Source organism: Myxococcus sp. AB025B (assembly GCF_006518215.1).
Taxonomy (GTDB): Bacteria; Myxococcota; Myxococcia; order Myxococcales; family Myxococcaceae; genus Myxococcus; species Myxococcus fulvus.
In genome coordinates, this window is the sequence record NZ_SRLW01000042.1 from 1 (window position 1) to 44,375 (window position 44,375).

The 44,375-nt window shown below is 70.6% G+C and carries 38 protein-coding genes and 1 pseudogene; 13 read left to right on the forward strand and 26 right to left on the reverse strand.

The window, feature by feature from the left end; all coding sequences use genetic code 11:
* Together FL311_RS09500 and FL311_RS09505 are read right to left on the reverse strand one after the other, a co-directional pair.
* Positions 1 to 659: pseudogene (locus tag FL311_RS09500) on the reverse strand (serine/threonine protein kinase); the annotation flags it as partial.
* A 67-nt stretch (positions 660 to 726) separates the two neighbouring features.
* Positions 727 to 1,476, reverse strand: a complete 750-nt coding sequence (locus tag FL311_RS09505; RefSeq protein WP_046711233.1) for a TIGR02266 family protein — start codon at positions 1,474 to 1,476, stop codon at positions 727 to 729.
* Positions 1,477 to 1,581: 105 nt separating this feature from the next.
* Between FL311_RS09505 and nuoE the strand changes: the two genes are divergently transcribed.
* From nuoE to FL311_RS09540, 7 genes are all read left to right on the forward strand, one after another.
* Positions 1,582 to 2,070 (forward strand): NAD(P)H-dependent oxidoreductase subunit E, encoded by a 489-nt coding sequence (gene nuoE / locus FL311_RS09510; protein ID WP_141324621.1) that lies wholly within the window; start codon positions 1,582 to 1,584, stop codon positions 2,068 to 2,070.
* Between the two features lie 35 nt (positions 2,071 to 2,105).
* A complete protein-coding gene (nuoF, locus tag FL311_RS09515; RefSeq protein ID WP_141324622.1) occupies positions 2,106 to 3,446 on the forward strand; it encodes an NADH-quinone oxidoreductase subunit NuoF in 1,341 nt (446 codons plus the stop codon).
* Positions 3,443 to 3,952, forward strand: coding sequence for an NADH-quinone oxidoreductase subunit J (locus FL311_RS09520; RefSeq protein ID WP_141324623.1), 510 nt, complete (start codon positions 3,443 to 3,445; stop codon positions 3,950 to 3,952). Before nuoF ends, FL311_RS09520 begins: the two co-directional genes overlap by 4 nt.
* A 75-nt stretch (positions 3,953 to 4,027) precedes the next feature.
* On the forward strand, positions 4,028 to 4,330 hold the full coding sequence (nuoK, locus tag FL311_RS09525) for an NADH-quinone oxidoreductase subunit NuoK (RefSeq protein WP_046711231.1): 303 nt from the start codon (positions 4,028 to 4,030) through the stop codon (positions 4,328 to 4,330).
* A 22-nt stretch (positions 4,331 to 4,352) separates the two neighbouring features.
* Positions 4,353 to 6,587 (forward strand): NADH-quinone oxidoreductase subunit L, encoded by a 2,235-nt coding sequence (nuoL, locus tag FL311_RS09530; protein ID WP_141324624.1) that lies wholly within the window; start codon positions 4,353 to 4,355, stop codon positions 6,585 to 6,587.
* Positions 6,584 to 8,314, forward strand: coding sequence for a NuoM family protein (locus tag FL311_RS09535; protein ID WP_141324625.1), 1,731 nt, complete (start codon positions 6,584 to 6,586; stop codon positions 8,312 to 8,314). Before nuoL ends, FL311_RS09535 begins: the two co-directional genes overlap by 4 nt.
* Before the next feature lie 24 nt (positions 8,315 to 8,338).
* Positions 8,339 to 9,898 (forward strand): NADH-quinone oxidoreductase subunit N, encoded by a 1,560-nt coding sequence (locus FL311_RS09540; protein WP_141324654.1) that lies wholly within the window; start codon positions 8,339 to 8,341, stop codon positions 9,896 to 9,898.
* A gap of 82 nt (positions 9,899 to 9,980) precedes the next feature.
* Here the strand turns inward: FL311_RS09540 and FL311_RS46085 are convergent, their stop codons facing one another.
* The 7 genes from FL311_RS46085 to FL311_RS09575 all read right to left on the reverse strand — a co-directional run bounded on the left by FL311_RS46085 (position 9,981) and on the right by FL311_RS09575 (position 19,943).
* Positions 9,981 to 10,805 (reverse strand): GNAT family N-acetyltransferase, encoded by an 825-nt coding sequence (locus FL311_RS46085; protein WP_141324626.1) that lies wholly within the window; start codon positions 10,803 to 10,805, stop codon positions 9,981 to 9,983.
* Positions 10,806 to 11,225: 420 nt separating this feature from the next.
* A complete protein-coding gene (locus tag FL311_RS09550) occupies positions 11,226 to 12,671 on the reverse strand; it encodes a sigma-54 dependent transcriptional regulator (protein WP_141324627.1) in 1,446 nt (481 codons plus the stop codon).
* On the reverse strand, positions 12,668 to 15,184 hold the full coding sequence (locus FL311_RS09555) for an ATP-binding protein (RefSeq protein WP_141324628.1): 2,517 nt from the start codon (positions 15,182 to 15,184) through the stop codon (positions 12,668 to 12,670). The genes FL311_RS09550 and FL311_RS09555 overlap by 4 nt, the downstream gene beginning before the upstream one ends.
* Complete coding sequence (gene selB / locus FL311_RS09560; protein ID WP_141324629.1) at positions 15,181 to 17,097, reverse strand: selenocysteine-specific translation elongation factor; 1,917 nt, start codon at positions 17,095 to 17,097, stop codon at positions 15,181 to 15,183. The genes FL311_RS09555 and selB overlap by 4 nt, the downstream gene beginning before the upstream one ends.
* 19 nt (positions 17,098 to 17,116) lie before the next feature.
* Positions 17,117 to 17,938 (reverse strand): phosphoribosyltransferase, encoded by an 822-nt coding sequence (locus FL311_RS09565; protein ID WP_342394474.1) that lies wholly within the window; start codon positions 17,936 to 17,938, stop codon positions 17,117 to 17,119.
* Positions 17,939 to 17,986: 48 nt separating this feature from the next.
* Positions 17,987 to 19,018, reverse strand: coding sequence for a Glu/Leu/Phe/Val dehydrogenase dimerization domain-containing protein (locus tag FL311_RS09570; protein WP_141324630.1), 1,032 nt, complete (start codon positions 19,016 to 19,018; stop codon positions 17,987 to 17,989).
* A 34-nt stretch (positions 19,019 to 19,052) separates the two neighbouring features.
* Entirely contained in the window at positions 19,053 to 19,943 is an 891-nt protein-coding gene (locus FL311_RS09575) for an Hsp33 family molecular chaperone HslO (protein WP_141324631.1), read from the reverse strand.
* 265 nt (positions 19,944 to 20,208) lie between these two features.
* Between FL311_RS09575 and FL311_RS09580 the strand changes: the two genes are divergently transcribed.
* Positions 20,209 to 20,886, forward strand: a complete 678-nt coding sequence (locus tag FL311_RS09580; RefSeq protein ID WP_141324632.1) for a succinate dehydrogenase — start codon at positions 20,209 to 20,211, stop codon at positions 20,884 to 20,886.
* A gap of 145 nt (positions 20,887 to 21,031) precedes the next feature.
* Here FL311_RS09580 and FL311_RS09585 read toward each other — a convergent pair whose 3' ends face one another.
* Positions 21,032 to 21,526, reverse strand: coding sequence for a single-stranded DNA-binding protein (locus FL311_RS09585; protein ID WP_141324633.1), 495 nt, complete (start codon positions 21,524 to 21,526; stop codon positions 21,032 to 21,034).
* A gap of 549 nt (positions 21,527 to 22,075) precedes the next feature.
* Entirely contained in the window at positions 22,076 to 24,346 is a 2,271-nt protein-coding gene (gene dacB / locus FL311_RS09590) for a D-alanyl-D-alanine carboxypeptidase/D-alanyl-D-alanine-endopeptidase (protein ID WP_141324634.1), read from the reverse strand.
* Positions 24,347 to 24,561: 215 nt separating this feature from the next.
* On the opposite strand from dacB, the gene dtd reads away from it, so the two are divergent.
* Complete coding sequence (dtd, locus tag FL311_RS09595) at positions 24,562 to 25,032, forward strand: D-aminoacyl-tRNA deacylase (protein WP_141324635.1); 471 nt, start codon at positions 24,562 to 24,564, stop codon at positions 25,030 to 25,032.
* On the opposite strand, the gene FL311_RS09600 is transcribed toward dtd, so the two are convergent.
* Positions 25,029 to 25,874 carry a hypothetical protein gene (locus FL311_RS09600; protein WP_141324636.1) on the reverse strand — a complete coding sequence of 282 codons (846 nt, stop codon included), beginning with the start codon at positions 25,872 to 25,874 and terminating at the stop codon, positions 25,029 to 25,031. The genes dtd and FL311_RS09600 overlap by 4 nt on opposite strands.
* A gap of 21 nt (positions 25,875 to 25,895) precedes the next feature.
* Positions 25,896 to 26,357: a PTS sugar transporter subunit IIA gene (locus tag FL311_RS09605; RefSeq protein ID WP_046711218.1), complete on the reverse strand. Its 462-nt coding sequence runs from the start codon at positions 26,355 to 26,357 to the stop codon at positions 25,896 to 25,898.
* Between the two features lie 234 nt (positions 26,358 to 26,591).
* On the opposite strand from FL311_RS09605, the gene FL311_RS09610 reads away from it, so the two are divergent.
* On the forward strand, positions 26,592 to 27,209 hold the full coding sequence (locus FL311_RS09610) for a hypothetical protein (RefSeq protein WP_141324637.1): 618 nt from the start codon (positions 26,592 to 26,594) through the stop codon (positions 27,207 to 27,209).
* 305 nt (positions 27,210 to 27,514) lie between these two features.
* Here the strand turns inward: FL311_RS09610 and raiA are convergent, their stop codons facing one another.
* The 9 genes from raiA to FL311_RS09655 all read right to left on the reverse strand — a co-directional run bounded on the left by raiA (position 27,515) and on the right by FL311_RS09655 (position 35,643).
* Positions 27,515 to 28,189, reverse strand: coding sequence for a ribosome-associated translation inhibitor RaiA (raiA, locus tag FL311_RS09615; protein ID WP_141324638.1), 675 nt, complete (start codon positions 28,187 to 28,189; stop codon positions 27,515 to 27,517).
* A 237-nt stretch (positions 28,190 to 28,426) separates the two neighbouring features.
* The gene (locus FL311_RS09620) at positions 28,427 to 29,311 is read right to left on the reverse strand and encodes an SDR family oxidoreductase (protein ID WP_141324639.1); all 885 of its coding nucleotides are present in this window, start codon (positions 29,309 to 29,311) and stop codon (positions 28,427 to 28,429) included.
* Positions 29,312 to 29,428: 117 nt separating this feature from the next.
* The gene (locus FL311_RS09625; RefSeq protein WP_141324640.1) at positions 29,429 to 30,208 is read right to left on the reverse strand and encodes a hypothetical protein; all 780 of its coding nucleotides are present in this window, start codon (positions 30,206 to 30,208) and stop codon (positions 29,429 to 29,431) included.
* A gap of 93 nt (positions 30,209 to 30,301) precedes the next feature.
* On the reverse strand, positions 30,302 to 30,952 hold the full coding sequence (locus tag FL311_RS09630) for a GNAT family N-acetyltransferase (protein ID WP_141324641.1): 651 nt from the start codon (positions 30,950 to 30,952) through the stop codon (positions 30,302 to 30,304).
* Positions 30,953 to 31,009: 57 nt separating this feature from the next.
* Positions 31,010 to 32,527 (reverse strand): RNA polymerase factor sigma-54, encoded by a 1,518-nt coding sequence (gene rpoN, locus FL311_RS09635; RefSeq protein WP_141324642.1) that lies wholly within the window; start codon positions 32,525 to 32,527, stop codon positions 31,010 to 31,012.
* Positions 32,528 to 32,776: 249 nt separating this feature from the next.
* A complete protein-coding gene (lptB, locus tag FL311_RS09640; protein ID WP_141324643.1) occupies positions 32,777 to 33,520 on the reverse strand; it encodes an LPS export ABC transporter ATP-binding protein in 744 nt (247 codons plus the stop codon).
* Positions 33,517 to 34,101 (reverse strand): LptA/OstA family protein, encoded by a 585-nt coding sequence (locus FL311_RS09645; protein WP_141324644.1) that lies wholly within the window; start codon positions 34,099 to 34,101, stop codon positions 33,517 to 33,519. The genes lptB and FL311_RS09645 overlap by 4 nt, the downstream gene beginning before the upstream one ends.
* Positions 34,094 to 34,654 (reverse strand): hypothetical protein, encoded by a 561-nt coding sequence (locus tag FL311_RS09650; protein WP_141324645.1) that lies wholly within the window; start codon positions 34,652 to 34,654, stop codon positions 34,094 to 34,096. Before FL311_RS09650 ends, FL311_RS09645 begins: the two co-directional genes overlap by 8 nt.
* Positions 34,655 to 34,668: 14 nt before the next feature.
* Positions 34,669 to 35,643 carry a lysophospholipid acyltransferase family protein gene (locus FL311_RS09655; RefSeq protein ID WP_194869134.1) on the reverse strand — a complete coding sequence of 325 codons (975 nt, stop codon included), beginning with the start codon at positions 35,641 to 35,643 and terminating at the stop codon, positions 34,669 to 34,671.
* Positions 35,644 to 35,648: 5 nt separating this feature from the next.
* Here FL311_RS09655 and astB point away from each other — a divergent pair, with 5 nt between their 5' ends.
* Both astB and FL311_RS09665 read left to right on the forward strand, forming a co-directional pair.
* Positions 35,649 to 36,971 (forward strand): N-succinylarginine dihydrolase, encoded by a 1,323-nt coding sequence (gene astB / locus FL311_RS09660; protein ID WP_141324647.1) that lies wholly within the window; start codon positions 35,649 to 35,651, stop codon positions 36,969 to 36,971.
* 128 nt (positions 36,972 to 37,099) lie between these two features.
* Positions 37,100 to 37,639, forward strand: coding sequence for an aminoacyl-tRNA deacylase (locus tag FL311_RS09665; RefSeq protein WP_141324648.1), 540 nt, complete (start codon positions 37,100 to 37,102; stop codon positions 37,637 to 37,639).
* Positions 37,640 to 37,645: 6 nt separating this feature from the next.
* Here FL311_RS09665 and FL311_RS09670 read toward each other — a convergent pair whose 3' ends face one another.
* A complete protein-coding gene (locus FL311_RS09670; protein WP_141324649.1) occupies positions 37,646 to 40,246 on the reverse strand; it encodes an O-antigen ligase family protein in 2,601 nt (866 codons plus the stop codon).
* 185 nt (positions 40,247 to 40,431) lie between these two features.
* On the opposite strand from FL311_RS09670, the gene FL311_RS09675 reads away from it, so the two are divergent.
* Positions 40,432 to 40,722 carry a hypothetical protein gene (locus FL311_RS09675; RefSeq protein ID WP_141324650.1) on the forward strand — a complete coding sequence of 97 codons (291 nt, stop codon included), beginning with the start codon at positions 40,432 to 40,434 and terminating at the stop codon, positions 40,720 to 40,722.
* A 13-nt stretch (positions 40,723 to 40,735) separates the two neighbouring features.
* Here FL311_RS09675 and FL311_RS09680 read toward each other — a convergent pair whose 3' ends face one another.
* The 3 genes from FL311_RS09680 to FL311_RS09690 all read right to left on the reverse strand — a co-directional run bounded on the left by FL311_RS09680 (position 40,736) and on the right by FL311_RS09690 (position 44,294).
* Positions 40,736 to 41,926: an acyltransferase gene (locus tag FL311_RS09680; protein ID WP_141324651.1), complete on the reverse strand. Its 1,191-nt coding sequence runs from the start codon at positions 41,924 to 41,926 to the stop codon at positions 40,736 to 40,738.
* Positions 41,923 to 43,221, reverse strand: a complete 1,299-nt coding sequence (locus tag FL311_RS09685; protein ID WP_141324652.1) for a UDP-glucose/GDP-mannose dehydrogenase family protein — start codon at positions 43,219 to 43,221, stop codon at positions 41,923 to 41,925. Before FL311_RS09685 ends, FL311_RS09680 begins: the two co-directional genes overlap by 4 nt.
* A 101-nt stretch (positions 43,222 to 43,322) precedes the next feature.
* Entirely contained in the window at positions 43,323 to 44,294 is a 972-nt protein-coding gene (locus FL311_RS09690; RefSeq protein ID WP_141324653.1) for a nucleotidyltransferase family protein, read from the reverse strand.
* Positions 44,295 to 44,375: the final 81 nt, after the last annotated feature.

The window sequence follows — 44,375 nt, forward strand, 5'->3', positions numbered from 1 at the left end:
GACGACGACGGGGGAGCGAGGGGCAGCGGCGCGGTGGGAGCCAGACCGATGGACGTCTCCCGGCGAGGCTCGGGCGTCGCGGGGGTGATGAGCGCCACGGGCACAGGCGGCGTGAAGGGCGCCGGGACGGGCACGGGTACCTGCGACGTGTTGGGCGGCGGCGTCAGGTCCAGCGCGGGCATGGCCGAGCGCGCGGCGCGCATTGGCGGCATGGGCGGCGGCGACGGGGGCGGCGCAATCTGCGTGGCCGCGGTGGGCACCACCTCCGCCTCGTCCAGGAGCAGCTCCGGCGGGGGCGGCGGCAGCACCAGCGACTCCTCGGTGCCCTGGGCCACGGGGGGCTCGTCCTCGGCCGAGGCAATCTGGTCGGCGAAGAACTCGCCCACCTCCACGGAGAACTTGTCCGACAGCTCCCCGCCCGCCACGCGCTCGCCCTGCTCGGTGAGCTTGAGCTGGGCCTCGCGGTCCATGGCGATGTAGTGGAACTTGCGCAGGAAGAAGAAGTAGTTGTCGAAATCGAGCGAGACGGACGGCTCCAGCGCGGCCTTCACATCGGCCAGCTTGTTGGAGCGTCCGAGTTGGCCGTTCTCCCTCAGGTTTCGGAGGATGAACAGCGCCTCGCCACTGACGGCGTCGCGGTTGATGGCGGCCTTCGGCATGGGTGGGCGACTCTACGACGTCCACCCGCCACCGCTCAACGTGGGACTGGCGGAACCCGGGGGGTTCTCAGCGGATGCGAAGCAGCTGCTTCACCGTCTCCAGGACCTCGACGAACTTCACCGGCTTGCGCAGGTAGATGTCCACGCCCAGCTGCAGCGCGCGGTCCTGGGCCTCCTTGCCGCCGGCGGAGATGGCGATGACGGGGATGGCCCGCAGGGCCTCCTCCTCGCGGATGCGCTCCACGAGCGCGAAGCCGTCCATCACCGGCATGTAGAGGTCCGTCATCACCAGGCTGAAGCGGCCCTCGCGCAGCATGCCCAGCGCGTGGTGCCCGTCCGGCGCGAAGTGGACCTCCAGGGGCACCTTCCCGTGCAGCTCACCGGACGCCAGCTTCTTGAGGACGTAGCTGTACATCTCGATGATGTGCGGGTTGTCCTCGACGATGAGCACACGGTACCCCTCGTGCTCGGCGTGGGGCGCGTGGCTGTTGGGTCCTGCCGCACTCAAGATGTCACCCAGTCTGCGCCTGTCCTCCGCGCGCTCGACGCGGACCCCGACTCCTCCGGGCTGATCGACGCCCGCGGGCCTCATCCAGGCCACGATGCCGGTGACTTCTACCGGATCCAGCAGGCCCGGGAAAGAAAGTGCGAGCCGCACCTCGTCCCCCAGGGTGAAGACCTGGTCGGTCTGCACGAAGAGCCCCGAATGGGACAGGTTCTCCGTGACGTCACGCGCCTGGCGTCCGTCGGCGTACTCCACCTTCAGCACGGCCGGGACCCGGGGGTGCTGACGCTTGTTCTCTGGGCCCGGGGTCATAACAAGGGGTTGAAATCGCTCGGCAATTTGCTGATGGCGGCCCAGTGTACCGTCGAGGGTTTATGTTGACAACGCGGCCTTTGGAGCAATACGTAGCCCCCCGCCATGGCGGAGCCCCTGTTCACTCCTGAAGAGCAGAAGAAGTTCGACGCGGGTATCGCGGAGATCATCTCCCACTACCCCTCTGATCGCAAAAGCGCGGGCATGCTCCCGGCGCTGCGCCTGCTCCAGGAGATCAAGGGCTGGCTGCCGCCCGAGGGCCTGCGCCTGGTCGCCAAGCACCTGGAGGTCACGCCGGAGCGCGCCTACGAGGTCGCCAGCTTCTACGTGATGTACCACCTGAAGAAGCCGGGCAAGTACGTCATCGACGTCTGCACGAACCTGTCCTGCTCGCTCTGGGGCGCGGAGAAGATGCTCGCCTACCTGGAGGAGAAGCTCGGCCTCAAGGCAGGTGAAGCCAACGAGAAGTTCACCTTGCGCGAGACCGAGTGCCTGGCCTCCTGCGGCACGGCGCCGTGCCTGCAGATCAACGAGGATCACCACGAGAGCCTCACCCGCGCGAAGCTGGACGCCATCCTGGCCAAGCTGAGCTGAAGCGCCACCCTTTCACCCAGGCAGGACGTCATCACATGGCCTCTACGGCAAAGGGCATCGACCCGATCATCTCCGCGGCCTGGGGCAAGCCCCAGTCCTGGACGTTGGACAGCTACAAGAAGCGCGGTGGCTACGAGGGTCTGAAGAAGGCGCTGGAGATGCAGCCGGCCGCCATCATCGACGAGGTGAAGAAGTCCAACCTCCGCGGTCGCGGCGGCGCCGGCTTCCCCACGGGCCTGAAGTGGAGCTTCGTCCCCAAGGACAGCCCCAAGCCCAAGTACCTCGCGGTCAACGGCGACGAGTCCGAGCCGGGCACCTTCAAGGACCGCTACATCCTCGAGGACGACCCGCACATGATGCTGGAGGGCATCGCCATCGCGTCGTACGCGCTGGGCGTGCACACCTGCTACGTGTACCTGCGCGGCGAGTTCAAGTTCCCCGCGGAGCGCTGCCAGGCCGCCATCGACGAGGCGTACAAGGCGGGCATCTTCGGCAAGAAGCTGATGGGCAAGGACTACGAGCTCAACTGCTACCTGGTCCGCGGCGCCGGCGCGTACATCTGCGGCGAGGAGACGGCCCTGCTGGAGAGCCTGGAGGGCAAGAAGGGCTGGCCGCGCCTGAAGCCCCCCTTCCCCGCCGTCGTCGGCCTGTTCGGCAGCCCCACGGTGGTGAACAACGTGGAGACGCTCGCCAGCGTGCCCCACGTCTTCACGGGCGGCTCGGACTGGTACGCGAAGCTGGGCACGGACAAGTCGGGCGGCACGCGCCTGGTCTGCCTGTCGGGCACGGTGAACCGCCCGGGCGTCTACGAGGTGTCGATGTTCACGACCCTCGCGGAGCTCATCTACGACGACAAGTACGGCCGGGGCATGCCGGCGGGTCGCAAGGTGAAGGCCGTGATTCCGGGCGGGTCCTCGGCGCCGGTGCTGGGCGCGGACGAGCTGGACGTGGCCATGGAGTTCGAGGCCCTCAAGGTCAAGCAGACCATGGCGGGCTCCGGCGGCGTCATCGTCATGGACGACGCCACCTGCATGGTGCGCAGCCTGTGGCGCGTGGCGCGCTTCTACGCGGAGGAGTCCTGCGGCCAGTGCACGCCGTGCCGCGAGGGCACGCCGTGGCAGACGCGCCTGCTGCGCAAGATTGAAGAGGGGCGCGGCGACCCGGGCGACGTGGAGATGCTCTCCAACGTGGCGTCCTCCATCGCCCCCTACCCGCCCATCGGCCTGGGCAACACCATCTGCGCGCTGGGTGACGCGGCGGCGCTGCCCACGCACTCGTTCCTGATGCGGTTCAAGGACGAGTTCGAGGCCCACATCCGCGAGAAGCGCTGCCCGTTCGGCGACAAGCCCTGGGGTTCGTTCGGAGACTGGTCTTGAACATCGAGCTCATCCTCTTCGGGGCGTTCGCGCTCCTGACGCTGCTGTCGGCCGGGATGGTCATCTTCGCGCGGAGTCCCATCAACTCCGCCATGGCCCTGGTCTCCACGTTCTTCTTCCTGGCCGGGCTGTACGTCCTGCTCTGGGCGCACACGGTGGCGGTGCTCCAGGTGCTCGTCTACGCGGGCGCCATCATGGTGCTCTTCCTGTTCGTCATCATGCTGCTGAACCTGAGCGAGTCGCCCTCGCGTGGAAAGCCCACGCTGGCGAGGCTCGTGGGCGGCGTGGCGACGGTGGGCCTGTTGGCGGTGCTGGCCATCGCGCTCAGCAAGCTGCCCTCGGGGCCGCCCCCGTCCATGGGTGTGGAGGCGCAGGCGACCTTCGGCACCATGGCGACGCTGGGCCAGGTCATCTTCACCCAGTGGCTGCTTCCCTTCGAGGCGGTGAGCCTGCTGCTGCTGGTGGCCATCGTGGGCGCGGTCGTCGTGGCCAAGTCGCGAATCTGATCGCAGCCGACTCCCTCAAACTTTCTGTGCTAGATGGCGGCGCAGGTCGTCCGCCCGCGAGGCCCCGAACCGGCCATGGTCCCCATCTCCTACTACCTCCTGCTTGCCGCCGCCCTGTTCTGCATGGGCATGTTCGGCGTGCTGGTGCGCCGCAACGCACTGGTCGTCTTCATGTGCGTGGAGCTGATGCTCAACGCGGCGAACCTGACGTTCCTGGCCTTCGCCCGCATGCACGGCGACAGCATCGGGCACGTCTCCGCCTTCTTCGTCATCGCGGTGGCCGCGGCGGAAGCGGCCATCGGACTGGCCATCGTCATCGCCGTCTTCCGGAGCCGAGGCAGCATCCTGGTGGAAGACATCCGGACCATGAAGCACTGACGGACACGCCAGGAGCCCACTCATGAGCACCTTCTCGGAATTCCTCCAGGTCGCGCCGGTCGCGCCAGAAGTGATGGCGCCCTCGCTCTGGCTCATCATCGCGCTGCCCCTGTTGGGCGCGTTCATCTGCGGCGTGTTCGGCAAGATGCTGGGCCGCGCCAACGTGCACCTGGTCGCGTGCTCCGCGGTCGCGGGCGCCTTCGTGCTGAGCGTGCTGGCCTTCTGGGCCACCAGCTCCATGGACCTGGAGAGCCGCCGGCTCCTGTCCTTCATCGTGAACCCGTTCGGCAACGAGCGGGACTACGTGCGCTACGCGATTGCGCACGACTACGGCACCTGGTTCTCGGTGGGCGACTTCCGGGTGAACTTCGGGCTGATGGTGGACCACCTGTCCGGCATCCTCCTGCTGGTCATCACCGGCGTGGGTTTCCTCATCCACCTGTACTCCACCAGCTACATGGAGCACGACGAGGCCTACTGGCGCTTCTTCGCGTACCTGAACCTCTTCGTCGCGGCGATGCTGACGCTGGTGCTGGCCGACAACCTGGTCCTGCTCTTCGTGGGCTGGGAGGGCGTGGGCATGGCCAGCTACCTGCTCATCGGCTTCTGGTACACGGACCCCGCCAAGGCGTGGGCCGGCCGCAAGGCGTTCGTCACCAACCGCATCGGTGACTTCGCGTTCCTCATCGCCACGTTCCTGATGGTGCTGATGGTCGGCGCCTTCAACCGCCAGGCCGACGAGCGCGACTACACGGCGGCGGGCAGCACCAGCCAGCGCTACGCCTCCGCGCTCGAGGACAAGGGCCCCGTCACCTTCCTGGGCCTGCAGAAGTTCGCCGAGGCGATGCCCGAGGGCGGCGCCGGCAAGGTGGACCTGTCCACGACCATCGCCTCAGGGCCCCTGGAGGGCTACACGTTCGGCGGCGTGATGACGGTGGCGCTGCTGCTGTTCCTCCTGGGCGCCGCGGGCAAGAGCGCGCAGCTGCCGCTCTACGTCTGGCTGCCGGACGCCATGGCCGGCCCGACGCCGGTCTCCGCGCTCATCCACGCCGCGACGATGGTGACCGCGGGCGTGTACCTGTTCAGCCGCATGTCCGCGCTGCTGGTGCTCAGCCCCACGGCGATGGCCACGGTGGCCATCATCGGCGCGCTGACGTCGCTGCTGGCGGCGCTCATCGCCTTCGCGCAGGACGACATCAAGAAGGTGCTCGCCTACTCCACGGTGTCCCAGCTGGGCATCATGTTCATGGGCGTGGGCATGGGCATCTTCTGGGCGGCCGTGCTGCACCTGGTGACGCACGCGTTCTTCAAGGCCTGTCTGTTCCTGGGCGCCGGCAGCGTGATGCACGGCAACGGGGACGAGACGGACATCAAGAAGCTGGGCGGCCTGCGCCACGAGATGAAGTGGACGTGGGGCACCTTCTTCGTCGCCACGCTGGCCATCACCGGCATCATCCCGCTGTCCGGCTTCTTCTCGAAGGACGCCATCTTCCACGGCGTGCACCACAACCACCTGGCGGGCCTGCACTGGGTGTCCAGCGCGGTCTACTACCTGGGCCTGCTCATCGCCGCGTGCACCGCGTTCTACATGACGCGCGTGTACCTGCTGACCTTCGAGGGGCCCCGCTCCAAGGAGGCCAAGGTGGCGCACGCGCACGAGAGCGCGTGGCAGATGACGCTGCCGCTGGTGGTGCTGGCGGTGCTCAGCGTGGTGGCCTCCGTGTACGCGTGGCCGCTGCTCAAGGCGCCCGGTGACGGCCGCCCGCAGCCGGTGTTCGAGAACTTCCTGAGCCCGGTGTTCGCCGCGATGAACCGCGTGGTCGCCACGGGCAAGACGGTGGATCTGGACACGAGCGTCCCCACGCTGGGTGACTACGGCTTCGCGTGGCTGGTGGCGGTGTCCGGCGGCGCGCTGGCGGCGTTCCTGTACCTGCGCTTCTTCCCGTCCCGCGCGGGTCAGCCCGCGCCAGCCTACGCCCGGGCGGTGCGCCGCGCGGCGCAGAACAAGTTCTACGTGGATGAGCTGTACGAGCTGGTCATCATCCGGCCCATCAAGTTCATGAGCTTCATCCTCTTCCGCGTGGTGGACGCGCTCCTCATCGACACCGTGGCGGTGCGCGGCACGGCGTGGGTGACGGCGCGCGTGGGCAGCGCGTTGCGCTACGTCCAGTCGGGCGACGCCCAGGCCTATGCCGCAGTGATGGCCCTCGCCCTGCTCGGCGGCGTGGCCTACGCCCTCATCCAGGTGCTGCAATGAGCTTCTTCGACACCCACCTGCTCAACCTCGTCGTCTTCCTGCCGCTCGTCTTCGCGGCGCTGGTGCTGATGCTGCCCGCCGGCGAGGCGGGGCAGATTCGCACCGTCACGTTCATCGGCATGGTGGTGGACCTGGTCTTCGGCGTGTGGGCGTACTCACGCTTCGAGGTCGGCGGTCCCGAGTTCCAGCTCGAGTACCGGGTGCCCTGGTTCCAGGAGTTCGGGCTGAGCTACCACCTGGGCGTGGATGGCCTGGCGGTGAGCCTCATCCTCCTGACGGTGTTCCTGGGCCCCTTGGTGGTGCTGGCCTCCACCACGTACATCAGCCACCGCATCAAGGAGTTCCACCTGGCGCTGCTGGTGCTCCAGACGACGATGCTGGGCGCGCTGGTGTCGCTGGACGTGCTGCTCTTCTACATCTTCTTCGAGGCCATGCTCATCCCCATGTACCTGCTGGTGGGTGTGTGGGGCGCCGAGGACCGCCAGATGGCGGCGGTGAAGTTCTTCCTCTACACGCTGGTGGGCTCGCTGCTGATGCTGGTGGCGCTCATCGCGGTGTACTTCATCAGCTCGCCCGCGGGCGCGCGCTCGTTCGACTACGCGAGCATCTACAACGGCCTGTTGGACGCGAACCGGCAGCTGTCCGCGTGCGCGGCGGGACCGGAGGGCGCTTGTGACTCGCTGACGGGCATGGCCGCGACGCTGCACACCTACGGCCCCTGGCTGTTCGCGGCGTTCGCGCTGGCGTTCGCCATCAAGGTGCCGATGTGGCCGGTGCACACCTGGTTGCCGGACGCGCACGTGCAGGCGCCGGTGGCCGGCTCCATGATCCTGGCCGGCGTGATGCTGAAGATGGGCACCTTCGGCTTCTGGCGCTACGCGATTCCGCTGTTCCCGGTGGCCGCGCAGCAGGCCCGGCCGTTCCTGGCGACGCTGGCCGTCATCGGCATCGTCTACGGCGCGCTGATGTGCCTGGCGCAGCGGGACATCAAGAAGCTCATCGCGTACTCGTCCGTCAGCCACCTGGGCTACTGCATGCTGGGCATCTTCGCGCTGACGGCGGAGGGCGCCACGGGCAGCGCGTACCAGATGCTCAACCACGGCGTGTCCACGGGCGCGCTGTTCCTCCTGTTCGGCTTCCTCTACGAGCGGCGCCACAGCCGCCTGATGGCGGACTTCGGCGGCATCGCCAAGGTGATGCCGGTGTTCACCACCGCCTTCATCATCATCACCTTCTCCTCGGTGGCGGTGCCCGGCACCAACGGCTTCATCGGTGAGTTCCTGGTGCTCCTGGGCACGTTCAAGAGCGACCTGGGCGCGGCGGCCGGCAACCCGCACCTGACGGCGGTGTTCGGCGCGTTCGCGACCACGGGCGTCATCCTGGGCGCGGCCTACATGCTGTGGATGGTGCAGAAGGTGTTCTTCGGCGGCCTGACGCACCGGGAGAACCAGCACCTGCGCGACATGAACGTGCGCGAGAGCCTGACGGTGCTGCCCTTCATCATCCTCGTCGGGGTGATGGGCCTGATGCCCCAGCCCTTCCTGGACCGCATCGAGCCGTCCACGGAGCGCTTCCTGTCCCGCGCCCGCGTGGGCACGCCCGGAGCGGGTGTGCAGGCCGACCAGGTGCGCGTGGAGGTGATGTCCCTGCCGGCCAACCCCACCGTGGCAGCCCCGAGCGCCCCTGCCCCGCTCGCCGCCCGGGCCGTCCCCTCGTCCCGGCCGTAAGCCGACTGAGCCCTCGCCATGACCTTGCCCCTGCCCAATCTGACCCTGGCAGACTTCCTCCCGCTGATTCCCGCCATCATCCTGGTGGTGGGAGCCTGCATCCTGCTGCTGTCGGAGGTGTTCCTCAGCAGCACCGCGTCGCGGTCCTACCAGGCCGTGCTCTCCGTGGTGGCGGCGGTGGCGGCTGGCGCCGTGGCCGTGTCCAACATGTTCGAGCCGGCGCACGAGGCGTTCCTCGGCTTCGGCGTGCTGGACCCCTTCTCCAGCTTCCTCACCTTCGTGGTGTGCGTGGGCCTGGGGCTGGCGTCGCTCAGCTCGGTGAGCTTCCTGCGCAAGCGCGGCGCGGAGCGCGGTGAGTTCTACGCGCTGATGCTGTTCGCCGCGGCGGGCATGAGCCTGCTGGCCCTGTCCAACGAGCTCATCACCCTGTTCGTGAACCTGGAGGTCCTCTCCATCGCCACGTACGCGCTGACGTCGTACCTGCGGCGCGGGACGCGGCCCTCGGAGGCGGGCTTCAAGTACTTCATCCTGGGCGCGTTCTCGTCCGCGGTGCTGCTGTACGGCGCGGCGCTGCTGTACGGCGCCACCGGCACCACCACGCTGACGGCCATGGCCGGGCCGCTGTCGACGGCGCTCGCCCAGCAGCCGGCGCTGGTCTACGCGGGCCTCATCCTCCTGGGCTCCGGCTTCGCCTTCAAGGTGGCCGCGGTGCCGTTCCACATGTGGACGCCGGACGTCTACGAGGGCGCCCCCACCCCCGTCACCGCGCTGATGAGCGCGGGCGTGAAGGCGGCCGCGTTCGCGGCGCTGGTGCGCGTGTTCCTGACGGTGGGCAAGGGCATCGACCCGCAGATGCCGCTGGTGCTGTTCTCCACCCTGGCCTTCCTCACCATGGTGGTGGGCAACCTGCTGGCGATTCCGCAGCGCAACGTGAAGCGCATGCTGGCGTACTCGTCCATCGCGCACGCCGGCTATCTCCTGGTGGGCGTGGCGGCGCTGTTCGTCACGGCGCCGGGCGAGCAGTTCCGCCTCCTGGGTCCGTCGGAGCTGACGGGTGGCTCGCCGCTGGAGCTGGCGCGCTCGCAGGCGCTGCGCGGCATCCTCTTCTACCTGCTGGCCTACACCTTCAGCGCGGTGGGCGCCTTCACCCTGGTCTCCGTGCTCGAGCGTCGCGAGGACGAGGAGAAGGGCACTGCCTGGGATTTGGAGCGCTTCAGTGGCCTGGCGCAGCGGCGCCCGGGCTGGGCCGTGGCCATGGCCGCGTTCATGCTGTCGCTGGGCGGGATTCCTCCCACCATCGGCTTCATGAGCAAGCTGCTCGTGTTCCAGAGCGCGGTGGACGCGGGCCTCATCGGCCTGGCCATCATCGGCGTGCTCTCCAGCGCGGCGGGCGTCTATTACTACCTGCGCGTGGTGGTCTACATGTTCATGCGTCCGGTGCCCGAGGGCGCCCAGACGCTGGAGCGCAGCTGGTCCACCGAGCTGGCCCTGGTGCTCTCCACCGCGGCCGTGGTGGTGCTGGGCATCCTCCCCGGCCCCGTCACCGCGTGGCTGGTGCAGGCCAGCAGCCTCTTCGGTCAGTAGCCTTCGCGGGCCACAAGCCCGTCGACTCCGCCCGCCCCGGCCTCGTGCCCGGGCGGGCGTCGTCTTTCAGGGGCACGTGAGGTCAGCCCGGGAGCTCGCCGCGCAGTTCGTACGTCTCCAGGCGCGTGCGGGCGCCCGCCTTCCGCAGGGCCGCCACCAGGGGCTCGTTGTCCGTCATCACCACGCCCAGGGACTGGCGCGCGGGCCCCACGCGGGTGAAGGCGTCGTCCAGGAGCGCGCGGGCATGGGCGAGCGACGCCGCGAAGAAGGGATAGAGCACCGCGCCGCCGGAGCGCAGGTCCATCAGCCCCAGCAGCTCCGGCCCCCGCGTCAGCTTCCAGAGCTGGTGCGAGGCGAGTGAAGAGAAGCGCGCGAGCTTGCCCGGAATCATCCCGAAGGCCTCCGTCAGCGGCGCCCAATCCGCCGACTCCACCGGCGACACCTTCAGGTCCCGGGGCGCCTCCGGCAGCGTGGCCACGTGGGCCCGCGTCACCTCCAGGTCCGTGGCCTGCCGCGCGCGCCGCATCCCCAGCGAGCCGTACAGCTCCAGGGCCGGGGTGTTGTCGCGCACCACCGTGAGGGACCAGCGCTGGCAGCCCTGCGCGCGGAAGCGCTCGGCCGTCCTCAGCATCATCCACCGCCCCAGCCCCTGACGGCGCGCGGCGGGCGCCACCACGAGCTGGCCCACGTACCCCATGACGCCCAGCGCCTCGGTGGACGTGTACCCCACCACCCCACCCTGTCCCTCAACGAGGAAGGTGCGTGCCGCCAGCTCCTTCTCCCACATGGACACGGGTGGCGGAGGGTCCTCCAGCCCCAGCTCCGCGAACAGCCTGACGTACGTCGGGTAATCGTCGGCGCGCCCGGGTCTCAACACCCACGGACACGGCCCCACATCCACCGTCATCGGCCTGCCTCCGGTTAGAAGGAGCGATACCGACGCGAGCCTGACTCAACGTCCGACGGCACAAAAGAAGGCGGCCCGACACTCCAGGGGAGGGTCGGGCCGCGGGTCTTCTGAAGGTGACTCACCGGAAGTGCTGAAGGGGTGGGGGGGAACCGCCTTCAGCCTCGCTTCGATGTGTCCCGCGTGAACCTATAGCAGTCGCCGTGCCAGAGCCTGCCTCGGGACAAACTCCAGTTTTCTCAGGCACTTAGAGGTCTGCCCAACATTGGCCCACCCCGGCGATTGCATTTCAGCCCTGCAATCGGCTTTCAGAACTGAAAATCTCCAATGAGTCCGGGCAGTTGGGCTTTTCACCGATGAACCCCGTTCATTTCGGATCTGAATCCACGGGTGCGCAAAAGTTACACGTCCAACTCCACCCTACTCCCGACCCACCTCGTTGGGCGGCCGGAGGTTGAGGCGCTTCATCTTGCGCCACAGGGTGGTGGAGGAGACGCCCAGCTCGTCGGCGACGCGGGCCAGGTCCACGCCGTGGCGCTCCAGGGACTGGGCGATGGCGCGGCGCTCGGCGTCCTCGACCACCTGGGCCAGGGTGGGCCCCGCGCTGGTGCCAGGGGGCGGGCCGGCCGGGCCGTCCAGCGCCCCCAGGGAGCTGGCGCCGGCGACGGGTGTCAGGCGGGCCTGGCGCAGCGGGAAGTCCTCGGGCAGCAGCTCGTCGCTCTCGGAGAGCGCGGCGGCCTGTTCGACGAGGTTCTCCAGCTCGCGCACGTTGCCGGGGAAGTCGTAGCTCATCAGGTGCGTCACCGCGGCGGCGGACAGGCGCCGGGGGTTGGGGCTGCGGGCGTTGGCGCGTCCCAGGAAGTGCTCGGCGAGCGCGGGCACGTCATCCAGGCGCTCGCGCAGGGGGGGCACGCGCAGCGTCACCACGTTCAGGCGGTAATAGAGGTCCTGGCGGAAGCGCTTCTCGCGCACCTCCTGCTCGATGTCGCGGTTGGTGGCCGCCACGGTGCGCACGTCCACGCGCAGCGCGGTGGACTCGCCCACGCGGCGCACCTCGCCCTCCTGCAGCGCGCGCAGGAGCTTCGACTGGAAGGTGGGGCTGGTCTCCGTCACCTCGTCGATGAAGAGCGTGCCGCCGTCGGCCTCCTCGAACAGGCCCCGGCGGGCCTTCACCGCGCCGGTGAAGGCGCCCTTCGCGTGGCCGAACAGCTCGCTCTCCAGCAGCGTCTCGCTGATGGCCGCGCAGTTGACGGGCACGAAGGAGCGCCCCTTGCGGCGGCTGTGCGCGTGGAGCGCGCGCGCCACCAGCTCCTTGCCCGTGCCGCTCTCGCCCTGGATGAGCACCGTGGCGTCGCTCTGCGCCACGCGCATCAGCCGCGAGGTGAGGTCCCTCATGGCGGCGCTGCGGCCCACCAGCGCGGACAGGCCGTGGCGCTCGTTGAAGTCCGTGGCGAGGTTGTCCACGTCGCGCAAGAGGCGCGCGCGCTCCAGGGCGCGCTCCACGCGGTAGCGCAGCTCGCTCTCCTTGAACGGCTTGGTGACGTAGTCGTACGCGCCCAGCCGCATGGCCTCCACCGCGCTCTCGATGGAGCCGAAGGCCGTCATCATGATGACCTGCAGCCGAGGGGCCACCTCCAGCGCGCGCCTTAGCAGCGTGAGCCCGTCCATGGGCTCCATCTTCAGGTCCGTCAGGAGCAGGTCCATGCTGCCACCGGCCAGGTGCGCCAGGGCCTCCTCGCCGGTGCCCGCCTCGAAGACGGTGTAGTGCTCGGCGCGCAGGAGCAGCGCGGTGGTCGCGCGCATGTTGCGCTGGTCGTCCACGACGAGGATGCGTCCGCGGGACGGCGGGAGGTTCGCGTCGGTCATGGGAAGGACGGGGGCTGCGAGAGGGGAAGCCGGAAGGTGAAGGTCGTACCGCGACCGGGGGTGCTGTCCACGGCGATTTCGCCGCGGTGCTCCTCGAGGATTCGTTTCACGACAGCCAGCCCCAGGCCGGTGCCCTGGGCCTTGGTGGTGAAGAAGGGCTCGAAGACGCGGTGGAGCAGCTCGGCGGGAATCCCCGGCCCCTGGTCCGCCACGTCGATGCGCAGCTGCTCGCGGCCCGCGTGGGCCTCGCGGCGCGCGCGAACCAGCACCAGCCCCCCCTGGGGCATGGACTGGATGGCGTTGACGGCCACGTTGACCAGCGCCTGGCGGATGAGCCGGCGGTCCATGGGCACGGGCGGCAGGCCCTGCTCCACCTCCGCGTCGATTCGCACCGGCCGGTCCGGCGCCCCACCCTGCGCGCGCGCCGCCTCCAGCGAGTCCTGGAGCACGCGGCTCAGGTCCTCGTGCTGGAGCACGGGGTCGCGGGGCCGCGTGTAGTCGAGCAAGTCACCCACCATGCGGTTGAGGCGGTCGCTCTCCTCGCCCAGGATGTCCAGCAGCATGGCCGCGTCGCCGGAGGGCTCCAGGAGCCGGCGCAGCGAGGCCACCGCGTTGAAGATGACGCCCAGGGGGTTTCGCACCTCGTGGGCGACGATGGCGGACAGCTCGCCCAGCGCCGCCAGCCGCTCGCGCTTCACCATCTCCGCGCGCGTGGCGGCCAGCTCCGCGTAGCTGGCCCACAGCGACTCGTACAGGCGCGCGTTGGCGATGGAGAGCGACAGCTGGCCACACGTGGCCTCCGCCAGCTCCACCAGCTCCGGGCTGAACGTCCGCGCGCGCCGCGTGTCGTCCACCAGCACCACGCCGATGAGCTCCTCGCGCGAGGTGAGCGGCAGCGCCAGCAGCGCCTTCTCCCCGAAGCGCTGGACGAGCTGCGGATTGAAGCCGCCGCCGGAGGCCTCCACGTCCTCGATGACCACCGGCTTGCGCTCGCGCGCGGCGCGCGCCGCCACGCTGTCACTGGAGAGCGACAACACCACCGTGCGGAAGAAGTCGCGGTGCGCCGCGGAGGCCGCCGCGCCCCGGAGCACCTTCGCGCTCTCGTCGTACAGCATGATGTAGCAGTTGGAGACATCCAGCAGGTGGACGAGGAAGTCCGACGCCACGTCGAGGATGCTCGAGGTCTCCAGCACGCCCGACGTCGTCCGGGCCAGGTCCAGGAGCAGCCGCGTCTCGGTGAGCTGGCGCGCGGACTCCGAGCGCAGCCGGCGCTGCTCGAGCAACGTCATCAGCAGCTCCGACAGCGTCCCCAACAGCCGCACGTCCCGCGCGTCGAAGGGCCGGTCCGGCGCGCGCAGCACCTGGAGCACGCCGCACACCTCGCCGCCCCGCGCCAGCCGCACCGCCGCGCCGCTGCCCAGCGTGCCCCGCGAGGCCTCGCGCAGCGCCTGGGCCTGCGCCTCACTGGTGAGGTCGCCATCCAGCGCGTCCGGCACCGAGCCGCCCATCACCCCACCCAGCCGCGCGACATCGCCGCCCGGGCCCACCACCTCCGTCAGGCCGACGTGGGCCGACAGCACCAGCGGCCCCTCCGCGCCCCGCGTCAGGTGCAGCGCCGCGGCCTCCGCCAGCAGCAGCTCCGACACGCGCGAGAGGAAGTCCTCGGGCGTGGGCGGAATCGGCCGCGCCACGAAGCGCGCCATCTCCGCGACGGCCCCCACCTCCCACCGGCTGCGCGTGCTGTCCGACTGCACGCGCGCGTCCGTCAGCGCCGCGCCCACCACCTTGGCGAAGAGCGTCAGCACCGAGCCATGCCGGGGCGCCACCCACGGGCCCTCCACGCGAAGGACCTCCACCTGGGGGCCGCCGACCGGCAGGTACACGTGCGTGGGCGAGGCCCGCTCCGCGCCGCCGAACACGGGGCGCCCGTCCGACAGCGCCTCCAGCCCCAGGGCCACGTCCGGCGGAGGAGCACCCCCATCCAGCGGGTTCAGCCGCAGGCCATCCCAGCGCAACAGCCGCACCCGGAAGCCCGCGGCCTCCAGGCCCTTCAGGGCCACGCGGCGCACCGCGTCCTCGGAGTGCGCGGACACCAGGCTCGCCGAGGTCTCCACCAGCCGCTCCGCCATGGACAGCTCGGGGGGCTTGTCCGTCAGCGGCAGCAGGTTGAGCAGCAGCGCGCTCCGCCCGTCCGCCAGCGGGATTCGGGACGCGTAGAGGGCGACCTCGCGCGTGGCGCCGTCCGCCGAGGGCACCTGATAGACCTGCGTCCTCGCCTCCATCGCCCCGCCGGACTCCACCAGGCGATAGCGCTCGATGAGCCGGCTGCGCTCCTCGGGCTGGACGAAGTCCATCACGGAGCGCCCCTCCACCCGCTCCCGGGGAAGCCCCACGAGCGCGAGGTAGGCGTCATTGGCCGCGGACACACGCCCGTCCACCACCGCGAGCACGGGGTTGCCGAAGGGCTCGATGAGGGCGCGCAGCGACGCCTCGCTGTAGTGGCTGGTGCTCATCCGCGACGCAGAACCCGCTTCTCGCCCACCCGGAGCGTCACCTTCTCCCGGTCGAAGTACTCGGACAGAGGGATGACGAACTTGCGGCTCTGTCCCACCAATTCCTTGAAGGACTGGGTGGTAATGTCCTTCTTCTCGCGCAGGTGGGCAACCAGCCGTTCCTTCAAGGCCCCCAGACTGCCCGCGTCGAAGCACAGCTCCTCGCTGACGCGCACCACCTTGCCTTCGGCCACCAGGAGCTTCAGCAGCTCGCGCAGGCGGGGCGCCGGGAGCTGGAGCTTCTGGGACAGCTCGCCCTCGGTGGGCGGCGCCAGACCCGCGGCGGACAGCTCCGCGGCGAGCCGCGCCCGCGCCGCCTCGTCCCCCAACGACAGCGCGCGTCCACGCCCCTTCAGGCGTACCAGGTCCCGCTCGACCTCCAGCCTCCCGGCGTCCCCCAGCCCCTGCAACACCCGCTGGAAGACCCTCGCATCCAGCGCACCGGACAGCCGCTGGCGGAGCTCCTCGCGGGACAGCCCCTCACGCAGGGGCTCACGCTCATGGAAGGCCGCCAGCACCGCGAGCGCCCGGCCTTGCAACCCCTCGAGCACCTCGCCGGACAGGTACAGCCGGCTCTCCCGGTCCAACAGCACCACCGAGCCCCGGGCGCCCAAAAGCTCCAGCGCGCGCGTGAGCACCTTGGGCCCCAAGGCCGAGCGGCCGAACAGCGCCTGCTGCGTGAGCCCCGCGTAGCCCGCCTGCCGGAGGAGCCACGCCACCTGCCCCGCGGGGTCCGCCTCGCGCAGCGGCGCCACGATGGACGCGCCGCCCTTGCGGCGCCTGGGAGGAGAAATCGACAGCACGCGCCCGCCGGCCACCGTCGCGCCCCGCCCCGGCAGCGCGCGCGAGCCCCGGAGGATGAAGCGCTGCCCCACGAGCGCGGCCACCGGCGCGTCCAGGCGCAGCTGCGCGAGCGTCGTCTCACCGGGCTCCAGCCGCTCCACGTCCAGCAGCGCCACCGTGGCCTCCACCTGCGCGGTGCCCAGGTGCAAGAGCAGCTTGCGGCGGCGCGGCAGCGGAGAAGGCGCGGAGGGCAGCAGCGTCAGCTCCACGTCGAGCATGCGCGTCTCGGGCAGCTCTCCGGCGCGCGTGAGCACCTGCCCCCGGTGGAGCGCCTCCGGCTCCACGCCCGGCAGGTTCACCGCGGCGCGCTGGCCCGCCTCCACTCGCGCCACCGCCCGGCCATGCTGCTGCACCCCGCGCACGCGCAGCGGCCCGGGCGTGCCCGGCAGCAGCGACACCGCGTCGTCCACCGCCACCGTGCCCGACAGCAGCGTGCCCGTCACCACCGTGCCGAAGCCCTTGAGCGTGAAGACGCGGTCCACCGGGAGGAAGGTGGGCCCCTCCGAGGGACGCTTTCCCAGCGAGCCCGCGGCCCGGGTGAGCGCCGCGCGCAACGCCGCGAGCCCCTCGCCGGTGCGCGTGGAGCATGGCACCACGGGCGCGCCTTCCAGGAACGAGCCCGCGGTGAGCGCGGCGAGGTCCGCCTCCACCAGCGCGCGCCACTCGGGCCCGGGCTCGTCCAGGAGGTCCGACTTGGTGAGCGCGACGACGCCGCCGCGGACCCCCAGCAGCCGGCAGATGTCCAGGTGCTCGCGCGTCTGGGGCATCACGCCCTCGTCCGACGCGACCACCAGCACCGCGAGGTCCACGCCGCCGGCGCCCGCGGCCATCGCCTTCACGAAGCGCTCGTGGCCGGGCACGTCGACGACGCCCGCGACGGAGCCGTCATCCAGCGTCAGGTGCGCGAAGCCCAGCTCCAGGGTGATGCCGCGGCGCTTCTCCTCCTGGAGCCGGTCCGTGTCGATGCCGGTGAGGGCCTTCACCAACGACGTCTTGCCGTGGTCGATGTGGCCCGCCGTGCCGACAATCATCGCATCACCGCGGCACGGCTCAGGCTCCAGCCTTGTCCGGGTCCTCGTCGAAGCGCGCGTCGCCAGTGCCCGGCGCGTAGTCCCACGGGAAGACGACGAGCGCCCCCGTGGAGATGCCCGCGAACTGGGGCGCGTACGCGTCCGGCTTCACCACCAGGCACGCCGTGGACACCTTCTTCGCCCCCGCCTCGCGCGCCAGCGCCATGGCCAGTTCCAGCGTGTCTCCGCTGGACGCCACGTCGTCGACGATGAGCACGCGCTTGCCCTTCAGCTCGCGCGGCATCTCGTTCGCGGGCTTCGGTCCGCCACGCGGATGCGCCTTGTCGCCGCGGTCCCTGCTGCGGCGGCTGATGCGCACCGGGAAGAACGCGCACCCGAGCGCCGACGCCAGCGCGCCGCCCACGAACACGCCGCCGTGCGCCACGCCCACCACCGCCTCGGGCTGGAAGGACTGGCGGATGTCGTCGGCCATCTGCTGCACGGCGCGGTCCAGCTGCGCCCAGGACAGCTCGCGCACCACGCCCGCGGTGCGCTTGCGCGACTGGTCCTTGCCCGTCGGCTGACGGGGGGCCTCCGCCTGGGGCGCCAGGACCATGTCCGTCGGGATGGAGACCAGCTTGCGCGCCTGCTCGCGCGCGGCCGGCGACGGCGACGCGACACGAGACTTCGCGGGGGCCTTCTTCGACGACGAAGGCTTCGGGGAGGATTTCGCGGTGGGCTTGCGCTTGCCCTGGGCCTTGGGCCCGGGTGCTGCCCGCTTGGTGGCCACGGCGGTGAGCTCCGGCTGAAGTGCGGCCCCGTCATACCCCGAGGCGCGCGCCCTGGCCACATCCCCGCTCACGTCCCCACCACCTCACGGACACACGAGGCGGTGGGGACCTCACGGCCCTCAGGCCTGGAGCTTCTCTTCCACCATGCGGTCCGCGACCTGCTCGGGGCGCAGACCCGACTCCTTCGCGCGCCGCAGCACCGTGTCGATGGTGTCGAAGATGTTCGCCGCCCGGGCGTACGCCTTCTCCCGGTCGTACCCCGCCCACTCCTGGGCGACGTTGATGAGGCCGCCCGCGTTGGCCGCGTAGTCGGGCACGTACAGGATGCCCCGGCTGGCCAGCTGCTCGCCGTGGCGCATGGTGAGCAGCTGATTGTTCGCTGCTCCACACACCGCCTTCACCTTGAGCAGGGGCAGCGTGGTGTCGTTGATGGCGCCGCCCAGCGCGCACGGGGCGTACACGTCCGCCTCCATGCGGTGCAGGGTGTCCGCGTCCACCGCCGTGGCGCCGTACTGCTTCACCGCGTGCTCCACGCTGGCCGCGTTGATGTCGCTCACGAAGATGTGGGCGCCGCGCTCGTGCAGCTCCTTCACCAGGTACATGCCCACGTGGCCCACGCCCAGCACGGTGACGCGCAGGCCCTTGAGGTCCGCGCTGCCGAAGACGTGCTTGGCCGTGGCCTCCATGGCGCGCGCCACGCCGTACGCCGTGACGGGCGACGGGTCTCCGCTGCGCTCCTTCAGGCCGACGACGTTCTTGGTGTGCTTGCGCACGTGCTCCATGTCGTCGGTGCTGGTGCCGCTGTCCTCGGTGGTGATGTAGCGGCCGCCGAGCGACTCCACCGCGCGACCGAAGGACTCGAACAGCTTCGCCCGGTCGAAGTTGCTCCGGGGCAGCATGATGACCGCCTTGCCACCTCCGTGCGGCAGGCCCGCGAGCGCCGCCTTGTACGTCATCCCACGCGCCAGCCGGAGCGCGTCCGCGACGGCCTCCTCCTCGCTGGTGTACGTGGACAAGGCACGCGTGCCACCCAGCCCAGGGCCGAGTCGCGTGTTGTGCATTCCGACGATGGCGCGAAGCCCGGTGCGCGAATCGCTGAGCAGGTGGACGGCCTCGTAGCCGCCTTCGAGCAGTTGCGTGAAGTAACTCATGGCGCGCGGCCTCTACCGAGGCCACGCACCCAAGTCAAACCGAGCCGCTCTCCAACATGCGCCGAATTTCATCTCCTGGAATGACATAGCGCGTCGTGCAGAATTGACACGTTGCTTCAGCCTGCCCTTCCTTCTCCAGCAGGTCCTGGAGCTCCTCGCGCCCCATGGCGAGCAGCGCGCGCTTCACGCGGTCCTCGCTGCACGAGCAGCCGAAGCGCAACGGATAGCGGGCCATCACCTCGAAGTCCGCCTCCGGCAGCAGCGCCCGCAGCACCGCGGACGCCCCGGCCGGGGCATGGGCCCGAAGGGCGCCTTCGGCGTCACGACGCAGCCGCTCACCGAGCGCCTGGAAGACCTCCAGGTCGGCGTTGGGCAGGGGCTGGACGAGCAGGCCCGCGACGATGCCCAGCGACTCCGGCTTCCCCCCCACCTCGGCGGGCAGCTGCGCGAGCACCACGTGCGAGGGGAGCTGGTCGGACTGGTGGAAGTAGCGCTCCAGGTCGCCCGCCAGGTCGAAGCGCTCCAGTTCCACGGAGGAGCGATAGTGCTCGCCGCCGCCCAAATCGCGCAGCACGGAGAGGAAGCCCTTGTTCCCCAGCACGGGACGCCAGTGGTACTGGTCGTCACTGCCCGTGTACTCCACGAGCGTGTTCTTCACGTAGCCCCGCACCAGGCCGGACGTGTCGCCGTCCACGAAGAGGCCGCGCAGGGGGCCGTCGCACTCGAGCTGGAGGTTGACGCGGGAGTCGCCCTTCTGGAGGGCGCCCAGCAGGGCGGCGGCGGTGAGGGCCTGGGACAGCAGCGCCGCGGCGGCCGGGGCGGTGTGGTGGGTGGCCCGAGCCTGGCGGGACAGCCCCGTGGTGAGGGCCAGCACCACGCGGACATCGGACTTCTTCAGCAATCCACTGACGAGCTCATCGGACATGACAGGGCGAGTAGCGTGCCCGAGCCCGGCGTGCCCGCCAACGTCAGAAGGCGGACGCCCCGTCGCATGCCGGCCCGGCAGCAGGCCCGGCCGGGGTGACGCATAAGTCCAGGCTTATGCCTCCATGCGCGAAGGCTGGGATGCGCAGGTGCGGAAGAAATCCAGCGTCGTGGCCGGAACGGCTATAAACCGCCGACCGACAGTCAGTCACCTGACCTTGAGCTGGGGCGCGGCCACCTGCCCGCGCGCCATCGCTGGAGAAACGATGAGCACCCAGGCCGCCACCGCCGACGCCGTTGCAACGAAGACTCCGCTCCTCAAGTCCCGCCTGGGCTCGTTCCTCGCGGTGGTGCCCCTGAGCATCTGGGTCGTCAACCACCTGTGGGACAACCTGTCCGCCTTCAATGGCGGTGACGCGTGGCAGAAGTCCGTCACCACGTACTCCAACCCGTATGCCCAGGCGCTCACGTTCATCATCGTGATGCTGCCGCTGCTGTTCCACACGGGCTGGGGCCTGGTGCGGCTCTTCAGCTTCCGGCCCAACAACAACCGCTACAACAACTACGGCAACTTCAAGTACATCCTCCAGCGCGTCAGCGCCCTGGGCGTGCTCGCGTTCCTGGGCGCCCACATCTGGCTGGCCTTCCTGCGCCCGCGCCTGCTGCTGGGTCACCCGGAGCTGTTCGAGGACATCGCCCGGGAGATGCACTTCCACGGCCCCACGCTCGTCGTCTACCTGCTGGGCACGCTCGGCACGGCGTACCACCTGGCCAACGGCCTGCAGGGCTTCGCCATGGGCTGGGGCCTGCTGGGCTCCGAGCGCGCCATGCGGCGCTTCGAGCCGGTCTCCATCCTCATCTTCCTGCTGCTGACGGCGATGAGCTGGAGCGCCATCTACGCGCTGTACCAGGCGGGCGGGGCCCTCGGGCCCGCGGGCCACTAGGCCTTCCCGCGTCACCGGGCACTCCGCGAGGGGTGCCCGCCTCGCGGTCCACAGGTCTCGAAAAGCACACCGGCCGCCCCCGAGTCCTTCCGGGGAGCGGCCGGTTCGCTTCTGGGGTGTCCGAGCCGAGGGGCTGGACGGAGGCTCAGAACGGGATGTCGTCCTCGTTGTTGCCGCCGCCACCACCGCCCATGCCGTCATCCATCGGAGGCGGCTGGCCGTAGTCGTTGTTGTCGCCGCCGCGCGGCTGCGAGCCGAAGTTCCGGCGCCCGCCACCACCCCCGCTGCCCATGTTGTCCCCGGCGTCACGGCCGCCCAGGAACGTCACCGCGTTGGCCACGACCTCGGTCGTGTAGTTCTTGCGGTTCTCCTTGTCGGTCCACTCACGCGTCTGCAGGCGGCCCTCGACGTAGCACTGCCGTCCCTTCTTCAAGTACTCGCCGCAGAGCTCCGCGAGCTTTCCCCAGACGACGATGCGGTGCCACTCGGTCCGCTCCTGCTTCTGGCCGTTCTTGTCGGTCCAGCTCTCGCTGGTCGCGATGCGGAAGTTCGCGACCGCCTGACCTCCCGGGGTGAACCGCACTTCGGGGTCCGCGCCCAGGTTGCCGATGAGGATGACCTTGTTCACGCCTCCTGCCATGACTGCTCCCTCTTCCCTTTCGTCGAGGTCCCACCCACCAAGGGCGGGACACGGCCTGCCGGGCATCAGCCCTGGCAGGTTGCCTTCCACGTATAGCAGTGCGCCCTGACATTTCCAGAAGGCGGACCGCGGCACGGGGCCCGCCCGGGCGACAGCGCACCAGGCGAGCAGACAGGACCCGACGGGTGCGGGCGGGGCTTACCCGGGCGCGAACCCGAAGGCGCAGTGCACCCGGACCGCACGAGAGGCGAACCAGGGCCTGGATGCGCCCCGAGCGTCGCGCGGCGAAGCCCGCCTTGAATCACGCCCAGGGGACCCCCACACGGCGATGCCCCCCGGTTGAACGAGGCTCGGGATGGGTTGAGGCGGGCTCGCCGGCCTGCGCCTCGATGCGGTGCACGTGCGACAGCACGCAGAGCCCCCGCGTCCAGGTGCGTCGCGGCAGGGAATGACCGCCCGGATGCAGCTCGGAGATGCGAGCCCCAGCCCCCGGAAGGCCACGCGCCCGGGCGCCTTCCGGTACGACGGCCCGCGGTGGCGCGACGCTCGCTACCCGCCCGGATGGGTCTCGGCGGTGCGGGCCTCGGGGGCGCTGCCCTGGGGCTTCGAGGACGCCGGAGGCGGCGTGCCCGCCGGAGCCACCACCTGCACCGGCACGCCCTCCACCGGGCGGGCCTTGGCCTCCGCCACCTTCTGGGACAGCGTCGAGTCCAGGCCCTTGGCGAACGTCGCCACCTGCGGCTCCGCCGCGCCCACCAGCTTGCGCAGCGACTTCCAGAACGGATGGTCCGCCTGCCCCGTCTGCACCAGCGCACGGGCCAGCAGCGTCGTGGACGCCTCGCGGTCCGAGGTCGACGCCGCGCGCAGCGCCACCACCAGCTCCTCCGGCGCCGTGCGAGCCACCTCGCCCAGGGCCACCGACATCTCGCCCTGCGCCGTGGCATCCGCGCCCGTCGCACCCGCGAGCTCCAGCACCCGCGCCAGCGCCTCCGTGTTCCCACCGGCCGCCAGCTCCACCATGCTCGTGACGCCCGGCACCTCCACCGCCAGCACCCGCGCCACCTCCCGCAACCGGCCATACACGTCGCTGCCCGCCGAGTAGCTGTCGAGCAGCGTGCGCGCGCCCAGGTAGTCGTGCGGGTTGGACTGGTACAGGCCCTCCGCCAGCACCGCGCGCACCGCCGGGTCCCGCTCGCTGCGCCACGCCGTGCGCAGGAAGCCCAGGTTGCGAGGGTCCCTCTGCCGGCCCAGCTCCAGGTACGTCTTCACGCGCGAGGCCACGTCCCCAATCGCGCCCGCCGCCTTGCCACCGTCCGCCAGCGACGCCACCGCGCTCGAGGGGCCCAGGCTGGAGCCCGTGGCCGCCACCGCCGCGCCCAGCGCGTCCAGCCCCGCGACGATGGGACCCGCGCGGCCCGCGAAGTCGTTCACCATCATCGAGAACGAGAAGCGCTCACCGCCCGCGCTCGTCACGTAGCCGCTCAGCGCGGACACCCCCTCCAGCGTGCCCGTCTTCGCGCGCAGCCGGCCCACCGCGTCGCTGCCCTCGAAGCGGTACTTGAGCGTGCCGTCCTTGCCCGCGATGGGCACCGAGGACAGGTACTCCGGCGCGAACGGGAAGCGCTCGAACATGTAGCGCAGGAGCTTGTTGAGCTGCGTGGCCGAGAAGCGGTTCGCGTCGTTCAACCCGCTGCCGTTCTTCATCACGTACGTGCCGCGCGGGATGCCCACGTCGCGCGCCAGGAACTGCTCCACCACCTCCACGCCCTTGGTGAAGGTGCCCGGCTGGCCCCGCCCCTCCGCGCCCATCGTCTTGAGCAGCTGCTCGGCGACGAAGTTGCTGGAGAGCTTGTTGAGCCGCTTGAGCAGCACATCGAACGTGTCCGAATGCGCCACGTACACCGCCCGGGCACGCGACGGCGTCGCCCCCGCGCGCACCCTCCCCTTCGCCTTCACGCCCCGCGTGTTCAAGAGCTGCTTGAGCGTCTGGCCGAAGTACATGGGCGGGTTGTCGATCTTCTTCCAGACACTCACCGCGCCGCCGCGCTCGGGCGGCACCTGCCCGCGCACCACAATCTTCTGCTGCGAGCCCACCGGGTCCGACGTCACCGACACCCGCCGCGCCCGGCGCGCGCCCGTGGAGAGCTGGTTGTCGACGATGAAGTAGTCGCTGGGCGGCTCCATCTCCACCACGCCCTTGGCGCCCGCGCTCGCGCCGGGCCGCAGGTAGATGGCCGCCGCGTTCCAGTTGAGGCTCAGCGCGCCCGTGGGCGCCATGTACGCGCGGTCCGAGTCCTCCTGGTCATACCCGGGCGGCGTGCGCTCGGCGTCGAACCACGAGTCGTCCACGACGATTTCGCCCACCTCGCGCACGCCCACGTGCCACAGCTCCGACACCATGCCCCACAGCCGCTCGGTGGTGACGGAGGGGTCGCCCTTGCCGCGCACGTACAGCGTCTTCACCTTGCCGTCCGCGCCCAGCTCCGGGTCCACGAGGAACTCCGTCTCGTAGCGGAACTCCGGCCCGAGCGTCGCCAGCGCCGCCGCGGACGTGACGAGCTTCACGTTGGACGCGGGGTTGAGCAGCTCGTCCGCGTTGTGGGTGAACACCACCGCGCCGTCATCCAGGCTCTGCATGTGCACGCCCACCCGGCTCACCTTGAGCGGGGCGCGCTGCAGCACCTCGAGCAGCGCCGCGCGCAACGCCTCGCGGTCCGCGCGCTTCTCGGCGGAGGGCGGCGCCGCCAGGGCACCGGTGGGAAGCAGCAGGGAAACGATGGCCGTCGCGGCCAAGAAGTGTCTGGCTCGAAGAACCTGCACGCACGCTCCGGGGAGGTCGGCGGCCATTATGGTGAATCGCGTGAAACCACGGCAAGGGAGAGGGGGTGCGGCAGTCCACGGCTGGGCGCTCGCCCTACCGCCAAGAACAATTTGGCCGCCCTGGCATGTGGACTTCTTTTCATAATCCAAGGGCGCAAGGTGCCACGCGCCCCTGACAGTCGTCGGTGGACAATCGGCCCTGGGAGGAAAGTTCGATGCGTGCGGTGGTGCAGCGGGTGCTGGAAGCGTCGGTGACGGTGGACGGGCAGAAGGTGAGCGACATCGGCCCGGGGCTGCTGGTGCTCCTGGGCGTGGGCAAGGGCGACACCGAGGCGGACGTGGCGTGGATGGTGGAGAAGCTCGCCAGCTTGCGAATCTTCGAGGACGCGGGCGGCAAGATGAACCTGTCGCTGGAGGACACCTCGCGGCAGCTCATCGTCGTCAGCCAGTTCACGCTCTACGGCGACGCGCGCAAGGGCCGGCGCCCCAGCTTCATCGACGCCATGGAGCCCACCGTGGCCAAGGCCCTGTACGAGAAGGCCTGCGAGGGCCTGCGTCAGCGCGGCCTGTCGGTGGGCACCGGCATCTTCGCCGCGGACATGAAGGTGGCGCTCGTCAACGACGGGCCCGTCACGCTCCTGTTGGAGAGCCCCGGGAGCACCGCCCCCGCCACGCCCAGGGCCTAGATGCGCACGGAGGTGCCCTTGGTGACGAGCGCCGCGAGGCCCTGCTTCGCCAGCGCCGCCTGACGGATGTGGCCGGTGAGCGCGCCCAGCTCGCGAATCCAGTTCGCCGCGCGCGGACCCAGCCCGGAGAAGGCCACCGTGAGCGGCGGCGGTTGTGCCTGCTTGCCCAGCCAGTAGGCGAGCACCTCGTCACGTTCCGGCAACGACGGCAGCTTCATGCGCTCCTGCTCGCGCGTGAGCAGCCGCTCCAGCTTGCGCGGCAGGTTCACCTGCCAGTGCGCCACCGCGCGCGCCGGACGCCAGGCCCAGTCCGCGAAGGCGAAGCGCTCGTTGGGGAAGTACTCGCCCCGGCCCTGGGTGACGAAGACGCGGTCCGGGGGGAACTCCGGGAAGGGGTCCCACTGCCCCGCCAGCAGCGAGGCCAGCCCCACGTCCGCCAGCGGGCGCAGGCGGAAGCCGTCGCGCACCTCGCGGGACGTGCGGTTGTCCCAGTAGGGGTAGTGGGCCTCCTCCAGCATCAGCGCCAGGTGCAGCGCCTCGTCCCAGGCGTCCGCGTACCCCGCGTGGCGAGGGTCCACCTCCCAGCCCATGGGCCCCGTCCTCCACGGCTGGAAGGCGAGCCGGTCCACCAGGTCCGCCCAGGGGTCCGCGTCCACCGAGCCCAGGCCGCCGGGCACCGACGTCGCCAGCATGCGCTCGCACAGCATGCGCGACTGGCCGTCCCCCAGCTGCTCCATCAGCGACTCCAGGGCCCCGCTGGCGTCGCCCATGGCGCGCGTGAGGAACGGGAGCACCTGCTCGTGGAAGAACGCGTCGTTGATGGGCCGCAGCACCACGTCCATGGTGTCCCCCCGGCCCGGCGCTCAGGGCCGGGCGTCTTCCTGGATGATGAGCGCGTGGATTTCCGCGGTCGTGGGCGCCTCGAGGATGGCGGCCCGGAAGCGGGGGTTCTTGAAGAGCCGGGAGATGCGGGCCAGGGCCTTCAGGTGCACGCCGGCGCTGTTCTCCGGGGCCACCAGGGCGAAGAACAGGTGGGTGGGCTTGCCGTCGATGGCCTCGAAGTCCACGCCCGCGCGGGACACGCCGAAGGCCGCCTGCAGCTGCGTCATGCCCGGCAGCTTGCCGTGGGGGATGGCCACCCCCTCGCCGATGCCGGTGCTGCCCAGCTTCTCGCGCTCGCGCAGCACCTCCACCAGCCGCTCCTCCAGGAGCGGGGGGTGGGCCCGGGCCAACGTGGCGCTCAGCTCGCGCAACACCTCCTGCTTCGTCCGCGACTGCATGTCCGCGATGACGGCTTGGGGGCTGAGGAACTCGGCGATTCTCACTGACGCTCCCGCGCTGGCGCTCCTGAGATGGCGGCAATTACTCCTCACCCTCGATTCGCGCAAGGGTCGCCTGTCGTCCCGGCGCCACCCCCGCTCACTGCGCGTCAGGGACCGGGACCACGGGCCGCCCCCATGTCTCCCCGCCCCGCCGTCCCCCAGGGGACGATATGCCCTCCCCCAGCGTCCGTTTCCGTCAGTGAACCACGACAGCCAACGAAAAGGGGAGCGACCGCCATGAAGCGAACGCTGTGCTCGAGCCTTGTCCTCTCGCTGCTGGCCACCGGCTGCGCCACGACCGGTGTCCAGGGCTCCGCGCTGGGAGACGCCGCCGAGGAGTCCCTGCTCCTGCGGGGAGACGCCATCACCGGCCCCACCTCCACGCTGAGCATCTCCGACAACAGCATGCACGGGCGCTACCGCCGCCACCCCGTGGCGCTCCAGTGGGACTACCAGCTGCTCACGGGCTCGGTGGCCCAGCAGGGCACGCGGCTGGAACTGGCCGAGGGGGACGACACCCGCGTCTGGGGCACCTTCGGCGGCCAGCCGGTGGACCTCACCGAGGACGGCACGTGGCTGCATGGCCGGGTGGGCGGCTGCGCCTACCTCCTGAAGCGGGAGGCGGAGACCCTCTCGGGCGTGCGCGAGTGCGGGGGGGCGCGCGAGTCGGACATCGTCGTGGCCTTCCCCTCCGCCATCCACTCGCGCCCGCTGGGTGAGCGGGCCGCGCTGATGACGCTGGCGCTCGTCAACGTCCGGGCCCCCGCCGTCACCACGCCCGTGGCCGTCTCCACCGGCGTGTTCACCGACCTGCGCAACGCGCAGGGGATGTCCAGCTGCAAGAAGGGCTACTGACGGACCCTCCCAGCCAGGGCCGAGGCGCGCTCCATCTCCCGGGGGAGAGGTGGGGCGCGTCGTTTTTACCGGAAGCCCCCCGCGATATGCGCGGTGGGCCCAGGCGTTCTTGGGGATGGATGCGCCAGCCGCCCTACCCGGGCGGTTGGGGGGACACCGACGAGGCCGTGGCCGACCGCGAGCCTCGTGGGAAGCAGCATCCGTGAAGGACCGACGACGCTCCCGTCATCGACTGGATGGGAGCGTCCGCGCTCCGCCTCCTCGAGGGGGGTGGCGGAGCGCGACGCTTCCTTCAGGCCCTCGTCTCAGGTGCCGGCGGCCGCGGCCAGCGCGGGCGGCTCGTGGGGCTCGATGAGGCCGTACTGGCCATCCTTGCGCCGGTAGACGATGCCCAGCGCGTCCGACTCCACGTTGTGGAACACGTAGAAGTCGTTGTTCATCAGGTTCATCTGCATCACCGCCTCGTCCACCGACAGCGGCTTGACGGTGAGCTGGGTGGAACTCACCACGCGCGTCGCGGCGGCGACGGGGGTCGCGGGCGCGGCGGCGGCGAGCTTCGGCGCGGGCGTGTCCACCGTGGACTGCTCGGCGATGTCCGCCAGCTCCTCCGCGTCCGGCACCTCGAAGACGGCGTGACGCACCTTCAGGTGGTTCACCAGGTCCTGACGGTGATGCACGCGCTCCTTGCCGTGATGCGTCTTGAGCTTGTCGCGGTAGCGGCGCAGCTGGCGCTCGATCTTGTCCATCGCCAGGTCGATGGACGCGTACATGTCACTGCTCTTGTCGCGCCCCCGGAGCACCCAGGCGCCGGAGTGGACGGTGATGTCCGCGTGGTGGATGTGGTTGGCCTCCAACCACAGGACGACGTGTGCCTCTCCTGCTCTGTCCAACAGCTTGTTCACCCGCTCGACCTTCTCGCGTGCGTACTCCTTGAGGGAATCCGACGCCCCGAACTGACGGAAGGTGATGTTGAACTGCATGCGTGGCTGCCTCCTAGGGTGAGGGGAGCTGCGTGACAGATCAGAAACGTTCTGACCTCGGGAAAGCAACCCATCCCCCCGGGTTGACTCTTCCCCAAGCGCACCTGCCGTCCGGGGCCTGACAACACGCCGTGACTGGTGCTTGGACCTGCGGGGCACCAGACTCTTCAACCCCTCGGAATCAGGCGGTGCGCCGCCGCACGGACAACGGCGCACCGGGTGGCTCGGGACACGGGCTCAGGCGAGCAGCCTTCCTCCTGTGACACCCAGCACCTCCGCGTTCACGAAGCGCGATTCATCCGAGGCGAGGAACACGTAGGACGGCGCCAGCTCCGCCGGCTGCGCGGGGCGGCCCATGGGCGAGTCCTCGCCGAACGTCGACACCTGCTTGCCGTCGAAGGACTGCGGAATCAGCGGCGTCCACACGGGGCCGGGCGCCACGGCGTTGACGCGGATGCCGCGCTCGATGAGCTGCTGCGCCAGGCCCTTGGTGAAGGTGACGATGGCGCCCTTCGTGGTGGCGTAGTCGAGCAGCGGCGGCGTGGGCTGATACGCCTGGATGGAGGCGGTGTTGATGATGGTGCCGCCGGTCTTCATGTGCGGCAGCGCGTAGCGCACCAGGTGGAACATCGCGAGGATGTTGACACGGAACGTGCGCTCCACGCGCTCGGCGTCCAGCTCCTCGAACCTCTCCACCGCCTTGCCCTGGAAGGCCGCGTTGTTGACGAGCACGTCGATGCGACCGAAGCGCTTCACCGTCGCCTCCACGAGCTCGCGGCACTTCGCCTCCACCGCCAGGTCCCCGGGCAACAGCAGCGCCGAGCGCCCCGCGTCCTCCACCACGCGCCGCACCTGTCGGGCGTCGTCCCCCTCGCTCAAGTAGGAGACGGCCACGTCGGCGCCCTCGCGCGCGAAGGCCAGGCACACGGCCCTGCCAATGCCGCTGTCGCCACCGGTGACGAGCGCCACGCGGTCCTTCAGCCGCCCCAGTCCCTTGTAGGACTGCTCGCCGTAGTCCGGCTCCGGCGACATCCGCCCCTCCTTGCCCGGGTGGGCTTGAGTCTGCTCGGGGAAGGGCGGCTTGGGGCCCGCCTCACGCGGGTCGGGGTTCTTCTGGGCCATGGCTGCGCTCCGTTCAGGGAAAGAGGGTCCCTGCACGGTGGCGTCCGAGGCGGGCCACGACAACCGGGCGAAGCGGGCTCACGTGCCCGCCCGCCCCGGAAGGATGCGAGCGGAGGGCTACTGCACCGAGACGACCTGCTCCTCGGAGTGGAAATAGGTGCCCGAGCAGCTCGTCACGCCCGTGCACTCCAGCACCTCGCCCTGGACCTGGCCCCTCACGGTGAGCAGGTGCGTGGCGGCGCCCAGGTTGGGCGGCACGGTGAAGGTGATGCGGCCCCCGTCGCGCGTGGTGGTGAGCGTCGCGGTGACGGCGCTGCCCTCCGCCAGCAGCGTGGCGCCAGCGGACTCGAGCTTCTCGGTCGACGGCATCCACTGGTACGAATAGGACTGGCCCCGGAGCAGCCGCTGCACTTCGGACACACCGTCGAAGGTGCGCTTGGCCTGGGCCTCCTTCATGACGACGGTAATGGTGGTGCCGGAGCCGTCCTGGAAGACGACGCGCGCGTCGGTGGGCGGCAGCGCGGCCCACTCATCCGGGGCGTAGTCGAGGAAGGCGCGCGTGGGCAGGCACAGGTCGCGGCCCGCGGTGCCATCCACCCCGCCCCGCTCCATCTGCATCGGCTCGCCGTTGAACGTCGCCGTGACGCCCTCGTTCAACCGCGTGCAGACGTCGCCGCCCGCCTGGGAGAAGGTGACGGTGACGCGGTGCGAGCCCGCGGCCTGCTCCAGCTCGAACAGGTCCACGTCCGCATGCGTGTACAGGAGCGTGCGGCCGGACAGCCCCGCCAGGTCCACGTCCTGCTCCTTCAGCGAGGAGCCACAGCCGGCCGCGAGGAGCCCCAGCGCGGCCAGGACACCCGACACCACGCCACCACGGAAACGAGAGGAAGAGTGCATACGGGCCGCACCTATACCGCCCGCGCCCGCCTGACGGGAGCACAACGGCATGACGCCGTTGCCTTTCCCACCTCCCCTCGGCCCGCCTGCTCGCTAGCCCTCCCTCTGGAGCATCCCCGAGAGCCGGGCCTTCACCTCCGGCCACTCGGTGTCGATGACGGAGTAGTAGGCGCTGTCGCGCACCACCCCACCCCGTACCAGGACGTGGTTGCGGAGGATTCCCTCGAACTTCGCGCCCAGCCGCTCAATCGCGGCGCGCGAGCGCGTGTTGCGCTGGTCCGTCTTGAGCTGCACGCGCATGACGCCCAGCGACTCGAAGGCGAGCTGGAGCAGCAGGAACTTGCACTCGGTGTTGACGCGCGTGCGCCACACCCGGCGGCCCAGCCACGTCCAGCCAATCTCCAGCGTGCGGCTGTCGCGCTGGATGTCCAGGTAGCTGGTGGAGCCCACCGGCGTGCCCGTGGCCTTCTCGAGGATGACGAAGGGGCGCTCGGTGCCCTTCTCCGCGCCGCGCAGGCGGTCCGCGATGAAGCGCTCCACGTCCGCGAGCGTGCGCGGCACCACCGTGAAGTACGTGAAGAGCGCGTCCTCGCACAGCGCGGCGAGGGCCGGGGCGTGCTCGAGCGACAGGGGCTCCAGGCGCACCGCGCGGCCTTCGAGGACGACGGGGGGAACGACCAGCGGCAGGGGCTCCCGCCAGGGGAGCCCCTCATCCGAGGGAAGCAGGAGGACAGGGGCGCTCATGAGACGCCCACTGTCCGTCGGCGCGTCACCGCGCGCCAAGAGCCACTTGTCGCGGGCTCAGTAGTACCGCTTGCGCTTGCTGCTGGGGAGGATGTTCAGCACCTCGCGGTACTTGGCCACCGTGCGGCGCGCGATCTCGGTGCCCTGCGAGCGGAGCAGCTCGACGATCTTCTGGTCCGAGTACGGGTTGCGCGCATCCTCCTGCGCGACGAGCTGCTTGATGTGGTGCTTCACCGCCTCGCTGGCGGTGTCCTCGCCGGACACGCGGGCGATGGACGAGTTGAAGAAGTACTTCAGCTCGAAGATGCCCTGCGGCGTGTGCACGTACTTGCTCGTCGTCACGCGGCTCACCGTGGACTCGTGCATGCCGATGTCCTCGGCCACGTCGCGCAGGATGAGCGGCTTCAGGTGCGCGATGCCCTTGTCCAGGAAGTCGCGCTGGAACTTCACGATGCTCTCGGTGACCTTGTAGATGGTCCGCTGCCGCTGGTGGATGGAGCGGATGAGCCACACCGCGCTGCGCAGCTTGTCCTGGATGAAGTCCTTCGTCTGGCCGGGGCCCACCGCGCCCGTCTTCAGCGCGTTGCGGTAGGTGCCGGAGATGCGCAGCTTCGACAGGCCGTCGTCGTTGAGCACCACCGTGTACTCGTCCCCCATCTTGTAGACGAAGACGTCGGGGGTGATGTACTGCGCGTCGTCCCCGCTGAAGTTGCGGCCCGGCTTCGGGTCCAGCTTCGGGAGCAGCTTCACCGCCTCCACCACCTCTTCCAAGGTGACCTTCAGGTCCTTGGCGATGGCGGGCAGGTTCTTGCTCTCCAGGTACTTCATGTGCCGCTTGATGATGAGGCCCAACAGCGGCGCCTGCGGCTCCTTCATCCCCTGCAGCTGGATGAGCAGGCACTCCTGCAAGTCGCGAGCGCCGCAGCCGCGCGGCTCCAGCATCTGGATGCGACGCAGGGTGCGCTCGGCGATGTGCATCGGCACGTCCGCCTCGTTGGCCAGGCGGATGAGCGGGTCGCCCTCGATGTCCGGCAGCTTGAGGTAGCCGTCGTCATCCAGGTTGCCCAGGATGAGCATCGCGATGCGGCGCTCGGCGTCGTTCAGGCGCAGCGTGCCCAACTGCTCCTGGAGCTGGTCGACCAGGTCCTCCTTCTTGACCAGGTTCGCCTCGAACGACGGCAGGTCGTCCGTGGCCACGTTGCCCTTGTTGGACGCGGTGGTGGGCTCGTTGAACTGGTAGCTGTTGAGGTACTGCTCCCAGTCGATCTCCGGGGGTCCGTCCCCGTCCGCCTTGAACTCCGGGGCGTTGTCCCCGGAGGCCGACGGCAGCTCCACGTCGCGCGGAATCTCGACGTTGTCCGCCTCCAGCGACGCCTCTCCGGGCTCCTTGTCCCCCACGTCGCCCGGTGCCTGCTCGTCCGGCTGCTCCAGGAGTGGATTCTGATCCATCTCCTCGCGGACCTGCTCCAGCAGCTCCATCCGGGAGAGCTGAAGCAGCTTGATGGCCTGCTGCAGCTGCGGCGTCATCACCAGCTGCTGCGCAAGCTTCAGGCTTTGTTTGAGTTCCATCGCCATGAGACAGGGTCTCCCCGAGTGATTCAGTCCCTACACAACACGGGACCAATCAAAGACCGTGCCAACGTAACAAGGCCCCCTGACGGCGTCTAGTGCCCGAATCGTGGTCCCTTGCTTGCATATTCAAAATTCCACAAGGAAACCAAGAGCTTGCACGCACTCCGCGTGACTCGGTCGTGTTGACCTGTCGACGCAAAAGCGGGGCCAACCGGAGTCTATGCACTCGGTTGGCTGCTTGCCAGTCGTCCCTCAAAGCGGCTGCTGGAGGCGGAACCGCTCCCCCAGGTAGACGGCGCGCGCGCGGGGCGAGGCGGCGATGTCCGCGGGGGTGCCCTCCTCGAGGATCTGCCCCTGTGTGATGATGTAGGCTCGGTCGCAGATGCCCAGGGTGTCCTGGACGTTGTGGTCGGTGATGAGGACGCCCAGGCCCCGCTCGCGCAAGAGGAAGATCTGCCGCTGGAGGTCACCCACGTTGATGGGGTCCACGCCGGCGAAGGGCTCGTCGAAGAGGATGAAGCGGGGCTGGGGCAACAGGCTCCGGGCAATCTCGGCGCGGCGGCGCTCGCCGCCGGAGAGGGTGCCCCCCAGGGACTCCGCGACGTGGGAGAGACCGAACTCCTCCAGGATGGCGCTGGCGCGGGCCTCGCGGGCCTTCTTGTCCAGGCCCTTCTGCAGTTCCAGCACGGACAGGAAGTTGTCGCGCACGGTGAGCTTGCGGAACACGGAGGCTTCCTGGGGCAGGTAGCCCACGCCCCGGCGCGCGCGGCGGTGCATGGGCAGGTGCGTGAGGTCCTCGTCGCCCACGCGCACGCGGCCCGCGTCGGGCGTCACCAGGCCCACCACCATGTTGAAGCTGGTCGTCTTGCCGGCGCCGTTGGGGCCCAGCAGGCCCACCACCTCGCCCGGGGACACGGTGAAGGACACGCCGTTGACCACCTGGCGCCCGCGATAGGCCTTCTTGAGCCCCTCCGCGTACAGCTTCGCGTCGCTCATCGCGGCGCCGCCTCCGGGGCCACGGGGGCCGTGCGAGCGGGCGCGGCCTTGCGCTTGGGGGACGAGGGGGCCGACGGCGGCGACTCGAAGATGATGACGGCGTTCTCCACCTCGAGCTTCTCGCTGCCCAGCGTGAGGCGGACCTTCGTCCCTCGCATGTACGTGGTCCCCTGGCGCGCCTCCGGGGTGCCGGTGACGACGAGCACGCCCGAGGCGACGTCGTACTCGGCGCGCTCGCCGCGGGCCATGCGGTCGCCGTCCACCGCGTGCACGCCGCCGGTGCACACCACGCGCGTCACCACGCGGGGCGGCGCGAAGTAGGCGGTCATCCGGTCGCACTTCAAGTCCAGGGTGCGGTGCTTCACCTTCACGTTGCCGGTGAGCGTGGCCTGCGACTTGCCGCCCTCGATGAGGTCGGCGTTGATCTGCACCGGCTCCTTCAGGTCCACGGGTCCCAGGGGCCCCTGGCCCGGGCTGCCCGCGGCGGCGGCGGCAGGCGTGCCCCCGTCCGTGGGCGTGGCGGCGGCGACGGCGGGCACCGGCTGCGCCACGAAGAAGGCCATCACGAGGAACTCAATCACGCCCTGATTCTCCCAGCACGGTCTCCACCGAGCCTTCGAAGGTGAACGTCTCATCCGGGAAGGACAGCTCGAAGCGGTCCGCGCGCAACCGGTACGCCGGCCCTCGTACCTTCACGCCCTCGTTGCCCCGGGCGCCCTTCTCCACGGCGTCGTAGGTCAACCGCGGCGTCTCCACCACCATGCCCTCGCCCGTGCGCACCACCACGCCGCCGGACGCCACGAGCTGCTTGGACGCGAGGCTGCCCTCCATATTCGGGGCGCTGATGTCCAGGCCCTTCTCGGTGCCCACCGACATGCCCTGCTCGGGGGTGCCCGGGGGGATGCGCAAGGTCGCGTTCGTGGCCTGCACGTCGCCGCCGGAGCGCTGGTACGTCAGCGACTCGGCCTTGCCCGACAGCGTCAGGCGCTCGCCCTCGTAGGACACCAGGCGCGCGCCGTGAAGCACCACCTGCGGCGGGGGCTGCTGGGACGCCCCCTCCGCCGGGCGACGCGGGGAGCACGCCGCGACGAGCAGGCAGAGGGCGAGGAGGCGGACGGGCTCGGAGCGCGACACGAGGGTGCCTTCTATCACCGGGCGGTGGCCGGCGCCGCCCCGGCGAGCAGGGCCTGGGGGGAGGCCTCGACGGGGGGCCGCGTCTTCCAGCGCTGGTGCATCCACACCCACTGCTCGGGGGTGCGCCGGATGGCCGCCTCGATGCGCGCGGACAGGGCGGCGGTGAGCGCCAGCGCCGCGGCCTCGCGGTCCTCGTCCTCGGGCAGGGGCACGTCCTCCATGACCAGCCGGTAGCCGCCGCCCTCCACGCGGTGACAGAAGCCCGTCACCACCGCCGCCCCCGTGCGCACGGCCAGGTCCGCCGCCGCGCGGGGCGTGGCCGCCAGCTGCCCGAAGAAGGGCACGAAGAGCGACTGCACCTTGGTGTCCTGGTCGATGAGCAGCCCCAGGATTTCACCGGCCCGGAGCGCGCGCAGCATGGCCCGGGCCGCGCCGTCCTGGCCCCGCCAGATGCTGCGCACCCCTCCCCGCTCCCGGAAGCGCTCCACCAGCTTCGTCAGGCGCGGGTCCGTGGTCTCCTTCGCGATGCTCTGGCTGGGGTAGCCCGCGCGCGCCACCCGCCGGGCCAACAGCTCCCAGTTGCCCACGTGCCCGGAGATGAAGACCACGCCCTTGCCCTTCGCCAGGGCCGCGTCCAGCACCGCCCGGTCCGCCTCCGGCCACGCCACCAGCGACTCCAGCCCCCGGTCCAGCGCGCCCGTGCAGGCCACCTCCAGCGCCGCGGCGCCCAGGTGACGGAAGGACGCGCGGGCCAGCGCCTGCCGCTGTGCGTCGGACTTCTCCGGAAACGCGGTGCCCAGGGACTTCAGGGCCTTGCGGCGCTCACCGCCGGCGATGGCGTAGGCCCACCCTCCCAGGAGGGAGCCCAGGGCCCGGGCCCACCCCAGGGGGAGGGGTTGAAGGCACAACAGGACCGTCCGGATGAGCAGGTACCGGAGGAAACGTTTCAGGCGCTTTGCTAAGGGTGGACGCTCCACACGTCGCTCCATATCCCATGCGCGAATACAACTTCGACGGGCTCGTCGGTCCTACCCACAACTACGCGGGTCTGTCGCCCGGCAACCTGGCGTCACAGAGTCACGTCGGCGAATCGAGCCACCCCCGGGAGGCCGCGCTCCAGGGCCTGGAGAAGATGCGCTTCGTCTCCGGCCTGGGGGTCGGCCAGGCGGTGCTGCCTCCCCAGCCGCGCCCCTCGCTGCGCGCCCTGAGGACGCTGGGCTTCACCGGCACCGACGAGGAGGTCATCACCCGCGCCGCGCGCGAGGCCGAGCACCTGCTGCGGCTGACGTCCAGCGCGTCCTCCATGTGGACCGCCAACGCGGCCACCGTGGCGCCCAGCTCGGACACGGCGGACGGCCGGGTGCACCTCACGCCCGCCAACCTGTCGCAGATGTTCCACCGCGCGCTGGAGGCGGACACCACGCACGCGGTGCTTCGCGCCATCTTCGCCGACGAGAAGCACTTCGCGGTGCACGCGCCCCTGCCGCCCGGCAGCCACTTCGCGGACGAGGGCGCGGCCAACCACACACGCCTGGCCACCCCGGGGCACGCAGGGGTGCACCTGCTCGCCTGGGGCCGCAGCGCGTGGCAGGACGTGACGGGCCCCAAGCGCTTCCCCGCGCGCCAGACGCTGGAGGCGAGCCAGGCGCTCGCGCGGCTGCACCAGCTGGACGCCCGCTCGGTGCTCTTCCCGCAGCAGCACCCCGAGGGCATCGACGCGGGGGCCTTCCACACGGACGTGCTCGCGGTGGGCAACGAGCGCTTCCTCATGCTCCACGAGCTGGCCTTCGTGGACCACCCGGGGCTGCTCCAGGTGCTGCGCGAGAAGCTGGGCCCGGACTTCCGCGCGGTGGTGGCCAGCAGCGCGGAGCTGCCGCCCAAGGACGCGGTGAAGGCGTACCCGTTCAACTCGCAGGTGCTGACGCTGCCGGACGGGACGATGGCCATCGTCGCGCCCATCGAGAGCCGCGAGACGCCCGCGGCCCGAGGCTTCCTGGAGCGCGTGGTGGCCGAGGACACACCGGTGAAGGCGGTGCACTACCTGGACGTGCGCCAGTCCATGAACAACGGCGGCGGGCCCGCCTGCCTGCGCCAGCGCGTGTGGCTGACGGACACCGAGCGCCGCGCCATCCACGCGGACGTCTTCTACACGCCCGCCCTGCACGAATCGCTCGCCGCCTGGGTGCGCCGCCACTACCGCGACGTGCTGCGTCCCAAGGATTTGCAGGACCCGCTGCTCGCGCGCGAGACGATGACGGCGCTGGACGAGCTGACGCGCATCCTCAAGCTCGGCAGCGTCTACGACTTCCAGCAGTGATGCCCGCCCGCCTGCTCCAGTGACAGGACGCCGAGCCCTCGCACCGGGGGCTCCGTCCCGAGGGGCGAGGAGTGCCGTGGCCCCAACCGTCGCGGTGACACACCTTTCGTTTAAGGAGGTGGCGTCCCGTGATTCCGGCTTCCATCCAATACTATCTGCGTCGCAACCGAGTCCTCTACGAGCGCTACTGGCACCCCCGGGCGGTCACCGCCCAGGAGCTGGCCGAGGCGCTCCATGTCTCCGGCTGGCGCGTGGCCAAGTCCGTCATCGTGATGGCGGACCGTCAGCCCTGGATTTTCGTCGTCCCCGCGGCGGGCACCGTCGATTTGGAGCGCGTGCGGGAGCTGCTCGGCGTGCGCACCGCCCGGCTCGCCACCGAGCGGGAGTTCTCCGACCACTTCCCGGACTGCGAGGTCGGCGCGGAGCCGCCCTTCGGCGAGCTGTACGGCCTGCCCGTGGCGGTGGATGAGACGTTGAGCCTCACCGAGCACCTGCTCTTCCGCGCGGGCTCGCACGAGGAGGCCCTGGAGATGCGCTTCCAGGACTTCGCCACGCTGGAGTGGCCGCTCGTCGCCTCGTTCATCCACGAGCGGCTTCAACCCTCGGCCTCGGCCGTCACCGTCATCCCTCCCATCCTGATGGAGCAGGACGCGCCGATTCCGGCGTGAGGAGGGTCAGGGTTCCACGAGCGGCTCGCGGGAGTCTCCCAGCAGGTGCTCCAGCTCCTGCGCGCGCGGGTCGCTCAAGAGCTCCTTGCGACGCGAGTCCACGCGAGCTCGCTCGGCGGACTCCAGCCGCGTCATCCAGGCGCGCGCGGCCTCGCGGGCATCGGGCGGCAACAGCGCCAGTCCCTCGCTCACCGAGCGGGCCGCCGCGTCGTAGCGCTTGAGTGACTCCTGCAGCCGCGCCACCGCGAAGTGGGCCTCCGCGCTCGGCAGGAGCCGGGCCACCGTCTGCCGCCGGTCCACCGCGCGCGACAGGAGCCCCTCCCGCTCGAGCCCGTCCGCCTCCATCGACAAGAGGCGCGCCCGCTGACGGTAGTCCGTGACGAGTCCGCTCACCGACTGGAGCGTCTGGCGTGCCCGCCGCGTCAGGCCCGCGTCCATCTGCCAGGAGGCCAGGATGAGGGCCAGCTCCAGGTCCTCGGGGTGACGTGAGCGCAGGGCCTCGATGTCCCTCAGCGCGGCGTCGCTCTCGCCTCGCCCCCGGAGCACCTCGGCGCGCAGGAGCGCGGTGTCACGCTCACCCGGCGCTCGACGCTCGACCTGCACGCAGGCCGCCTCCGCCTCGGGCAGTTCCTTGCGCGTCAGCCGCAGCCGCGTCTCGCGAGCCCACAGCGCGGTGACACCGGCGCGGCCCTCGAAGTGCTCTCGCGCCCAGGCCCCATAGGCCAGCGCGAGGTCCGAACGATTCAGATGCCAGGACAGCGCGTCCAGCAGCGCCCCGGCGATGTCGGGCGAGTCCGGCGTCATCGCCACCAGGTCCTCCACCGTGCGCGCCCGTCGGACCGCGTCGCCCACGAGCGCGCCCTTCTCGCCCGCCTCGTACGCCAGCCGGTACTCCAGGAAGGCCTGCGAGCGGTGCCCCATCGCCAGCAGCGCATGCGCCGCGACCCGGTGTGACACCGCGTCCAGCGGCGCCAGGTACAGCGCGCGATTCACGAAGGCCAGCGTCTGGCTCGCGCCCTCGCCCCCTCGCGCCGCGTGCGCGGAGGCCACCAGTCGATACAGCAGGTAGTCGGCCGGGTGCCGGTCGATGAGCGCGAGCCCCCGCGCATGCACCGTCTCCACCGGCGCCCGCGCACGGACCTGCTCCGCCAGCTCGGTCTCCGCGTCCGAGAGTCGCGAGGCACCGGGCAGCAAGGCCACCAACGCCACCGCCATCAGCACACCACTGGCGCCCAGCGAGACGAGGGACGAAGGCAGCGCCCACGCGTCCGAGGTGTCGCGCTCGCGAGGGCGCGCCACCGTGCCGAGCACCACCAGCGCCGCCACCGCGCAGGCCGGCAGCTCCAGGCTGAAGTCGAAGAGGTTGTGCAGGGCCAGCGCCGCCACGCCCGCGAGCGCGGACACCTCCAGCGCGTCCAGCCCCTCGCGCCGCGCCAGCCGCGCGAAGCCCCAGACGGCCAGGACCAGCAGCAGCAACCCGGGCAGCCCCAGCTCCGCCGCCAGCTGGAGCACGGCGTTCTCCGGATGCGTGAGCGTGTTCGGGTTGAGCTCGGACTGGTAGCGCGGGAAGGCCGCCTCGAACGCGCCGCGCCCCATGCCCAGCGCCGGGAAGGACGCGGCTGCCCTCGCCATCATCGGCCACAGGGACACCTTGGACTGGCCCAGCTTCTCCAGGCTGTCCGCCGAGCGGGCCTCGGCCCAGAGCGGCTCCGCCACCGCGTACGCGCCCACGGCCAGCACCGCCACGAGCCCCAGCACCGGGACGAAGCTCCGCGCGGACGTGACGCCGCGCCGGTCCTCCTGGCGCCTTCGCGCGAGCCACAGCGCGAGCAGTCCCTGACCGAGGACGAGGAACACGATGCCGCCGCGCGACAGCGTCAGCACCACGCCCAATCCACACGCGCCCGCCGCCAGCGCATACGGCAGCGCCTTCGTGGGTGGACGCGTCGTGAGCGCCAGCCCCACGCCCACCGACGCCCCCAGTCCGAGGAAGCCCGCCAGGTGGTTGGGGTTGCCGAAGAACGTCACCAGCGTCGGATGCGCGTGAACCCAGGAGCGCAGGCCGAACAGCGACGTCACGCCCATGAGCGCGTGGCCCAGCCCCACCAGCGTCACCGCCGCGCCCGTGAAGGTCACCACCGCGAGCAGCCTGCGACGGCTGTCCTTCGAGCGCGACACCTGGACCGTGGCGAGGAAGACGAGCAGGTACGCCAGGTGCTTCGACAGCTCACGCCACGTGGCCGGCGGGTCCAGCGACACGGGCCGAGCGCCGCCCAGGCCCAGGGGCTCCAGCGCGAACTCCCGCAGCGCCGCGGCCTCCGGGCTCACCCACCCCAGCACGCCCGAGGGCAGGGGGACGAGCTGCACCGCGCACAGCGCCGCGCCCGCCGCCAGGGGCACGGCCACGAGCGGGAAGCGCAGTGACTGCCCGTGTCGCCGCGCGCCGATACACGCCAGCAGGGCCGCCGCGCCGGAGAGGAGGCCCAGCGGGACGAGCACCCACTTCGCCGCGCCGCCGAGCGCCAGCGGACACACGACGACGAGCGTGGCCAGGGCCACTTCGGCGAGCCGGGTATACCGGGAGCTGCTGCGTTGCGAGGGGGCCATTCGAGCGGGCCTGCGAGTATGGCATGGCCTCCGGAACCCTCTGCTTTCCGGCCCGCACCTCCTGCTCGGCGGCAAACAGGGCCGGCAGGCGCGAAGCCCCTCCCTCCCTGTCCGGCGTTGAAAACCCCTCCGGCCCCCGAGTGGGCTTGCATCCCGAAGACCTTCTGGCATCTTCGCCCGCACCCATGCGCCGCTTCCTGCTCGCCACCGCCCTCCTCTGCGCCACCCTGTCCGGCCTCGCCGGCTGCAAGGGGCCCTGCCGCGAGCTGTCCGAGAAGCTGTGCGACTGCTCCATCAACTCGGTGGAGAAGGAACTCTGTCTCCAGAACGCCTCGCGCGAGGAGAGCCGGGTGGAGCCCACGCCCGAGCAGGAAGCCGTCTGCGAGACGAAGCTCGCCGGCTGCGACTGCAAGAAGATTGAAACCGCCGAGGGCAAGCGCGAGTGCGGCATCGCCCGCGAGGGCGGCATCGACTGAGGACGCGGGCCCCTCAGGCCCCCGGCGCCACCGGCCGCGCGCGCGTGGATGCACCCTCCGCGTCCACCCACGGCTGCAGCGCCTTTCGCACCCGGGAGCGCAGCGGTGTCTCCACGTAGCGGTGCACCAGCACGGACGCGGGCAGCGCCAACAGCAGCACCGAGCCCAGCCAGCCCCACGGCGTGTTGAGGTCCACCCACGGCGACAGCACGCGCTCCAGCTTCATCGCCGCCTCGCCCGCGGGGTACTGGAGCAGGTACAGCGCGTAGCTCGCCGAGCCCAGGTGCACCGCCCACGGGCGTGACAGCACCCGGCCCAGCAGGCCCCCACCCCGCGCCAGCCCGTACACGAGCAGCCCCGACGCGGGCGCCAACAGCGCGTTGTGCATCAGCACGTACGGAATCCGCTCGCCCGCCGCGCCCGCCGCCACCAGCAGCGCCGCGCCCAAGGCCGCCAGCACCGCGCCCGAGCCCTTCGCCACGCCCGCCTGCCGCTCGCGCACGAAGCACCAGCCCAGGAGCACGCCGAAGAGGAACTCCGGCAGGCGCGAGAGCGGCGCGAACTTGAGCACCGCCAGCCACGCGCCCCAGGAATGCGCGTCCACGCTGTCCAGCCCATCGGGCCGCAGCGCGAGGTAGAGCACCGGCGGCACGAGCCCCAGCACCCACGTCGCGCCCAGCGCCACGGGCACCAGGGACGGCTTCAGGCGCGACAGCCCGCGCGCGAGCTTCGGGAACAGCGCGTAGAAGAACGCCTCCACCGCCACGGACCAGCCCGGCGGGTTCCAGTACAGCGCGAGCAGCGGCACCCACGCCTGCACCAGGGCCAGCGTCGCCACCGCCGCCACCGCGAGCTTCACGGCGGCCACGTGCCACGCGTTGCTCGCGAACGAGGCGAGCATGGTGGGCGGCGCGGACAGCAGGAAGGTGAGCAGGTAGACGGGATAGACGCGGGCCACGCGGGCCGCGAGGAAGGCGCGCGTGCCCGTCTCCATGCGCCCGTCCGCGTCCAGGTAGTTCCAGGCGAGCACGAAGCCGGACAGGACGAAGAACACGCCCACGGCCGAGAAGCCCGCGCCCACCAGGTTCTGCAGCCACTCGGGCGCCGGCGCCAGGGCCGGACGCGCGAAGTGGAACAGCACGACGTGCAGGGCCGCGAAGAAGCGCAGCCCCGTCAACGCATCGAGTGAACCGCCCCGGCTCACCGCCGGCCGATGCCGTAGTACGTGAAGCCCAGCTCGCGCATGCGCACGGGGTCGAACACGTTGCGGCCGTCGAAGATGACCGGCGCCTTCATCAGCGACTTCATGCGCTCGAAGTCCGGGTGGCGGAACTCGTTCCACTCCGTGACGACGAAGAGCGCGTCCACGCCCTCCAGCGCCTCGTAGGGCACGCTGGCGTAGCGGATGCGGTCACCGAAGACGCGCCTGGCCGTGTGCGTGGCCACCGGGTCGTGCGCCACCACCGTGGCGCCCTTGCCGATGAGGCCCTCGATGACCTCGATGGACGGCGCCTCGCGCATGTCGTCCGTCTTCGGCTTGAAGGCCAGGCCCCACACGCCGAACTTCTTGCCCTCCAGAGAGCCGAAGTGCTTGGCCGCCTTGTTCACCAAGAGCTTCTTCTGCCGCTCGTTGGTGCGCTCCACGGCGCGCAGCAAATCCAGCTCCAGGCCGAACTCGCGCGCGGTGGCGCCCAGCGCCTTCACGTCCTTGGGGAAGCACGAGCCGCCGTAGCCCACGCCCGGGAAGAGGAACGGGTAGCCGATGCGCTTGTCCGAGCCCAGGCCCTTGCGCACGAAGTCCACGTCCGCGCCCACCTTCTCGCAGAGCGCGGAGATGTCGTTCATGAACGAGATGCGCGTGGCGAGCATCGCGTTGGCGGCGTACTTGGTCAGCTCCGCCGAGCGCGTGTCCATGAAGAGCACCGGGTTCTCGGTGCGCACGAAGGGCGCGTACAGCTCGCCCATCACCTTGCGGCCGCGCTCGGAGTCCACGCCGATGACGACGCGGTCCGGCTTGAGGAAGTCGTCCAGCGCGGCGCCCTCCTTGAGGAACTCCGGGTTGGAGACGACGTCGAACTCCACGCTCGTCACCTTGCGGATGGCCTCGCGCACCTTGTCCGCGGTGCCCACCGGCACGGTGCTCTTGTCCACCACCACCGTGTACTGCTTCATCGCCTTGCCGATCTGCTCGGCGGCGGCCAGCACGTACTGGAGGTCGGCGTCGCCCGTCTCACCCTCGGGCGTGCCCACGGCGATGAACACCACGTGCGCGTTGGAGACGGCCTCGGCCAGGTCGCGCGTGAAGAACAGGCGCTTCTCGCGCACGTTCTTCTTGATGAGCTCCTCGAGCCCGGGCTCGTAGATGGGCACCTCGCCCGCCTGGAGCATGCGAATCTTCCGCTCGTCGATGTCCACGCACGTGACGTCGTTGCCCGAGTCCGCGAAGCAGGTGCCCGCGACCAGGCCGACGTAGCCCGTTCCGATGATGGCAATACGCATTGAAGGAGTCCCAGTGGGGAGGTGTCTTGACCAGAACTCATACGCCGGGACGCGCTCGGAAAGGAAGCCCGTCCCTGGGGCAGTTCAGCAACCGGGCGGGCTCACTGCCCGGTGAGCAGGCGGCGCACTCTTTCCAAGCCCCTGAGAGCCGAGGTCCGCCCGGGGGTGCTGACTGGACCCACCACCGTGCGGTCCAACAGCTCGCGCGTCGCCCGGCGCAGGGGCGGCAGCGCGGCGGTGGCGTCGGCCGCGGCCTCCGGGAAGAGGCGGGCGATGATGGACAGCGACGTGTACAGGGCGCGCTCCAGGCGCCAGTCGGCGGCCCGGGCGAGCAGCGCGGGCACGTCCAAGGGACGCGAGTAGACACCGCCCATCCACTTGGCGCCCGTGACGAGCTCGCGGAGGTCGATGAAGGACAGCCAGGGTACGTCGTACCCCTGACGCGCGTGCTCCAGGCAGACCAGGAGGACCGAATCCTCCAGGTCGGCCCGGTACATGGAGGGGCCGTAGACCTTCATGGGCTTGGCGCGCTCGATGATGCCGGCGGTCTGCTCGCGGCGCTGGGGACCCAGGATGTCAGAGTAGAGGTGGATGGCGGTGCGGCCGTCCGTGACGACCCTGGTGGCACCGCTGTGGGAGGTGTCCGCCTCCGGCTTGAACTCGTGGTTGGAGAGGAAGCCGGCGAAGCCGTCCACGTCCATGCGGCGCAGGAGCAGCTGCAGCTCGAGCACGGGGCGGAAGCCGATGTGCGGATAGAGCGCCTCGGCGAAGGCGGCCGAGCCCATGAGGACCAGCTTGCGTCCTTCGAGCTCGTCGACGACCTGCTTGAAGTTGACGAGCTTCATCACGTTGTCGTTGACGGAGCCCTGGTAGACGGAGAGCAGCCTGTCGCGGGCCCACTCGGGCGCGGCGCTGGCGCCCAGGCGGTACTCCAGGTTGTAGGCCGCCAGCGGAGCCAGGCCCTGGGCGATGGCCCAGTCCACGTACTCCTCCCAGGGCGCGCCCTTGAGGGCACCTCGCGGTGGGTCGAACGAGGCGAGGACGCGAAAGGTGTCGAGCAGGCTGAGCGGCATGGTGGCCCCCTTTAACGGGCCCACCGCATGCCCTGCAATCACTGCCTGAGCCCGTGGGGACGAGGCCGTGGTGGACAGCGG

Excerpts from the sequence above, each read along its gene's own strand:
- FL311_RS09505 (WP_046711233.1), bottom strand. The coding sequence starts at position 1,476 with ATGACCCCGGGCCCAGAGAACAAGCGTCAGCACCCCCGGGTCCCGGCC.
- nuoE (WP_141324621.1), top strand. The coding sequence starts at position 1,582 with ATGGCGGAGCCCCTGTTCACTCCTGAAGAGCAGAAGAAGTTCGACGCG.
- nuoF (WP_141324622.1), top strand. The coding sequence starts at position 2,106 with ATGGCCTCTACGGCAAAGGGCATCGACCCGATCATCTCCGCGGCCTGG.
- nuoK (WP_046711231.1), top strand. The coding sequence starts at position 4,028 with ATGGTCCCCATCTCCTACTACCTCCTGCTTGCCGCCGCCCTGTTCTGC.
- nuoL (WP_141324624.1), top strand. The coding sequence starts at position 4,353 with ATGAGCACCTTCTCGGAATTCCTCCAGGTCGCGCCGGTCGCGCCAGAA.
- FL311_RS09535 (WP_141324625.1), top strand. The coding sequence starts at position 6,584 with ATGAGCTTCTTCGACACCCACCTGCTCAACCTCGTCGTCTTCCTGCCG.
- FL311_RS46085 (WP_141324626.1), bottom strand. The coding sequence starts at position 10,805 with ATGACGGTGGATGTGGGGCCGTGTCCGTGGGTGTTGAGACCCGGGCGC.
- FL311_RS09550 (WP_141324627.1), bottom strand. The coding sequence starts at position 12,671 with ATGACCGACGCGAACCTCCCGCCGTCCCGCGGACGCATCCTCGTCGTG.
- FL311_RS09555 (WP_141324628.1), bottom strand. The coding sequence starts at position 15,184 with ATGAGCACCAGCCACTACAGCGAGGCGTCGCTGCGCGCCCTCATCGAG.
- selB (WP_141324629.1), bottom strand. The coding sequence starts at position 17,097 with ATGATTGTCGGCACGGCGGGCCACATCGACCACGGCAAGACGTCGTTG.
- FL311_RS09570 (WP_141324630.1), bottom strand. The coding sequence starts at position 19,018 with ATGAGTTACTTCACGCAACTGCTCGAAGGCGGCTACGAGGCCGTCCAC.
- FL311_RS09575 (WP_141324631.1), bottom strand. The coding sequence starts at position 19,943 with ATGTCCGATGAGCTCGTCAGTGGATTGCTGAAGAAGTCCGATGTCCGC.
- FL311_RS09580 (WP_141324632.1), top strand. The coding sequence starts at position 20,209 with ATGAGCACCCAGGCCGCCACCGCCGACGCCGTTGCAACGAAGACTCCG.
- FL311_RS09585 (WP_141324633.1), bottom strand. The coding sequence starts at position 21,526 with ATGGCAGGAGGCGTGAACAAGGTCATCCTCATCGGCAACCTGGGCGCG.
- dtd (WP_141324635.1), top strand. The coding sequence starts at position 24,562 with ATGCGTGCGGTGGTGCAGCGGGTGCTGGAAGCGTCGGTGACGGTGGAC.
- FL311_RS09600 (WP_141324636.1), bottom strand. The coding sequence starts at position 25,874 with ATGGACGTGGTGCTGCGGCCCATCAACGACGCGTTCTTCCACGAGCAG.
- FL311_RS09610 (WP_141324637.1), top strand. The coding sequence starts at position 26,592 with ATGAAGCGAACGCTGTGCTCGAGCCTTGTCCTCTCGCTGCTGGCCACC.
- raiA (WP_141324638.1), bottom strand. The coding sequence starts at position 28,189 with ATGCAGTTCAACATCACCTTCCGTCAGTTCGGGGCGTCGGATTCCCTC.
- FL311_RS09620 (WP_141324639.1), bottom strand. The coding sequence starts at position 29,311 with ATGGCCCAGAAGAACCCCGACCCGCGTGAGGCGGGCCCCAAGCCGCCC.
- FL311_RS09625 (WP_141324640.1), bottom strand. The coding sequence starts at position 30,208 with ATGCACTCTTCCTCTCGTTTCCGTGGTGGCGTGGTGTCGGGTGTCCTG.
- FL311_RS09630 (WP_141324641.1), bottom strand. The coding sequence starts at position 30,952 with ATGAGCGCCCCTGTCCTCCTGCTTCCCTCGGATGAGGGGCTCCCCTGG.
- rpoN (WP_141324642.1), bottom strand. The coding sequence starts at position 32,527 with ATGGCGATGGAACTCAAACAAAGCCTGAAGCTTGCGCAGCAGCTGGTG.
- lptB (WP_141324643.1), bottom strand. The coding sequence starts at position 33,520 with ATGAGCGACGCGAAGCTGTACGCGGAGGGGCTCAAGAAGGCCTATCGC.
- FL311_RS09655 (WP_194869134.1), bottom strand. The coding sequence starts at position 35,643 with ATGGAGCGACGTGTGGAGCGTCCACCCTTAGCAAAGCGCCTGAAACGT.
- astB (WP_141324647.1), top strand. The coding sequence starts at position 35,649 with ATGCGCGAATACAACTTCGACGGGCTCGTCGGTCCTACCCACAACTAC.
- FL311_RS09670 (WP_141324649.1), bottom strand. The coding sequence starts at position 40,246 with ATGGCCCCCTCGCAACGCAGCAGCTCCCGGTATACCCGGCTCGCCGAA.
- FL311_RS09675 (WP_141324650.1), top strand. The coding sequence starts at position 40,432 with ATGCGCCGCTTCCTGCTCGCCACCGCCCTCCTCTGCGCCACCCTGTCC.
- FL311_RS09685 (WP_141324652.1), bottom strand. The coding sequence starts at position 43,221 with ATGCGTATTGCCATCATCGGAACGGGCTACGTCGGCCTGGTCGCGGGC.
- FL311_RS09690 (WP_141324653.1), bottom strand. The coding sequence starts at position 44,294 with ATGCCGCTCAGCCTGCTCGACACCTTTCGCGTCCTCGCCTCGTTCGAC.